General features: G+C 45.4%; 49 protein-coding genes and 1 riboswitch (2 of these 50 running past the window's edge). Of the genes, 37 read left to right on the top strand and 12 right to left on the bottom strand.

Annotation, left to right across the window (positions count from 1 at the left end; translation table 11 throughout):
• The 5 genes from MKX34_RS28430 to MKX34_RS28410 form a co-directional block, all read left to right on the top strand.
• Positions 1–896, top strand: partial view of a hypothetical protein gene (locus MKX34_RS28430; RefSeq protein WP_076296865.1) — the 3' portion only. Its footprint begins 175 nt before the window's first position; 896 of the gene's 1,071 nt are visible here — the last part of the coding sequence; its start codon lies off the left edge, out of view; its stop codon occupies positions 894–896.
• Between the two features lie 1,277 nt (positions 897–2,173).
• Complete coding sequence (aroB, locus tag MKX34_RS28425) at positions 2,174–3,313, top strand: 3-dehydroquinate synthase (protein WP_076296864.1); 1,140 nt, start codon at positions 2,174–2,176, stop codon at positions 3,311–3,313.
• A gap of 324 nt (positions 3,314–3,637) precedes the next feature.
• On the top strand, positions 3,638–5,602 hold the full coding sequence (locus MKX34_RS28420) for a heavy metal translocating P-type ATPase (RefSeq protein WP_076296863.1): 1,965 nt from the start codon (positions 3,638–3,640) through the stop codon (positions 5,600–5,602).
• A gap of 183 nt (positions 5,603–5,785) precedes the next feature.
• Entirely contained in the window at positions 5,786–6,727 is a 942-nt protein-coding gene (gene trxB / locus MKX34_RS28415) for a thioredoxin-disulfide reductase (protein WP_036680254.1), read from the top strand.
• 68 nt (positions 6,728–6,795) lie between these two features.
• Positions 6,796–7,032: a glutaredoxin family protein gene (locus MKX34_RS28410; protein WP_036680252.1), complete on the top strand. Its 237-nt coding sequence runs from the start codon at positions 6,796–6,798 to the stop codon at positions 7,030–7,032.
• Between the two features lie 135 nt (positions 7,033–7,167).
• On the opposite strand, the gene MKX34_RS28405 is transcribed toward MKX34_RS28410, so the two are convergent.
• Both MKX34_RS28405 and MKX34_RS28400 read right to left on the bottom strand, forming a co-directional pair.
• A complete protein-coding gene (locus MKX34_RS28405) occupies positions 7,168–7,368 on the bottom strand; it encodes a hypothetical protein (RefSeq protein WP_036680251.1) in 201 nt (66 codons plus the stop codon).
• Positions 7,369–7,561: 193 nt separating this feature from the next.
• Complete coding sequence (locus MKX34_RS28400) at positions 7,562–8,722, bottom strand: ROK family transcriptional regulator (protein ID WP_076296862.1); 1,161 nt, start codon at positions 8,720–8,722, stop codon at positions 7,562–7,564.
• A gap of 268 nt (positions 8,723–8,990) precedes the next feature.
• Between MKX34_RS28400 and xylA the strand changes: the two genes are divergently transcribed.
• From xylA to MKX34_RS28380, 4 genes are all read left to right on the top strand, one after another.
• Positions 8,991–10,307, top strand: coding sequence for a xylose isomerase (xylA, locus tag MKX34_RS28395; protein WP_036680248.1), 1,317 nt, complete (start codon positions 8,991–8,993; stop codon positions 10,305–10,307).
• Positions 10,308–10,557: 250 nt separating this feature from the next.
• On the top strand, positions 10,558–12,054 hold the full coding sequence (xylB, locus tag MKX34_RS28390) for a xylulokinase (RefSeq protein ID WP_038573349.1): 1,497 nt from the start codon (positions 10,558–10,560) through the stop codon (positions 12,052–12,054).
• A gap of 207 nt (positions 12,055–12,261) precedes the next feature.
• On the top strand, positions 12,262–14,049 hold the full coding sequence (locus MKX34_RS28385; RefSeq protein ID WP_036680245.1) for a sensor histidine kinase: 1,788 nt from the start codon (positions 12,262–12,264) through the stop codon (positions 14,047–14,049).
• On the top strand, positions 14,046–15,596 hold the full coding sequence (locus tag MKX34_RS28380) for a response regulator transcription factor (protein WP_076296861.1): 1,551 nt from the start codon (positions 14,046–14,048) through the stop codon (positions 15,594–15,596). The genes MKX34_RS28385 and MKX34_RS28380 overlap by 4 nt, the downstream gene beginning before the upstream one ends.
• Positions 15,597–15,675: 79 nt before the next feature.
• On the opposite strand, the gene MKX34_RS28375 is transcribed toward MKX34_RS28380, so the two are convergent.
• Positions 15,676–15,966 carry a hypothetical protein gene (locus MKX34_RS28375; protein WP_143763739.1) on the bottom strand — a complete coding sequence of 97 codons (291 nt, stop codon included), beginning with the start codon at positions 15,964–15,966 and terminating at the stop codon, positions 15,676–15,678.
• Positions 15,967–16,037: 71 nt separating this feature from the next.
• On the opposite strand from MKX34_RS28375, the gene MKX34_RS28370 reads away from it, so the two are divergent.
• From MKX34_RS28370 to MKX34_RS28340, 7 genes are all read left to right on the top strand, one after another.
• Positions 16,038–16,355: a transposase gene (locus MKX34_RS28370; RefSeq protein WP_036683594.1), complete on the top strand. Its 318-nt coding sequence runs from the start codon at positions 16,038–16,040 to the stop codon at positions 16,353–16,355.
• The gene (locus tag MKX34_RS28365; protein ID WP_339205485.1) at positions 16,304–17,230 is read left to right on the top strand and encodes an IS3 family transposase; all 927 of its coding nucleotides are present in this window, start codon (positions 16,304–16,306) and stop codon (positions 17,228–17,230) included. The genes MKX34_RS28370 and MKX34_RS28365 overlap by 52 nt, the downstream gene beginning before the upstream one ends.
• An 880-nt stretch (positions 17,231–18,110) precedes the next feature.
• The gene (locus tag MKX34_RS28360) at positions 18,111–19,091 is read left to right on the top strand and encodes an ABC transporter permease subunit (RefSeq protein WP_036680239.1); all 981 of its coding nucleotides are present in this window, start codon (positions 18,111–18,113) and stop codon (positions 19,089–19,091) included.
• Between the two features lie 65 nt (positions 19,092–19,156).
• Positions 19,157–20,062: a carbohydrate ABC transporter permease gene (locus MKX34_RS28355; protein ID WP_036680237.1), complete on the top strand. Its 906-nt coding sequence runs from the start codon at positions 19,157–19,159 to the stop codon at positions 20,060–20,062.
• 142 nt (positions 20,063–20,204) lie between these two features.
• Positions 20,205–21,962 (top strand): ABC transporter substrate-binding protein, encoded by a 1,758-nt coding sequence (locus tag MKX34_RS28350; RefSeq protein WP_080742630.1) that lies wholly within the window; start codon positions 20,205–20,207, stop codon positions 21,960–21,962.
• A 115-nt stretch (positions 21,963–22,077) separates the two neighbouring features.
• A complete protein-coding gene (locus MKX34_RS28345; RefSeq protein WP_076297132.1) occupies positions 22,078–24,450 on the top strand; it encodes a glycoside hydrolase family 95 protein in 2,373 nt (790 codons plus the stop codon).
• A gap of 139 nt (positions 24,451–24,589) precedes the next feature.
• On the top strand, positions 24,590–25,729 hold the full coding sequence (locus tag MKX34_RS28340; RefSeq protein ID WP_036680235.1) for a transglutaminase domain-containing protein: 1,140 nt from the start codon (positions 24,590–24,592) through the stop codon (positions 25,727–25,729).
• A 109-nt stretch (positions 25,730–25,838) separates the two neighbouring features.
• Here the strand turns inward: MKX34_RS28340 and MKX34_RS28335 are convergent, their stop codons facing one another.
• Together MKX34_RS28335 and MKX34_RS28330 are read right to left on the bottom strand one after the other, a co-directional pair.
• The gene (locus tag MKX34_RS28335; RefSeq protein WP_076273156.1) at positions 25,839–27,320 is read right to left on the bottom strand and encodes an amino acid permease; all 1,482 of its coding nucleotides are present in this window, start codon (positions 27,318–27,320) and stop codon (positions 25,839–25,841) included.
• A 199-nt stretch (positions 27,321–27,519) separates the two neighbouring features.
• A riboswitch (Lysine riboswitch) is annotated at positions 27,520–27,724 on the bottom strand.
• A gap of 101 nt (positions 27,725–27,825) precedes the next feature.
• The gene (locus MKX34_RS28330) at positions 27,826–28,962 is read right to left on the bottom strand and encodes a virulence factor (protein WP_036680234.1); all 1,137 of its coding nucleotides are present in this window, start codon (positions 28,960–28,962) and stop codon (positions 27,826–27,828) included.
• Positions 28,963–29,185: 223 nt separating this feature from the next.
• Here MKX34_RS28330 and MKX34_RS28325 point away from each other — a divergent pair, with 223 nt between their 5' ends.
• Positions 29,186–30,151, top strand: a complete 966-nt coding sequence (locus MKX34_RS28325) for an MBL fold metallo-hydrolase (protein ID WP_076104191.1) — start codon at positions 29,186–29,188, stop codon at positions 30,149–30,151.
• A gap of 155 nt (positions 30,152–30,306) precedes the next feature.
• A complete protein-coding gene (locus tag MKX34_RS28320) occupies positions 30,307–31,932 on the top strand; it encodes an ATP-binding cassette domain-containing protein (RefSeq protein ID WP_038573336.1) in 1,626 nt (541 codons plus the stop codon).
• 325 nt (positions 31,933–32,257) lie between these two features.
• Here MKX34_RS28320 and MKX34_RS28315 read toward each other — a convergent pair whose 3' ends face one another.
• Positions 32,258–32,443, bottom strand: a complete 186-nt coding sequence (locus tag MKX34_RS28315; RefSeq protein WP_036680230.1) for a hypothetical protein — start codon at positions 32,441–32,443, stop codon at positions 32,258–32,260.
• Positions 32,444–32,576: 133 nt separating this feature from the next.
• On the opposite strand from MKX34_RS28315, the gene MKX34_RS28310 reads away from it, so the two are divergent.
• Together MKX34_RS28310 and MKX34_RS28305 are read left to right on the top strand one after the other, a co-directional pair.
• Positions 32,577–33,446 (top strand): cation diffusion facilitator family transporter, encoded by an 870-nt coding sequence (locus tag MKX34_RS28310; protein WP_076297131.1) that lies wholly within the window; start codon positions 32,577–32,579, stop codon positions 33,444–33,446.
• A 203-nt stretch (positions 33,447–33,649) separates the two neighbouring features.
• A complete protein-coding gene (locus tag MKX34_RS28305; protein WP_036680227.1) occupies positions 33,650–34,729 on the top strand; it encodes an SH3 domain-containing C40 family peptidase in 1,080 nt (359 codons plus the stop codon).
• 221 nt (positions 34,730–34,950) lie between these two features.
• Here MKX34_RS28305 and MKX34_RS28300 read toward each other — a convergent pair whose 3' ends face one another.
• Positions 34,951–35,328 carry a hypothetical protein gene (locus MKX34_RS28300; protein ID WP_036680226.1) on the bottom strand — a complete coding sequence of 126 codons (378 nt, stop codon included), beginning with the start codon at positions 35,326–35,328 and terminating at the stop codon, positions 34,951–34,953.
• A gap of 223 nt (positions 35,329–35,551) precedes the next feature.
• Positions 35,552–35,719, bottom strand: a complete 168-nt coding sequence (locus MKX34_RS28295) for a DUF1328 domain-containing protein (RefSeq protein ID WP_036680225.1) — start codon at positions 35,717–35,719, stop codon at positions 35,552–35,554.
• Between the two features lie 189 nt (positions 35,720–35,908).
• Between MKX34_RS28295 and MKX34_RS28290 the strand changes: the two genes are divergently transcribed.
• From MKX34_RS28290 to MKX34_RS28250, 9 genes are all read left to right on the top strand, one after another.
• The gene (locus MKX34_RS28290; RefSeq protein ID WP_036680224.1) at positions 35,909–36,415 is read left to right on the top strand and encodes a DUF948 domain-containing protein; all 507 of its coding nucleotides are present in this window, start codon (positions 35,909–35,911) and stop codon (positions 36,413–36,415) included.
• A gap of 59 nt (positions 36,416–36,474) precedes the next feature.
• Positions 36,475–36,999 (top strand): hypothetical protein, encoded by a 525-nt coding sequence (locus MKX34_RS28285; RefSeq protein ID WP_051491114.1) that lies wholly within the window; start codon positions 36,475–36,477, stop codon positions 36,997–36,999.
• Positions 37,000–37,236: 237 nt separating this feature from the next.
• Positions 37,237–38,403, top strand: coding sequence for a fused response regulator/phosphatase (locus tag MKX34_RS28280; protein ID WP_038573328.1), 1,167 nt, complete (start codon positions 37,237–37,239; stop codon positions 38,401–38,403).
• A 2-nt stretch (positions 38,404–38,405) separates the two neighbouring features.
• Complete coding sequence (locus MKX34_RS28275) at positions 38,406–42,074, top strand: response regulator (protein ID WP_036680346.1); 3,669 nt, start codon at positions 38,406–38,408, stop codon at positions 42,072–42,074.
• Between the two features lie 79 nt (positions 42,075–42,153).
• Positions 42,154–43,020, top strand: a complete 867-nt coding sequence (locus MKX34_RS28270; RefSeq protein WP_051491113.1) for a protein-glutamate O-methyltransferase CheR — start codon at positions 42,154–42,156, stop codon at positions 43,018–43,020.
• Positions 43,021–43,041: 21 nt separating this feature from the next.
• Positions 43,042–44,712 carry a response regulator gene (locus tag MKX34_RS28265; protein ID WP_036680222.1) on the top strand — a complete coding sequence of 557 codons (1,671 nt, stop codon included), beginning with the start codon at positions 43,042–43,044 and terminating at the stop codon, positions 44,710–44,712.
• 96 nt (positions 44,713–44,808) lie between these two features.
• Positions 44,809–45,147, top strand: a complete 339-nt coding sequence (locus tag MKX34_RS28260) for an STAS domain-containing protein (RefSeq protein ID WP_036680220.1) — start codon at positions 44,809–44,811, stop codon at positions 45,145–45,147.
• Positions 45,148–45,165: 18 nt separating this feature from the next.
• Complete coding sequence (gene rsbW, locus MKX34_RS28255) at positions 45,166–45,621, top strand: anti-sigma B factor RsbW (protein WP_036680217.1); 456 nt, start codon at positions 45,166–45,168, stop codon at positions 45,619–45,621.
• Positions 45,618–46,388: a sigma-70 family RNA polymerase sigma factor gene (locus MKX34_RS28250; protein ID WP_036680216.1), complete on the top strand. Its 771-nt coding sequence runs from the start codon at positions 45,618–45,620 to the stop codon at positions 46,386–46,388. Before rsbW ends, MKX34_RS28250 begins: the two co-directional genes overlap by 4 nt.
• Before the next feature lie 185 nt (positions 46,389–46,573).
• Here MKX34_RS28250 and MKX34_RS28245 read toward each other — a convergent pair whose 3' ends face one another.
• The 3 genes from MKX34_RS28245 to MKX34_RS28235 form a co-directional block, all read right to left on the bottom strand.
• On the bottom strand, positions 46,574–46,906 hold the full coding sequence (locus tag MKX34_RS28245) for a DUF5665 domain-containing protein (protein WP_036680215.1): 333 nt from the start codon (positions 46,904–46,906) through the stop codon (positions 46,574–46,576).
• A gap of 148 nt (positions 46,907–47,054) precedes the next feature.
• On the bottom strand, positions 47,055–47,552 hold the full coding sequence (locus MKX34_RS28240) for a YtxH domain-containing protein (protein ID WP_038573324.1): 498 nt from the start codon (positions 47,550–47,552) through the stop codon (positions 47,055–47,057).
• A 253-nt stretch (positions 47,553–47,805) separates the two neighbouring features.
• Positions 47,806–49,572 carry a glycoside hydrolase family 13 protein gene (locus tag MKX34_RS28235; protein ID WP_305953667.1) on the bottom strand — a complete coding sequence of 589 codons (1,767 nt, stop codon included), beginning with the start codon at positions 49,570–49,572 and terminating at the stop codon, positions 47,806–47,808.
• A 447-nt stretch (positions 49,573–50,019) separates the two neighbouring features.
• On the opposite strand from MKX34_RS28235, the gene MKX34_RS28230 reads away from it, so the two are divergent.
• The 4 genes from MKX34_RS28230 to MKX34_RS28215 all read left to right on the top strand — a co-directional run bounded on the left by MKX34_RS28230 (position 50,020) and on the right by MKX34_RS28215 (position 54,838).
• A complete protein-coding gene (locus MKX34_RS28230) occupies positions 50,020–51,366 on the top strand; it encodes a maltose ABC transporter substrate-binding protein (RefSeq protein ID WP_076179349.1) in 1,347 nt (448 codons plus the stop codon).
• 18 nt (positions 51,367–51,384) lie between these two features.
• Entirely contained in the window at positions 51,385–52,692 is a 1,308-nt protein-coding gene (locus tag MKX34_RS28225) for a sugar ABC transporter permease (protein ID WP_076297130.1), read from the top strand.
• Entirely contained in the window at positions 52,689–53,525 is an 837-nt protein-coding gene (locus tag MKX34_RS28220) for a sugar ABC transporter permease (RefSeq protein ID WP_036680210.1), read from the top strand. Before MKX34_RS28225 ends, MKX34_RS28220 begins: the two co-directional genes overlap by 4 nt.
• Before the next feature lie 308 nt (positions 53,526–53,833).
• A complete protein-coding gene (locus MKX34_RS28215) occupies positions 53,834–54,838 on the top strand; it encodes an asparaginase (protein WP_076297129.1) in 1,005 nt (334 codons plus the stop codon).
• Between the two features lie 130 nt (positions 54,839–54,968).
• On the opposite strand, the gene MKX34_RS28210 is transcribed toward MKX34_RS28215, so the two are convergent.
• Positions 54,969–55,193 (bottom strand): DUF1128 domain-containing protein, encoded by a 225-nt coding sequence (locus MKX34_RS28210; RefSeq protein WP_036680203.1) that lies wholly within the window; start codon positions 55,191–55,193, stop codon positions 54,969–54,971.
• Positions 55,194–55,337: 144 nt separating this feature from the next.
• Here MKX34_RS28210 and yyaC point away from each other — a divergent pair, with 144 nt between their 5' ends.
• The 4 genes from yyaC to MKX34_RS28190 form a co-directional block, all read left to right on the top strand.
• The gene (gene yyaC / locus MKX34_RS28205) at positions 55,338–55,862 is read left to right on the top strand and encodes a spore protease YyaC (protein WP_254924643.1); all 525 of its coding nucleotides are present in this window, start codon (positions 55,338–55,340) and stop codon (positions 55,860–55,862) included.
• A 108-nt stretch (positions 55,863–55,970) separates the two neighbouring features.
• Positions 55,971–56,777 carry an alpha/beta hydrolase gene (locus tag MKX34_RS28200; protein ID WP_036680199.1) on the top strand — a complete coding sequence of 269 codons (807 nt, stop codon included), beginning with the start codon at positions 55,971–55,973 and terminating at the stop codon, positions 56,775–56,777.
• Positions 56,778–56,971: 194 nt separating this feature from the next.
• Positions 56,972–57,643: a DUF6483 family protein gene (locus MKX34_RS28195; RefSeq protein WP_036680197.1), complete on the top strand. Its 672-nt coding sequence runs from the start codon at positions 56,972–56,974 to the stop codon at positions 57,641–57,643.
• On the top strand, positions 57,643–57,671 hold the start of the coding sequence (locus tag MKX34_RS28190; protein ID WP_249267772.1) for a PhzF family phenazine biosynthesis protein. Its footprint extends 790 nt past the window's final position; only the first 29 of its 819 coding nucleotides appear in the window; the start codon lies at positions 57,643–57,645; its stop codon lies beyond the right edge, outside the window. The genes MKX34_RS28195 and MKX34_RS28190 overlap by 1 nt, the downstream gene beginning before the upstream one ends.

Genomic DNA, 57,671 nt, shown 5'->3' with positions numbered 1-57,671 from the left:
TGAAGCGGTCTTATTTTAAGCGGCCGGGGGAACCATCGACATTCCTAGTGCTGCGTGAAGGAAGAGAAGAACGTCTTGCTGGACGGGAAGGAACAAGGACTGTTCAAGCGGGCCCGTGTTTGATACGGAGTGAGGAATGGCTGCTGGAACCAGAGCTGTTCTGTCTTTATGAGAATTGGTTATCTAGCGAGGATGAACTGCAAACAGCGCGTATTCTGCAGCGAATCTCTTATCGTCTGCGCGCAGCTGTTGCTGAGCTGCTTGAATCGCCGGATGGCGAATGGGCAGCGGTCACCCTGCTGCATCCAGAGTCACTTGCGGTGGCGCAGCCCGCCAAGCTTGCCGCGCTTCAGGACGCTCAGCTCGAAGCGCTGTTCGCTGCGGTGGCGGAGAGCCAGCGGCAAGGCGGCGATTGCCGCCTTGACCTGCTGGTCGCCTACACCGCAAGTGCAGCCGAATTCGCCGCAAAGCGCGAATTCATCGAAGACGTGGCCGATCAGACACTCGGCCACGCTTATGCGGCGGCATGCCGCATCGGGGCGCTGATCGCGCCCGATGTGGAGCCTGCCGCCGCTGCGGAAATCGCGCGTATCGCCGATTTCCTAGTGCTGGACGGCGCGGCGGGCGAACACGCGCCGGAAGAGACCGCCGCGGAGGACTTCGCCCTGGCGGCGGGGAAGATCTTTGCCGCCGTGACGAGCGTGAAGCCGGCGGCGGTGGTGCTCGCCGCGGGGACACCGGCAGCGTCGGCTTTGGCCGATCTGTATCAGATCGGGCTCAGCGGGATCTTTTGCAGCGCCGGTCAGCGGACCGAAGCGCTGCTGAGAGCGGCCTGCCTGATCTGGATCGCCAGGCAGCGAGAAACGCTGGATACTGCCGCCGGTGGAAGGCAGTAAGCTTTTTCTGATGAACGATACGGTGCAGTTCATATAAGAATCGTAAAAAGACTTCAGAGCAGCGATTATCCGGTTATCGGGGAATCGTTGCTCTGTTTTTTTGGTCGTTAGCTGCCTGCTTCAACAGCGTATATATAACCCATTACTCAATCACTATACTCAACCTCCATGCTCAATACTGTACTCAACCTACGTATTTAAACTAATCTGTATTCATGCTTTGTATTTAAACGCCGTGCTCCTACCTGTGCTCAACCTCAGCGCTTAAACTAATCTTCACTCATGCTTGCATTTAAACGCCGTACTCATACCATGTGCCCAAACACTGCACTCAACTCCGCACTTAAACTAATCGTGCACCACTGCACTTAAACTAATCAGTACTCAAACTAGGCACTAACCTCCGCACTCCTCAACCCCCGATGCTTAAGGACCAAGATGACGCTATTTGCCTGATTTTAGCTTTTTTAGCATGGTTTCGGACACGAGAGACGCTATTCGTTAGGAAGAGGTACATATTTGGTGCTTTTCAGGTCAATAGCTGCAATGAGGTCCGTTAGATTACCAAATGTGTTTAAAACCAGCGATTAGGGTCAGCTGAGTCCGATAGTAGCTACATACGCGAGCAACTTGCATCATACGTTCATCAATCTTATCGTACTCATACTTTACGCTCAACCTCCACACTCAACCTCCTGTAACTCCTATCCTGTACCCAACCTCCGTACTCCCACCCTGTGCCCAACCACCGTACTTAAACTAATCTTCACTCATGCTTTGCATTTAAACTCCGCCTCAACCTCCTGAACTCCCACCCTGTGCCCAACCACCGTACTAATACCCTGCGCTCAACCTCCGCACTTAAACTAATCAGCACTCAAACTAGGCACTAACCTCCGCCCCCCTCAACCCCCGATGCTTAAGGACCCAGATGACGCTATTTGCCTGATTTCAGCTTTTTAAGCATGGTTTCGGACACCGGAGACGCTATTCGTTAGGAAGAGGTACATATTTGGTGCTTTTCAAGTCAATAGCTGCAATGGGGTCCGTTAGAATACCAAATGTGTTTAAAACCAGCGATTAGGGTCAGCTGAGTCCTATATAGCTACTCAAACTAACTGCACGCAAACTCTGTACTATCACCAGTAGCTGCAGCGCAACATTAGTTTTGGAACATTCACATTTGTTTCCAGCATCTTCTTACATTTTACATAAACAGGATATTGACAGTGGAGGCTCGAATTTTATTAGCATCTTACTGAATAGGAGTGCTGTAGATGTCCACGAATTTTAGAGTTGGCTTGCAAAAGGTCGTAGATCATTCTTACGATATTGAGATTGGGGAAGGTCTTTTTGGCGCTCTGATTGAGGATTTAAAACGTGGAATTGTCGAGAATGTAAGCAAATTCGCGATTATTACAGATTCCAAAGTCGAAGTCCTGTATGGACAAGCCTTGCTGGAACTGCTGCTTCAGAATGATTTTCAAGCGGAGCTTTTTTCTTTCCCTGCTGGAGAGAAGTCCAAAACCCGAGAAACGAAGGCAGAGCTGGAGGATCGGCTATTAAGCCGTTCTTATGGACGAGATTGCTGTATCCTTGCCATTGGAGGCGGGGCGGTAACGGATTTGGCAGGTTTTTTGGCTGGAACATTTGGTCGGGGAGTGCCAAGTTTGAACTATGCAACTACCCTTTTAGCAGCAGCGGATGCTTCTATTGGTGGTAAAACGGGCGTGAATACACCGGTTGCAACCAATCTAATTGGTGTTTTTCATCAGCCTAAAAAGGTCTACATCGACCTAGCCACTTGGAGAACGCTTCCGGTACGTGAGCTTCGCAGTGGTTTGGCTGAAACAATCAAACATGCCTGCATCGCGGATGCTGACTTTTTTGAGTTTCTTGAACAGAATATGGAGCGAGTTGTCTCCTTAGAAGGCGAACTTGTATTAGATCGAGAGGTTTGCGAACGGATTGCTTTTCATAATTGTGAGATCAAGTACAGCGTGGTGGAAAAGGACGAACTGGAGAGCAACCTGCGCCAAATTCTAAATTTGGGGCATACTGCTGGCCGAGCGTTAGAGGCTTTAAGTGGTTATGAATTATTACATGGTGAAGCTATTGCGATTGGACTCGCGGTTCAGGTGCAGCTGGCAGAGCAGTTGGGGTATGTAACGGCTGACGAAACTCAGCGTGTGATTGCTTTGTTGAAGAAGGCGGGACTTCCGACTGAAATACCAGCAACCATTACAAATAGAATGCTGATCGATAAGATGTATACGGATAAAAAGGTTCGCAAAGGGCGTATACGGTTTGTGTTCCAAGCTGGAATTGGAGCGATGAAGTCTTTTGAAGGTGGAGCTTATTCGACGCCAGTCGAAGAGCAAGTCCTATCCGAGCTTTTAAATAAAATACGCAGTTAAGATAGGAAAACGTTATTTTAAATTTATGACGAATAGCCCAGAAGGTAGGGTTTACTTTTTCGTTCAAGGTGGTATTATTAAAATATAAGTTGCGCTAAGGAAATATAGTTGTACTGTTGCAACAATGATTATCATTCTCACTACTCATAGTTATCATTCATGCTGTCCCGGCTAAGCCGGGGCAGCATGTGTCATTTTAGGGGTCTTAAGAATGGCTCTCATTATCATTTAGACAAAACAAAGCGTGTGCTCCCGAAGCAAGTTTTGTTGCGAAGAGAAGTTAATGAAGTAATCCTACACAAAACTTTCAGGATGGTGATTATTATGCAAGCAACATCAAAACATTTACCCCAGCAAACCTCAATCTCCGGCAGCATGAAGAAACCAGGCGCTCCAAAACGCCGGTTCGATGTGAGAGCCATGCTCAGCAACTCCGAGATGCAGGCTGCGCTTGGCAGCGGAGTGCTTATGCTTTTTGCTTGGGCTATGGGTAGCTGGTCAGAAGTTTTCTCTATAGTACTTTATGTTATTTCGTATACCATTGGTGGCTGGAACAAAGCCAAAGAAGGCGTTGAGACGCTCGTCAAAGAACGTGATCTCGATGTGAACCTGCTGATGATTGCGGCTGCACTAGGCGCAGCTACCATTGGGTACTGGAATGAAGGTGCTATGCTCATCTTTATTTTTGCGCTTAGTGGAGCTTTAGAGAGCTATACGATGGAACGGAGTAAGAAGGATATTTCCTCACTTATGGCCTTGAAACCTGCCACAGCCATGCGGATTGAAAAAGGAAGCATGAACGAGGTAGCTATTGATCAGTTAGTAATTGGAGATCTGTTGCTTGTACGTCCAGGGGATCTTATTCCTGCAGACGGCAAGGTGTACAGAGGAGAATCGGCAGTAGATCAGGCTTCCATTACAGGAGAGTCAGAGCCTGTTGAAAAATGTGCCGGCAGTGAAGTATTCGCAGGTACGGTCAATGGAGAAGGTCCACTTTATATTGAAGTAACGAAATCAGCAGAGAACACACTTTTTTCAAAGATCATTAAGATGGTAGAAGAAGCAGAGACGGATGTTCCAAACTCACAGCGATTCATTAAAAGACTGGAAGCCATCTATGCACGGGTAGTCGTTGCCTCGACTGTGGCTCTTATTTTCCTTCCACCCTTTTTGCTGGACTGGAGCTGGAGCGCAACCTTTTATAAAGCGATGGTTTTTCTTGTAGTAGCCTCGCCTTGTGCGTTGGTCTCATCGATTATGCCTGCGATGCTGTCGGCCATTTCCAAAAGTGCGCGAAAAGGGATTTTATTTAAAGGTGGGGTCCACCTCGAAAATATGGCCCGGACCTCTGTTGTAGCTTTTGATAAGACAGGGACCCTTACAGAGGGAACTCCGCAGGTGACAGACTTTATTGCAGCTGAAGGCTACAACCGGGAAGAATTACTGGCGATTAGCGCATCCATTGAGCATATGTCCCGCCATCCATTGGCGGAAGCCATTGTGCGTAAAGCTGAGGAAGAATATCTGGAGCTGCGGGGTGTGCAGGAAAGTAAAACCATCACTGGCTGGGGAATTGAAGGTCAAGTTGACGGGCATCTCTGGAAAATTGGAAAGTCCAATTTACTGGATGAGCTGACTTCGTCTGCGATAAGTTCTGAGCTTGCATTCTGGAGAACTAAACGGCAGCAGTTGGCGGAAGAGGGGAAGACTGTCTCCATTATTTTGGACGGTGAGCATATTGCAGGTATGATTGCATTGCAGGATACAGTTCGCCCACAAGCAGAAGCCGCAGTGCGGAAGCTGCAGGAGCTGGGGATTAAAGTGGCTATGCTTACGGGTGACCGGGAAGCTACAGCAAAAGTTATTGCGGCTTCAACCGGAGTAGATTTAGTATTTGCCGACCTTTTACCAGAGGATAAAGTAAAGCATATTAAGGCGCTTCGTGAAAAGCACGGTAATGTTGTGATGGTGGGTGACGGTGTGAATGATGCGCCTGCTCTGGCTACAGCGACTGTTGGCATGGGTATGGGCATGAAAGGCAGTGGTGCAGCGCTTGAGATCGCCGATGTAGTGCTTATGAATGATAATATTGAAGAGATCGCCTCGACCATTTCATTGGCACGGCGCTCACAGCGTATTGTGAAGCAAAATATGATTTTTGCTGTAACAGTAATCGCAGTTCTGATGATCAGTAACTTTGTGCAGGGCATCGCCCTTCCTTTTGGCGTGATCGGTCATGAAGGCAGTACGATATTGGTTATTCTTAATGGGCTGCGATTGTTGCGGTAAGTGGTCAGTGATGTTGTAGTACATTATTTATTGTCAAAAATTAAATTGTTCACAAATGATTTTTCCTTGAGGGAGTCTGGCTTATTGACATTTTTGCTTTCAGTTAGCATAATTAAGACTACATTATAATTATTTTAAATAAGAAGCGACGTCACTGCCGTCTAACTCAAGGAGGATATAGATATGTATAAATCAATAATTGTTGGAACCGGACCGGCGGGGTTGACTGCTGCTATCTACTTGGCTCGTGCCAATTTAAACCCACTAGTAATCGAAGGACCCCAACCTGGCGGACAATTGACCACCACTACAGAAGTGGAGAATTTCCCGGGATTTCCTGATGGGATTATGGGTCCAGACTTAATGGATAATATGCGTAAACAAGCTGAACGTTTTGGTGCGGAATTCCGTACGGGTTGGGTGAACAGTGTAGAACTTGGAGAACGTCCTTTTAAGCTTAATGTTGAAGGGTTGGGTGTTCTTACGACGGATACCTTGATCATTTCCACTGGCGCTACGGCAAAATACCTCGGTATCCCAGGCGAACAGGATAATGTGGGACGCGGTGTGAGCACCTGTGCTACCTGTGATGGATTCTTCTTCCGTAATAAAGAGATCGTGGTTGTTGGCGGTGGTGATTCTGCGCTTGAGGAAGCGGGTTTCTTGACTCGTTTTGCCTCCAAAGTAACTTTGGTACACCGTCGTGAAGAACTACGTGCTTCCAAGATCATGCAGGATCGCGTTCGCGATAATGTTAAGGTAGCTTGGAGCCTGAATCGTACTCCTCTGGAAGTAACTTCTGGAGATAAAGGCGTGAGTGGACTAAAAGTGCTGAACAATGAGACAGGACAAGAAGAAATCATTGAAGCAAGCGGAGTGTTTGTGGCGATTGGCCACCATCCTAACACTGCATTCTTGGGTGGACAAATCACAACTAATGCTGAAGGTTATATCATGACTAATCCCGGTACTTCTGAAACTAATATCCCAGGCGTATTCGCTTGTGGTGATGTGCAGGATACCCGTTATAGACAAGCGATTACGGCAGCAGGCAGTGGATGTATGGCAGCTATGGATGCTGAGAAATACATTGAAAGTCTGGAACATAGCGCGGTCATTCTGTAATTTGGTATAGAAAACTCCCAGTGCTACAATAAATAACATAACTGTAATCTTCTATAGGAGGTCTAATGATGGAAAATGTAATTGTATATACTTCAACAAATTGTCCACATTGCCGTCAGGTGAAGAGCTTTTTGAGCGAAAAAGGCGTAGCCTATGAAGAACGTAACATCGAGCAGAATGATGATTACGCACAGCAGGTTTGGGATATGGGAATGAGAGCTGTTCCTGTAACTGTAATTGGTGAGTACAAAATCGTGGGGATGAACAAAACTCAGTTCGACAAAGCATTGGCGACTGTTAATTAAATAAGATTTCTGCGAAGAAATTGCAAAAGGTCGCTTCCATTTTGGAGGTGACCTTTTTGTGGTCTAGGTATACAAAAATAGCCTGACGCTTATATGCGCAGGCTATTTTTTATGATGTAAATCGCAAAGTTCAATTTAAGCTTGAGTGAAAGAGGTAATGATCTGAAATAGGACGTATACAGCAACACCGCTGCCGATCAGAATGAATCCTGATTTCTTTTTGGCTTGAAAAAAACGGAGCACACCGAGACTGATCAAAGGGGCAATAATGAGCAGAAAAAGCAACACAGTGATGAACATCTGTGCCGAGATATCAGACGTATCAACATAGGTCATGGACTCGCTCTCCATTTCAAAAAAGGGGTTGTAGTGATAAATGTCACACTAACTTATCCTTTATTATATAGGATTTAAGTTGCTTTTACTGCACTTTTGATCCACCTAAATGCGTCAATTTTACGTCAATTCTATCCGCTTATGAATTTCACTCGTGAAACTGTCCCGCAAAATCGTTGTCCATTAGACTACATTAAACGGTGACCCGAATATCGCCTAGAAAATGCATAACCGCAGAGAACCCCGCGCCTATCATCGTGCCCCGGCTGCCCAGCTTGGAGAAGGTAATCTCGAGCTGCTGCTTATGATAAGGAAGCGTACGCTCCGCGACAACCCCGCGAAGAGGCTCCCCTAACCAGGCTTCTGCTTCGGATAAAGCTCCACCGATGACAATCAGCTCTGGATTAAAGCTATTGATTAGATTCGTTACTCCGATGCCGAGATATTCACCCATAGATGAGAAGTGGCGCAAGGCGTCTTCTTGTCCAGCGGCTGCATAACGGACCAGTTCTTGTGTAGTATGAGCAGGGAGGGAGAACTCGGAATGGTCATAGGTTTTCTCCGAGGCATATAGCTCCCAACAGCCACGACTCCCACAACTGCACGGCTTGCCTTTTGCTTCAATCGTCATATGTCCGGTCTCGCCGGCATATCCTCGTGCACCTTTGTACAGCTCGCCGCCAATAATAATACCGGATCCGATCCCTGAACCCGCACTGATGTAGAGCAGATGTCTAACATCTTTTGCCGCCCCAAAGTTCAGTTCACCTTGTGCACCTGCGTTAGCTTCGTTATCAATAGTGACTGGAACCGCGAATTCCCCCTCCAAAATACCCCGCAGGTCGACCATTTCCCAGCCAAGGTTGGGAGCAAAAAGAACAACCCCGTTCTCATCCACCATCCCGGGGACACCTACTCCGATGCCGACGATACCGTATGGGGATTCAGGTGCTTTATCAATCAAGTCTGAAATTGTTTTTTTCATCCGTTCCAATACATAAGGCAGAGCATGATTGTCCAGGGAGAAATCGCTTTCGAAAAGAATGCCACCACTTAAATCACATAAGACGGCTGTCAGTTGCTTCACCCGTAGCTCTATACCGATTACACTGCCGGCCATGCTGTTAAAATGCAGCATTAGCGGCTTACGGCCGCCACTGGATTGACCTGGTCCAACTTCAGTCACTAATTCTTGAGCGCATAGCTCAGCCACCAGATTGGATACGGTGGCCTTATTTAGTCCGGTCATCTCTGAAACCTTAGCGCGCGAGAGCGGAGAGTTCCTTCGAATAGTATGTAGTACGATCGATTTATTGATTTTTTTGACCAGCGCCTGATCTCCGGTAACCTTCACGAAACACACATCCTTTTTAGCATAGTTCCCTTTTGTTGTATGCCACTTAGTCTAGAGTGATGTGCTGGAAATTGCAATACATCGGCAGAAAAGAGGAAATCTATGTTTGTTGGATTTTTTGAATATTAAACGGATAGGCAAGGGAGACTTAAAGAGGCGGAAATTTTATAAAAAAACTTTGTTTAACCAATATACAAAGTCAAAAAGATGTGTTAAGATGATGCTGTAAACGCTTGCTAGCGTAGCACAATATGAGGAGGATTACACAATGGCTTATTTTGAGACAGTGAACAAAATCTCTTACGAGGGAAGCCGTTCCACCAACCCTTATGCATTTAAATTCTACAATCCTAAAGAAGTCGTAGCCGGCAAAACTATGGAGGAACATCTGAAATTTGCAATGGCTTATTGGCATACATTAACTGCTGGCGGTTCTGATCCGTTTGGCGCTGAAACTGCAATTCGCAGCTGGGACAAATTGAGTGGTCTTGATAAAGCTAAAGCTCGCGCTGAAGCAGCATTCGAATTTATGGACAAGATGGATCTGCCTTACTTCTGCTTCCATGATGTAGATATCGCACCAGAAGGCGCATCTTTGCGTGAGTTCTACAGCAACATCGACACTATCGTTGATATCCTTGAACAAGGCATGAAGACTTCCGGCAAGAAATTGCTGTGGAATACAGCTAATATGTTCACTAACCCACGTTATATGCACGGTGCAGGTTCTACACCTAACGCTGATGTTTTCGCACATGCAGCAGCACAAGTGAAGAAAGGTCTGGAAGTTGGTAAACGTCTGGGCGCAAGCAACTATGTATTCTGGGGCGGCCGTGAAGGTTACGAAGAATTGCTGAATACAGATATGGGTCTTGAACAAGATAACATTGCACGTCTGTTCAGCATGGCTGTAGATTACGCTAAGGAAATTGGTTTTGATGGTCAATTCCTGATCGAACCTAAACCAAAAGAGCCTACTAAACATCAATATGATTTCGATGCAGCAACAACAATTTCGTTCTTGCAAAAATACAAGCTCGACAAGCACTTCAAGCTGAACCTTGAAGCTAACCACGCTACGCTTGCAGGTCATACTTTTGAACATGAACTTCGTGTAGCTCGTATTAATGGCATGCTTGGATCACTTGACGCTAACCAAGGGGATACACTGCTTGGTTGGGATACTGATGAATTCCCAGTTAACATCTACGATGCAACACTTACTCTTTATGAAGTATTGAAGAATGACGGTCTTGGCAAAGGCGGAATTAACTTCGATGCTAAAGTACGTCGTCCTTCCTTCGAGCCAGAAGATCTGTTCTTGGCACACATTGCTGGTATGGATACTTACGCAAAAGGCTTAAAAGTTGCTGCTAAATTGATCGAAGATCGCGTATTCGAAGACTTCGTTGACAAACGCTACAGCAGCTTCACTGAAGGCGTTGGTGCAGACATCGTTTCAGGTAAAGCAACATTGGCTTCTTTGGCTGAATATGCTTTGAACAATGAGAACCCACGTCCTAACCAATCCGGACGTCAAGAATACCTGAGAGCTACCCTTAACCAATACATCTTGGCTGAGTAGTTTTTACAGGGAGCTTGAAGCTTAAGCTTTGAGTCTAGTTTGAACAAATGCAACGGGGGTTGCTGAAGAGAGCATTCTTCGGCAGCCCCCTTTTTGTAGCCAAAACTAAGCGGATGCTTACGAAGTAAGTTTTATTCGAAGTAACTCAACGTAGTAAACGCTCATAAAACTAAGCAGATGCTTACGAAGCGAGTTTTATTGCGAAGAGAATCAAGAAGCTAAGCTCCATAAAACTTTTAGGAGGTCAAAAATGAAATACGTTATAGGTGTTGATTTGGGGACTAGTGCAGTGAAGACTGTTCTAGTGGACCCGCAGGGGAAGGTGGCTTTTGAGCATTCCGAGTCCTACCCGCTAAGCAGACCCCAACCGAACTGGAGTGAGCAAAATCCTGAGGATTGGGTAAAAGGTACGCTGGTCAGCCTGCGCCGTCTGATTGAAGTATCAGGCATAGACCCGTCACAAGTAGACGGTCTAAGTTTCTCCGGACAAATGCACGGATTGGTACTGGTAGATAAAGAAGGGCAAGTGCTGCGTCCAGCTATTCTTTGGAATGATACCCGTACTACTGCACAATGCCGTAAGATTGAGAAGACGCTTGGAGCGAAGTTGATCGATATCGCTAGAAACAAAGCATTGGAAGGTTTTACACTGCCTAAGATTCTGTGGGTTCAAGAGAATGAACCAGAAGTATTATCACAGGCGCATCAGTTCCTGCTGCCAAAAGACTATGTACGCTATCGGTTGACGGGTGATTATGCAATGGATTACTCCGATGCTGCCGGAACGTTGCTATTGGATGTAGGCTCTAAAGAATGGAGCGCAGAAATCGCAGAGGCTTTTGAACTTCCACTTTCTCTTTGTCCTAGATTGGTAGAATCCTTTGAACAGACTGGAACCTTATTGCCGGACATTGCTGAAGCATCAGGTCTTTTATCTTCAACGAAGGTATTTGCTGGTGGTGCGGATAATGCTTGTGGCGCGCTCGGAGCGGGTGTATTGGGAGAAGGCCGGACCATGTGCAGTATTGGTACATCTGGTGTAGTTCTTTCTTATGAGAGCAATAAAGATTTGAATCTCGAAGGCAAAGTCCATTTCTTTAACCATGGTGAAAAAGATGCCTACTATATTATGGGGGTTACACTAGCTGCTGGTCATAGCCTTACGTGGTTTAAAGAAACCTTTGCGGCGGACAAAAGCTTTGATGAGCTGTTAAGCGGAGTTTCCTCTATTCCAGCTGGCAGCGGCGGCCTGTTATTCACTCCTTATATTGTAGGAGAACGTACACCACATCCAGATGCAAATATTCGCGGAAGCTTTATTGGTATGGATTCAGGGCATACGTTGACGCATTTTACACGAGCAGTATTAGAAGGCATTACCTTCTCACTGCGTGAATCAATTGAGATTGTACGTGAGTCAGGCAAAGAGATTACAGAGATCATTGCAATTGGTGGTGGAGCTAAAAATGAGGCTTGGCTGCAAATGCAGGCTGATATTTTCAATGCATCTATCGTGAAGCTAGAAAGTGAGCAGGGTCCGGCAATGGGAGCAGCTATGCTGGCGGCTTATGGAAGCGGATGGTTCACATCCCTTGCGGAATGTGCAGAAGCGTTTATCCGTCCTGCTGATGTTTATAAACCAGATCCGAAACAAACGGCAATCTATGATGGTTTATTCAACCTCTATCAGGAAGTTTACGGCCAGACCCGCGAATTGAATAACAAGCTGGCTGCATATCGCCAATAAAGCGCCATTTATCTATCTGTCTGATATAAAAAAGGTCTTTCGCATCTGGCGGAAGGCCTTTTTAAAGACCATCTTCTTTATAGAGGTGATGAACGGCAATATTCAAAAATGTTGCCGTTTTCATTTTTCTTCTGTAAAGTATGGAATATCTCCAAGGTAGTGGCAGCCTGTAAATGAGATAGCGAAGGTTTCGGGGGGCGAAAGGCCATGTTTCAATGGTTTGTTAAGTTGCTGAATGACATCAAAATCCGCAATAAGCTGCTGCTTGCTTTTTTACTGACTACACTTTTGCCGGTATTACTGGTAGGTGGTTATCTTACGATTGAGATGAGGACCATGGCGTTTGAGAATGCACTGGAGCAAGCTTCAATTAACGTAGATCGGGTAAAAAAAAGAACAGAAGAAGTCATCGGTGTATCGCAAGATATAGCGTATCGATTGTCCAATGATGCCCGGCTGAAAAAACTCGCCATACGCCAGTATGTAAGCACTTATGATGTGGTTGAGGCTTATCGGGATTACACTGATATGCGTGAATACCTAAGATTATATAAAGACATATCCAACATACGTTTATACACTGATAATGCTACGCTGCTTAACAACTGGGAGCTGATTAATCCTTCGTCTGCCATTAAGGAGAGCCAGTGGTATCAGAGAGCACAGCGGTACGATAGCCTCGTCGGTTGGGAATATATAGAGGATGAGCGTGATCAGCGGAATTATTTAAGCCTTGTCCGCAAAATCGAGCTGGAGGGCTCCAGTAAAATTGGCGTGCTCGTTATTAATGTAAACAGTCACCAGCTAACTTCAATTCTGAGCCAGGAATCATTTGATACCATGATCGTGGATGATCAGGATAACATCATTGCTGCGAACCGGAGCGATCGAACAGGAAAGAAACTGGCAGATGTTTCTTTTGATACAAAGCTTTTGGGGCAAGGAAGCGGGAGCTATGAGGCAGAAGTAGATGGTGAAGCCTCCAAAATAGTGATAGAAGAACTTAAACCACAAGCCAGCCGTAACGCCCTGCGAATTATTTCTGTTTTTTCTATTGATAGTATAGTCAAAGAACCTAATCGGGTGATTAAGCTTTCGATTACCGTGATTGCCGTAAGCGTTTTATTGGCCTTTTTAATCATATATAGTTTCTCTTCGTTATTTTCACGTCGATTATTGCAGTTAAGCAGACATATTAACCGCGTTAGTACGGGTGATTTTGACACTTCATTAAAAATTGATGGTAAAGATGAAATTGCTCTGTTAGCTCGTCAATTCAATTCTATGGTGCGGAGTATTAACGATTTGATGTACGAGGTACAGGAATCTAATGACCAGAACAGTCTGCTGGAACAGAAACAGAATGATATCCGTTTTAAAATGCTGGCAAGCCAGATCAATCCTCATTTCTTGTTCAATGCGCTGGAATCTATTCGTATGGAGGCCCATATGAAAGGGCAAGTGGAGATTGCACGGGTAGTGCGTCTTCTTGGCAAAATGATGCGCAGTAATCTGGAGGTAGGCCGAAGTAAAATTTTGCTTAGCCAGGAGCTTGAAGTGGTTCGTTGTTATTTGGATATTCAGCAATTCCGTTATGAGGATCGTTTGAAATATCAATTTATTGTAGACCCTGCCGTCGAATCACTCTACATCCCGCCGCTGATTGTGCAGCCGCTTGTGGAAAATGCGGTGATTCATGGGCTGGACAACACGATGGATGGAGCAATGGTTACGGTGAATATCAAGCGTGAGCAGAATCATGCGGTCTTTACCATTACCGATAATGGAGCCGGGATCACTCCGGACAAGCTGGAGCAGATCCGTTATACCCTTGAGGTTCGTGATGAGCAGGAAGAGGCACGGATCGGGCTGCGCAATGTACACGACCGTTTGAAGTTATCCTACGGTGTTGAATATGGACTGAATATCGAAAGCCGGATGAATGAAGGAACATCTATTACGTTTCGTATTCCAATGGAGGACATAAATCTATGATCAAAGTATTGATTGTTGATGATGAGCCAAAGCTGCGGGAAGGCCTTCGGGCTCTAATCCCTTGGGAAGAGCTAGGGTATACGGTGGTGGCTACGGCCGCCAACGGCTTGCAAGCTCAGGAGAAATATCATATTTTTTATCCGGAACTGATTGTGGTGGATATCCGCATGCCTGGTATGGACGGGCTGGAGTTAATCGGTGAGCTGCGCGAAGAAGGCTCGACCAGCCATGTGCTAATTTTAAGTGGTCATGCGGACTTTGAGTATGCCAAACGAGCCATTTCTTACCGCATTGACGGCTATTTACTGAAGCCGGTGGATGAGGAAGAGCTAATCAACTATTTGGAGGAACTCAGAGTCACGATCGCTCAGGAAGATCGCTTTAGCCGCTGGAATGAAGAGGAGCCTGCCCGTAATCGCGAAAGCCTGCTGCGTGCATTGCTGCAGCCTTCAACTGCGGAGGAGGGGGAGAATGATCCTGCTAAGCATGCGGCAGCACTGGGTCTTAAACCAGACCGTGTCGAAGTGATCCTACTCGAACTACTCGCGTCTGCGGGCGGCAGTGAGGAAGGAGAGCGGGCCGTTAAGGCCGCGGTAGAACAGTATTTTGGCAGCAGTGAAGAGCGGATGTTTTTCACGATGCCGCCATATATTGGATTCCTGCTGCAAGAGCCGCTACCAGGAGAGCAGGAACAGGAGCGGCTGATGGAAGAGCTTTCTTCCTTAATTTGCCGCGAGGGGTACGACTTCAGTGCAGCAACTGGAGGCCCAGTAGCTGGACCAGAAGAGGCGGCACAGTCTTTTCAAGTGGCGCGTGAACTGCTGCGCCGGGCATTCTTTTACCGCAAAGGGATTCTGATCAGCGCCGATCTCTCCGGTATGTTGTTTCCTGGAGTGACGGAGGCTTACGCCGAAGAAGGGCAGGATGCGGAGAGCCGCCTAATGCTGGCTGTTGAAACCGGAAGCCGCGCTGCCATTGAACCGCTAGTGGATACGATCTGTGCGGAGCTACTGGCTGCGGGCAGTGAGGAGCAGCAGATCAAAGATACATTTGTGCGGATTCTCAGCACGGTGTTGGCCCGTCTCGAACCGGTCTATCCAGAGATTCGCAGCAATGCCGCTAAGCATTCCCCGCCGATCGGTGAGCTCTACCATAGTCACTATCTGGTAGACCTGCAAGAGCAGGCCGTCAATTTCATGGCGGAGATCGCCGATCAAATGTCCAGTGGCAGCAAAGGGAATGAGATCAAAAAAATTACGGAGCTAATCAACCGCCGTTACAATGAGAATCTTAAGCTTGAGACCTTATCCGAGTTATTTAATTACAACAGCGCATATCTAGGTAAAATGTTCAAGAACACTACCGGTGAATACTTCAATACGTATGTTGACAAAGTGCGGATTGAGAAGGCGAAGCAATTCCTAGCACAAGGCATGAAAGTATATGAGGTGGCCGAGAAAGTAGGGTACATGAACCCCGATTACTTCAACGCCAAGTTCCGTAAATATGTAGGGCTCTCCCCGAGTTCTTTTCGCAAAAACATCTAAAATAGAAGCCCAAAAAGCCACAGTTGCAGTTCAGGTATAACCTGAGCTTTAGCTGTGGCTTTTTTTTCTTAAATTAAAGCTACTTCACTAATAATAAATCTAATCGTTGCTGCAATTCTTGATTTGCAGGGTCTTTTAGAAGGGCTAGAAGTAACTCTTGAATTTGATCCATCTTTTTAAAAGGTTCATTTTGCACATATTTGTCATGTATTCTGGTTTCCAAGGTATATCCATAATCGAACCCTAATGTTGAATACGTCGAAAGGGCAGCAATTTTACTCGCTTGCTCTACAGCAAGAATGCTTGGTGTTGAGGATCGTTCTAATTCCAGTCTTAGACCGTCGAGTTCTGATGTCAGATTAAGGTCCAACCTGAAGCTAGAATAAAAAGTGGACAGTAGTTAACAGACTGGCGATAATGAGTCCACGGAGGTGTGTTCACATGGGAGAACATCGACAACGGTATAACGAAGAATTTAAAAAACAGACAGTGCAGTTCATCCAAGAGCAAACAAAGACAGTGGGCGACTTGGCGGAAGAGCTCAACATCCCAAAAAGTACCCTGCATCAATGGATGAGCCAGTATCGAGAACTAAAGAATGAACCGGCAGCTAGCGTGGATCGAGTACGGGAACTCGAGGCACAGTTGAAAGAAATGAGCCGTCAACTTCAAGAAAAAGATAACAAGATTGCTGATGTGGAAGAGGAATTAGCGATCGTAAAAAAAGCAGTGCACATCTTCAGCAAACCAAGGAACTGAGATTCCAGTTTATTGAAAAACATCGCTCCGAGTTTCTCTTGGAGAAGATGTGCATGACCCTACATGTGTCACGGAGCGGGTACTACAAGTGGCGGACAGAAAAAAACAGTACGCATATGCTTCGTAAGGCTGCGATAATGAAGCGAATTCAGTATCATTTTGCAGACCATCAAAAGCGGTATGGGAGTCCGAAGATCACTCGCCTGTTGCATCAAGAAGGTTATACCGTTACCGAACGCACGGTGAGTGTGTACATGCGACATATGAAGCTTCGCTCCATTGTCTCCAAAACGTATCGCGTACAGACCACCGACTCCAATCATGACCATCCGATTGCCCCGAATACGCTGAACCAGCAATTTAAAATACTCAAACCCAATTCAGTATGGGTTACCGACATTACGTACATTCCTTGCCGGGGAGGGCGCTTGTACCTGGCTAGTGTAATGGACCTTTGCACGCGCGAAATCGTGGGGTGGCGCTTGGAGAACCATATGGAAACTAGCTTAATTTCGGGCGCCTTACAAGATGCTTACGAAGCTAAACAACCGGAAAAGGGTCTATTACATCACTCCGATAGAGGTTCTCAATATACATCTCATGAATACACGCAGCAGTTGAAAGCGTATGGCATGGAGCCCAGCATGAGCCGCAGAGGTAACTGTTATGATAACGCCTGTATCGAGTCGTGGCACAGCATTTTGAAAAAGGAGCTCATTTATTGTAATCCACGATTCAAAACTAAGGAGCAAGCCTACCAGACACTTTTTCAATATATTGAGTTTTACTATAACCGCAAGCGAATGCATGGCGCGCTGGGGTATCTTTCTCCAGTTCGTTTTGCTGAGCAATTGACTAGAATGTCTGTTGCGTGACTGTCCACTTTCTTGACAGAGGTCCAACCTATCCATTAATCTGTTATGACTTACGTTGTTATTGAATTGAAATAAATTTAGTGTCAATAATACTGCGGCGATAATCAATAATAATACCTTGATGTTTTTGTTTTTCATTGCTCTCCTATTACCCTCCTTCAGGATAAGAAATTGCAGGTACAACAGATAATGTCGACTCGGTATGTGCATATAAGGAATATGTATCTGAAATAGTTAAAGTACTGACGGATCAGGTAATATTTTCTAGCTAAGATGATATTAAAGTAATTAATTTTAATTGAACCATACGGAGGTTTTCGTTGAGGAGCAGGGCAGGGGTTACGGGTATACTTGTTACGCCTCATCTGAGAGCACATTACAGTCTTCATTCGCGGGTATGACGGACTCCAGAGTCGTTATTTGGGCTATTTCGAGTCCAATTTCGATTTATCGGACTCCATGTACGTTATTAGCTGCAAATGTTCTCCAAAAGGTGGTTTTTTAAGTGAATAAGGTCTTTATAGTCCGCCTAACCCAATAAGAAGTGCAATTTGCTTAAATAGGGTCATTTCAGTCCGCGCCTTCGCTTCCGGCCACGTTCACTTATAGAACGTTGGCTCGGGGCGTTTTTTAATTATGGGGTGAAGTATTAATTGTGTGAAATAGACAGGGGATTAAGTATCGTATTGATTTATGAAATTAAATAATTTCACTTGATTTTATTTTCAGTAAATTCATGATTATTTTCAGTGTTTTCAACGATGTATCCGCTTTATTTTGGCTCTAAATCTCTAATTTTCACCTGATTTTAGGTCGAATTTATAGGGTACTGCAATCGCTTACAGAGATTTAGAATATAGACATAGAGAGGAGGGGCTTTATGAAAGCGGACACAGTAACTTCTCAAATCCCGCCGGATACCCGAACACGCAACAAAAAGCCTGCTTCAGGAGGACGGTTTTGGAGAAGCTTTAAGAATCAAAAGTACTTATGGATGATGTCGATACCTTTTGTGATCTGGGCATTCGTCTTCAGTTATCTCCCGTTATGGGGTTGGACGATGGCTTTTCAAAAGTACAAGCCCGCACGTGGCTTTTTTGAACAAGAATGGGTAGGTTTTGAACACTTTAAGACACTGTTCAGTGACTCGCAATTCCTTCTGGCGCTGCGTAATACGCTAGCGATGAGTGGAATGGGTTTGGTCGCAGGCCTTATCTTTCCGATAACGTTTGCAATATTGCTTAATGAAGTGCGTCTCGGCTTCTTTAAACGATTTGCTCAAACAGTCTCGTATTTGCCTCACTTTGTATCATGGGTGGTTGCAGCAGGGATTGTAACTAAAATGTTATCTGGTGAAAATGGTATTGTAAACGATATCTTGTTAGGAATAGGATTCATAGACGCACCTATCCAGTTTATGGCCCAGGGCCATCTCTTCTGGGGAATCGTTACCTTATCGGATATTTGGAAAGAGACCGGATGGAATGCCATCATCTACCTTGCAGCTATCGCAGGTATTGGGCCTGAATTGTACGAAGCAGCCCGGGTAGACGGTGCCAGCAGACTTCGTCAGGTATGGCATATTACACTTCCGGGTATTCGCCCAACAATTACTGTACTACTCATTATGTCGATTGGTAATTTGCTCAATATCGGCTTTGAGAAGCAATTCCTGCTTGGAAACAACCTCGTTACCGACTATTCTCAGGTGCTAGACCTGTATTCACTGAAATACGGACTGGGCATGGCGAGATATTCCTACGGTACAGCGATCAATATATTCAACTCAGTGATCAGTGTAATTCTACTGTTTACGATTAATGGAATCTTCAAACGCACAACAAAAGAGAGCCTTCTGTAATACAGAGGGCCCTTCAACCCAATCGTGGCAGCAAATTGCCCTTTTCATGAAAGGAGAGCGTTACCGTGGGAGAATCAGCTATCACCAGAAAGTCATGGTCAGACCGGATCTTTGATTTCTTTGTATATTTTGTAATCCTGTTCGTGGTTGTAATCACGATTTATCCGTTTTTGAACGTGCTTGCAATCTCACTAAATGATTCAGTGGATAGTGTGCGCGGTGGAGTGACCATCTATCCCCGCCAGTTTACTTGGGACAATTACTTGAAAATCTTCACCTTCTCGGGATTAATCACCGGGTTTAAAATATCCGCTTTGCGGACAGTTGTCGGTACTCTATTCGGACTGATCAGTGCCTCGATGCTGGCGTTTACGATCAGCCGCCCTGACTTTGCAGGCCGTAAATTCGTTTCCACATTCTTGGCAATGACCATGTATATCTCTGGAGGAATGATTCCTATATACATGCTGATCAAGGATCTGCATATGATGAACAGCTTTGCAGTTTATGTCTTACCTGGATTGGTCAGTGCTTTTAACGTTTTCGTCATCCGCTCCTTTATCGACGGCCTGCCATATGCATTGCAGGAATCGGCGAAGCTGGATGGAGCCAATGACTTTACCATCTACTTCCGGGTCATTTTGCCACTGATGAAACCAGCGTTAGCAACAATTGCGCTGTTCCTAGCAGTAGGTCAATGGAATGCTTGGTTGGATACTTATCTGTACAATGGTTCGAGCCCTAACTTGACCACATTACAATTCGAACTGATGAAGGTTCTGCAGACCACAACCAGTGGTAACGGAGGCGACTACCGCTCCAACATTGCTTCGCTGGCTTCCAATCAGGTCTCACCGGAGTCGCTCAAAATGGCGATTACGATTGTCGTAACCGTACCGATCCTGTTGGTTTATCCGTTCATTCAGAAGTATTTTGTTAAAGGTATGACACTTGGTGCTGTGAAGAGCTAATCACAGTTCAACGGGGGGAGCTTAGTCTCCCCTATGCTTAAAACCTATTGTGTATCCGTTTTCTTTTGGCAAGCTGGGTAAAGTATTAACAGGTCTTCACCTGTGATACGATAGATAAACAATTTTAAGGAGGGTTTATTTAATGGGAAGTAATAGAAAGATAAAAGCCAAAGCTACGGCATTAACGCTCACTTCTATTATGCTGCTCGGTGTGCTTGCAGGCTGCGGCGGTAACAATGGCAACAACGGTAATGCTGCAGCTGGAAATACAGGCGGCAACGCAACTAATGCTGGAAATGCGACCAATGCGGCTGAGGATATTTCCCCGCTCACGATGACCTTCTTCAGTGCAGACCCTAACCCGAACTGGACAGGTATGCAAGATGAAGTTGGTAAAGTGATTACGGAAAAAACGGGAGTAACCCTAAATGCTGAATATGCAGTTGGTGATCCTCAACAAAAAGTAGCCTTGATCGCAGCGAGCGGTGAATATCCGGATTTGATCAGTGCTAAGACTGATGTCAGCAAGCTGGTGGATGCAGGCGCAATGCTTGATCTAACAGACCTGATTGAAAAATATGCTCCGAATATCAAAAAAGTATTGGGCGAAGAAGGCATGAAACGTTCACGTTACAGTGACGATGATCATGCGATTTATGCCATCCCTACCTATGCAGGTGTGGACAACAAATATTTTGATGCTGGTGGCGGATTTGAACTACAGCACCGTGCTGTTAAAGAAGCTGGATATCCTGCAATCAAAACTGTTCAAGATTATGAGAACGTAATCAAGGCTTACTTGGAAAAACATCCTACCGATGAAAATGGTAACAAAAACATCGGCCTGACTCTGAATGCAGACGATTGGTACATGTACATTACAGTAACTAACCCAGCATTTATTACTACTGGTTCTCCTGACGATGGTGAATATGCGATTGATATCGACACCCAAGAAGTAACTTATCACTTCCGTCGTCCGGCTGAAAAAGAATATTTCCGCTGGCTCAACCACATGAACGATATCGGATTGCTTGATCCAGAAAGTTTCGTTCAAAAGTATGATCAGTACAAAGCTAAAATCGCTACCGGCCGCGTTATTGGTTTGATTGACCAAGACTGGGGTTATGGCGATGGAGAAAGAGCATTGAAAGCTGAAGGCAAGCTGGATCAAGGCTATGGACACTATCCTGTAACCTTGTCTGAGGAGTACAAAGAAACCTCCTTCTGGCCTACAGGCTTCATGGGTGGTAACGGAATTGGGATCAGCGTAGATGCTAAAGATCCAGTTCGTGCAATTAAATTCCTGGACTACCTAGCTTCCGACGAAGGTCAAGTACTGGTCAACTGGGGTATTGAAGGCAAACACTACAATGTTGTTGATGGCAAACGTGTCATTCCTGAAGATGTGAACGACCGTAAATATAATGACACTACCAACTTCCAAAAAGAAACTGGCTTGGGTAATGTCGGATCAAACTATGCATTGCTGAGCGCTCACTATGGCGACGGTGTATTGGATCCATCTGGTAACTACTACACAACTCGTTTCCCTGAGCAAGTAACCGTAGGTTACAATGCGGTTGAAAAAGAAACACTTGCTGCTTACAAAGCAACCACTTGGAAAGACCTCTTCCCTAGTGAAGATGAGTTCAAAGTTAAACCTTGGGGCGCGGCATGGAACATCACGATTCCTGGGGATAGCGAAATCGTCGTTCTTGACAACAAGCTGAAGGATATCAGTTGGAAACGGATCCCTGAAGCAATCTTGTCTAAACCAGCTGATTTCGATAAAGTTTGGGATGCTTACATGGCTGAGCTAGATAAAGCTGGTGTAACGAAAGCTGAAGATTTGCGTGAAGAGCTGGTTAAACAACGCGTGAAACTTTGGAATGATTAATTATTAAATTTCGTCTAATACAATAAAAGCATGAAGATGGCGGGAAGTCCGAACGAAAGTCCGGGCCTCCCGCTGATTGCTTTTCACCGGTCATAACAGGACAGGAGGAATATACATGGGAGAGAGCAAGAACTCCGGACAGCATGAGTTATGGTACAAGCAGCCGGCGGCTGTATGGGAAGAGGCGCTGCCCGTAGGTAACGGCAGGCTGGGCGGCATGGTCTTTGGTGGAATCGAAGAAGAACGGATTCAATTAAATGAAGACACCTTATGGTCGGGTTTGCCGCGGGATAAAGCCAATTATGAGGCACTGCGGTATTTAGCCCCAGCCAAACAGCTAGTAGCAGAGGGAAAATACAAGGAAGCAGAAGCACTGGTGGACGCCAAAATGTTAGGCAGCCGGACGGAATCCTATCAACCACTTGGAGATTTGCGATTGAAGTTTAATTTTGCAGGTGCTGTAGAGGATTACCGGAGGGAGCTTGATCTGGATCGGGCGTTGGCTACGGTATCCTATACTGCCGGTGGTGTAAGGATCGTACGTGAAGTATTGGCCAGCAGACCGGATGAGCTTATAGCTCTTCATATCCGTGCGGAGGGGGGAGAGGGCCAAGCTACTCTGCCAGATTTCTGGGCGGATCTGGCATCACCGCATCCTTCCCACTCGGAGATTACTCCGGATGGCATGCTGATTATGACTGGCCGTGCCCCGTCGCATGTGGCTGATAACTACGTAGGGGATCACCCGCGTGCCGTATTATATGAAGAGGGGCTTGGCATAAGTTTTGCTGCGGTTATGGAGATCCAGACGGAAGGTGGGGCTTGTGAAGCGGAGAACGGCTCGCTGTTGATTTCTGGCGCGCACTCTATTACCCTTCGTCTGGCTGCGGCAACCGATTATGCCGGGTATGACCGGATGCCGGGAAGCGGTGGCAAGCTGCCAGCGGAGTTGTGCCTAGTGCAGTTAGCTTCAGCCTCTAAAGGATACACAGAGCTTAAGCAGCGCCACTTAGAGGATCATCAATCCCTGTTCCGCCGTGTGCAGCTGACGCTTGCATCTGCTGCCTCCCGGGGAGAGCTTCCGACTGATGAGCGACTGGCACAATACCGCGAAGGACAGACGGATCCTGAACTGGAAGCGCTACTGTTCCAGTATGGCCGCTATCTTATGATTGCTGGCTCACGGCCGGGGACACAAGCTCTGAATCTGCAGGGCATTTGGAATCCTTATATTCAGCCACCATGGAACAGCAATTATACGACAAATATAAACACCGAAATGAATTATTGGCCGGCCGAGTTATGCGGATTGGGCGAATGCCATGAACCTTTAATAGATTTTATTACGGAGCTTAGCGTGGCTGGCAGCCGTACAGCGAATATTCATTATGCCGCACGCGGCTGGACAGTACACCATAATACCGATTTGTGGCGGATGACTTCTCCATCAGACGGTAAGGCGATGTGGGCTTTTTGGCCGATGGGCGGGGTATGGCTCTCTCGCCATCTATGGGAGCGTTACGCTTTCCGTCCAGATGAGGACTATTTGCGCACAGCTTATCCCTTATTAAAGGGAGCCGCATTGTTTTGTCTGGATTGGCTAGTGGAGCTGCCTGATGGAAGATGGACGACAGGTCTGTCTACCTCGCCAGAGAATGTATTTCTGACTGCTGAAGGCATACCATGCAGTGTCTCGGCTGGCTCAGCCATGGATTTATCGCTCATCGCTGAGTTGTTCAAGCACTGCATTCAGGCTGCTGACATTTTAAATACCGATGTAGAGCTGCGTCAGGAGCTTATGCAGAAACAGAAGCAGCTTGCCCACCAGGGGATCGCACCGGACGGAACTGTCCGCGAATGGAATGAGGATTTCGCTGAACAAGAGCCTGGGCATCGTCATGTTTCTCATTTGTATGACCTGTACCCTGGGAACGTAATTAGCCCTTCCTCCACACCAGAGCTAGCGGAGGCGGCAACATTCACACTGAAGAAACGCATAGAACACGGAGGTGGCCATACAGGCTGGAGCGCAGCTTGGTTGCTTAATCTTTATGCGCGTCTGAAGGATGGCGAGAGTGCGGTTAGCTGTCTACGTCGCATTTTGCAAGATTCCAGTTTGCCGAACCTGTTCGGTAATCACCCTCCGTTTCAGATTGATGGAAACTTCGGAACTACAGCCGGGATAGCAGAAATGCTCTTGCAGAGTCATCAGGAGGGTCTGGAACTATTACCTGCTCTTCCAAAGGAATGGTCTGAAGGCAGCGTGAAAGGTTTGGTGGCACGTGGTGGCTTTGTCACGACTATAGAATGGAGCGAGGGCTGTTTAACAAGGGCAGAGGTTACCTCGACTCATGGCCGATCCTGCAGAATTGTTCAACACCAGCCTTTGCTCATTCAAAAACCGGATGGTACACAGATTGAAGGAGCGGGGCTGGAATTTGAAACAGCAATCGGAGAGACCTATATCATTACACCCCTAAAGAAATAATTCATATCGGTCTGGCTTAGTGGCTGTTCTCAGAGTAGAATTATTCTACAGAGAACAGTCTTTTTTTGCCCAAGTCCTCATTATCTATTAAATGGAGGGTTTTGAATAAGTCTGTAGGAGCCGGAGGATCAGAATAATTATGTGGAAAAAACGCTTCACGTTGGCAAAAGTCATTCTTGGAGGAGTGATTATTTGCGCAGCCATTCCCCCGACATTGTATTGGACCTGGGGGCATGCTTATGCGGCCACGACTTCACCGACCGTTCGTTCTGTAAGTGAAATTGCCCAGAAGCTAACCGGTGCGATGAATAATCGTAGAGAAACTATCACTTTTACTTATGAGGGGAAAACCTCGAATTTAAAAACACAGATACAAACGGGTCTAGATCAAGCGATGAATAGCGATCCCTATTTGTATTACATCATAGACAGCTACGGATACACTTATCGAGGGAGCAAAAGCTCTGTAAAGGTTACGGTAGAAGTGAAATACTTGGAAACGCTGGAGCAGACCGCTTTTGTAAACAAAGAAGTGAAGGCAACGCTCAAGAAGATCATTACACCGGGCATGAATAATCATCAGAAGGTTAAGGCTATCCACGACTGGGTGGTGCTGCGTCTGAAGTATGATACCTCTTATCGTAAATATACGGCTTATGAAGGTCTGAAGAGTGGCAGTGCCGTTTGCCAGGGGTATTCGCTGTTGACCTATAAGCTGCTCAAGGAAGCGGGATTCAGTAATAAAATCGTTGAGGGCACTGCAAAACAGCCGGGAGGACGCAGCCAGTCTCATGCTTGGAATCTAGTGCTGCTCGAAGGAAGATGGTATCATCTCGACACAACTTGGGATGACCCGACACCTGATAAAGCCGGCGTGGTAAGCACCGCGTATTACTTGAAGACTGATGCACAAATGCGTCAGGACCATAGCTGGACGAAGTCTTATCCGGCAGCCTCGGTTGCCTATTATAAGACCTTGTCAGCACTTGCAGAGCGTGGAGGACAGAGCGCCGGGGTGTATAAGCAGCTTCAGAAGGACCTTAATTATGAGCTGTATGCCGAGGAGCGGATTGTACGTTCAGCAGCAGATTTAATTCAGCTGGCGAATAAGGCTGTCGCTTCAGGAGAGGGATCTTTATTATTCCGTTATCACGGTAGTGGAACCCAGCTGAAGAATGATCTACAGGAGTTATATAAACTTGGACTAGAGGATGTGTCTTATTCTAGCACTTCTTTTGATAATACGGGTGATCTAAAAGTGTATGTGACTTGGGAATAGGCAAAGGGCTAAGTAAAATCAGGAGTTGAATATACTAGATTGATTTATATAAAAAGGGATATCCTGCAGCCTTTCAGGCTTCTGGATATCCCTTTTTTGATGAGTCTATTTATTCTGGGTGAGTACTAAGATCGCATTTATCCAAAGGAATAATATTACTCTTGCGGAAGAAGCGATAGCCGGCCCAAATCAAGACGAATAATGGCAGGCTGATATAGGAAACGGCAATACCGTACCAGTCGATGCTTCCACCTGAGAAGGCGCCCATATTCTGGCCAAGGATGGCTACCGCACAAAGTACTAAGGCAAATATAGGTCCAAACGGGAACCATCTAGCCCGGTAAGGCAGCTCATCAAGGGAATGACCTTGGGCTATAAAGGCGCGTCTGAAACGATAATGGCAGACAGCGATGCCGAGCCAGTTAATAAATCCACACATACCGGAAGCATTAAGCAGCCAGTTGTATACGGCACCGTCACCAAAGAATGATGCCAAAAAGGCCAACATACCGACAGCTGTGGTCACGAGCAAAGCTCCAACGGGAACACCGCGGCGATTAAGCTTGCCTAGAGCACGTGGAGCCATTCCATCTTTAGCCATAGCGTACAGGACGCGGGTGGAGGCGTACATTCCCGAGTTCCCGGCTGACAATACGGAGCTGAGAATGACAGCATTCATGACGGATGCGGCAATAGCAAGCCCAGCTTTATTAAATACGATCGTAAATGGACTGACTCCGATATCATCAATACCACCGCGTAGCAGATCTGGATTCGTGTAAGGAATCAGCATTCCAATTACAAGTATAGCGAGGATATAAAAGATTAATATACGCCAGAATACTTGGCGAATAGCAATAGGTACGTTGCGGCGAGGGTTCTCACTCTCACCTGCTGCAACACCGATTAGCTCGGTGCCTTGGAAGGAGAATCCCGCAGCCATAAAGACACCGACGAAAGCGAAGAAGCCACCGTGGAAGGAGCTACCCCCGATCTGGAAATTGCTGAAGCCTACGGCTTTTCCACCCATGATTCCGAAAATCATCAAAACTCCGACAATAAGAAAGGCGATAACAGTAATAATTTTGATAATGGCAAACCAATATTCTGATTCTCCGTATCCACGAGCAGACAGGAAGTTAAGACCGAACATCAACAGCAGGAATACAAGACTCCAGAGAAAGGAGGGACTGTCCGGGAACCAGTATTTAATAATGACGGTGGCGGCAGATAATTCTGCTGCAATCGTAACCGCCCAGTTATACCAGAAGTTCCAGCCGATGGCGAACCCAAAAGCGGGGCTGACGAAACGCGTGCCGTAAGTGCTAAATGAGCCCGAATCCGGTAAATAGGTAGCGAGCTCTCCCAGACTGGTCATGAGGAAATAAACCATAACACCAACAGCCGTATAGGCTAGAAGTGCTCCACCGGGTCCGGCTGAAGCGATAGCGCCACCACTGGCGAGGAAGAGTCCAGTACCAATAGATCCTCCAAGCGCAATCATGGTCAAATGCCTTGCTTTAAATGATTTTTTTAGCTCAGGCGGGTTACTAATGCTGCCTTGTGCTAGATTTTGCTGCTTGCCCTGCATGATTTGACACTCCTTATGATCTAATCTTTCAATTCATGAACGGGGAGTGCTGAGCTGCTTCCTCCCGCAGAGCGAGAGAGTGTATTTGGTGGTCTCCATGAGGTAATGGACAAACACCAAACATACAAATTCTGTAAACGCAAAGAAACCGCAGACTATATCTGCGGTTTCCATCTATACAGCTCCGCATCATACTCCCTGTGAAGATAGCGCAACACATTATGACCTGCTACTATGCAGGTTATACAATGTGACAGTTCCGTGCCTTTCGGCAACGGCCCCAGCCTGCACCGCTGTAAGAGCGACAGTGCAGACTTCGGCAGATATTCCTTTCGACGCGATTCATAGACGGCTCTAACGTCTCCACGCGCGTACTCTTTATATCCGCGACCTCTACCTCATCTTAGTATGACGAGGCTATCTTTACTTCATTCATTTATAAACAACAGGAATTAGTATAAAGCAAGTTCGCAAGTCAAGCAATGACAAAATCCGGTAGGGAACATTAGTTACGACGACGTTCTGACATTTGCTGCCAAACTGTACCCGCCGCTGCTTCACCGGAAGCGATACGTTCCAAAGCCATTTTGGCCTGAAGTCCAACCTCGAATTCCGGATCTTCCGCCGCAACTGACAGCGCTGCTTGGGCATCGGATGTGCCCACCTCATAGAGGAAACGTGCTGCGCGCCAGCGGACAAGCTTGCTCTTATCCGTCAGTGCCGCCGTCATCACAGGCGTGGCGGCAGGATCGCCGATGTCGGACAGCGTATCGCCTGCCGTACGTCTCACGGCTGGCGCGCTGTCTGCCATCGCCTCATAGAGCAGCTCCATCGCTTCGGGCGTGCGAAGGTCGCCTAGATACACGACCGCAAGCCTGCGAATATGCAGCTTGGGATCGTGCAGCGCCGCCTTAAGCTCTGGCAGGAGCTCCGCCGTCGGCGTAAGATCCTCCAGCGCGGCGTAGCGCACGCGCCAATCCTCATGCTTCAGGTCTCGCAGCAGCTCATCCTGACTGCGGGTTCGTCTCTGCTCGACGAACTCGCCTTCGGCTCCGTGCGCAATGGCTTGCTGCACGAGGGAGTCGAGGCGCTCCTGCGGATACGCCGCTTCAACCTCTTGCTCCACCTCGCGTGCAATCTCCGCGGGCTCGCCATAACGCACGCCGTAATCAGTGAGCTTACGCTCTTTAATCATCACGGCGCTAGCCACATCCATAACCGCCTTCGTGAAGCGGTTTGCTAAGGAGATGCGCTCTTCATTCGCGCCGGTCTTAACGCGGATTTGCAGCGGAATTCCGCGGAACATCTGGACGAAGACTTGGGCTTCGCCGAAATGAGCGCCAGCGTTCTCATCGGCAAGATTCCAATCGTCAATTAAGCCTTCGCTGTTGCCGAAGCGGTTCTGGACTTCTCTTAGAATCGCTGCCCAATCCGCATTGCCCTTGCGTTCGAGCGCTGCAAAGTCAGCAGCATGATAGATGCTAATAACGCCCGGTATCGTTAACATTTCGCGTGCCCAGGCAGGTGCGGAACGTTCACTTTCTGGTGTATAGGTTCTGCGGATTCCAGGTTCCAGACTTTCGTCCAAATGAAGCTTCATCGTATTTGGACTTGGAGTCGGTTCAATAAAAGTAATCTTCATACGTAGCTCCCCCTTGAACGGTATATGCACCGCCATACTTTATACACATATTATCTCATTTCTGGCGTGAAACACAAAAGGGTGCTTAGATATTTTGCGGAAAAAGGGCGCACCCTTACCAAGTAACTTGTATATTTTGCAAAATACTCTGCCGTTCAATATAGTTGTATTATATTCGCTAAAGTAAAGCGTGCTCGGCAAACTTCTAAAGATGAGGTGCTCTATGGTTAAATTTCGCTACAATAACCTCGACAATGTGAGTACCGATAAAACACTTAAAGAGTTTCGTAAGTGGCGGGAGGAACGTCGACGGAAGAAAAAAGATTATTCATATGTAGTGCCAAGTACGCCACCGAGGTTAGCTTATCTGGCGGAGAATCGGCTGGAGACTACCATTACGTGGATTGGGCATTCCACGTTTTTCCTTCAATATGAAGGGATGAATATCATTACTGATCCAATCTGGGCGAGAAGACTAGGCTTTGAGAAAAGATTGGGGCAACCCGGGATTCCGCTCAGCGAAGTGCCTCCCATTGACCTGATTCTGATCTCGCACTCTCATTATGACCACTTGCATATGGCTTCTATCCGTAAATTATATAGAGCAGGGACAACCCTTGTTGTTCCTATAGGCTTGAAACGAAAGATGCTCCGCAAAGGATTTCGCAACTGCATAGAAATGGAATGGTGGCAGGAAAATACGCTGGGTAAAATTAAGCTTACCTTCGTGCCGACTCAGCACTGGACGCGGAGAACGCCTTGGGACACGAATACTTCGCATTGGGGAGGATATATTCTGCAGCCGATCGAATCGGATAGCGACAAGCTGCCCCCAAACCTGTATTTCGCAGGAGATAGCGGTTATTTTCCGGGTTTTAAGGAGATTGGGAGCCGCTATAAGCTTCATGTTGCACTCATGCCGATTGGAGCTTATGAACCCGAGTGGTTCATGACCTCGCAGCATGTAACCCCTGAAGAGGCTATACAAGCATTTGTAGATGTTGGAGCGGAGACCATGATTCCGATGCATTACGGCACCTATAGACTTGCTGATGATACGGCCCGGGAAGCGCTGGATCGGATGGAAAGTGCCCGGCTTAAACAAGGTATTTCTGAAGAAAGAATCCGTACGCTCAGTTATGGTGAAACGCTTGTTATACAACCCGAGAATCGCATAACTGGACAATAATTGAAAAAATTCCTCCTTACTGGCGACCTCTGTACAGCAGCTGGAATAACTTTAGTATTGGAGAGAACAGCTGAAAAGGCTATTTTACGGGCTTTTTGCTCTCTATTTATGCTATAATGAGCCGAAACCCTAAGTGAAAAGGATGGTAATGCGTAATGATTAGCACAAGCGGCGTAACACTCCGCTACGGAAAACGCGCTCTCTTTGAAGATGTAAACATAAAATTCACCCCTGGTAACTGCTACGGTTTGATTGGCGCCAATGGTGCCGGTAAATCAACCTTTCTGAAAATTCTGTCTGGTGAGATCGAAGCAAATACCGGTGAGGTACATGTTACACCAGGCGAACGTCTCGCAGTACTCAAACAGAACCATTTTGAGTATGATGAATTCCCAGTACTTGAGACCGTAATTATGGGTCACACACGCCTTTATGAAATTATGAAAGAAAAGGACACGCTTTATGCGAAGTCCGATTTCACAGAAGCGGATGGCCTGCGTGCAGGGGAGCTTGAAGGTGAGTTCGCTGAGCTTAACGGCTGGGATGCTGAGCCAGATGCAGCTGCCATGCTGATTGGTCTCGGAATTATGCGTGAACTGCATGACAAAAAAATGGCCGAACTGAGCGGCAATGAAAAGGTACGGGTACTCTTGGCGCAAGCCTTGTTTGGCCGTCCAAATAACCTGCTGCTAGATGAGCCTACCAACCACTTGGATCTCGAATCTATTGGCTGGTTAGAGAACTTCCTCATGGACTATGAAGGTACTGTTATCGTCGTATCCCATGACCGTCACTTCCTGAATAAAGTATGTACGCATATTGCGGATATTGATTTTGGCAAAATCCAAATGTACGTCGGCAACTACGACTTCTGGTATGAGTCCAGTCAGCTTGCGCAAGCTTTGCAGCGTGATTCGAACAAGAAGAAGGAAGATAAAATCAAGGAATTGCAGGCATTTATCCAGCGTTTCTCGGCCAATGCTTCCAAGTCTAAACAAGCGACATCACGTAAGAAACAACTTGAGAAAATTACACTGGACGATATTCGTCCGTCGAACCGTAAATATCCGTTCCTCAACTTCAAACCTGAACGTGAAGCGGGTAAACAATTGCTGACAGTCAGCGGTTTGTCCAAAGCGGTTGAAGGTGAAAAGCTTCTTGATGAAATCAGCTTTGTAGTAAACAAAGGGGATAAGATTGCTTTTGTGGGCCCTTACTCCCAGCCTAAATCACTGCTGTTTGATGTGATCATGGGTGAGCAAGAAGCGGATGCGGGGGAATATACATGGGGAGTAACTACAACTCAAGCGTATTTCCCGAAAGACAACTCCAGCTATTTCGATGGTGTAGAAATGAATCTTGTTGAATGGCTACGCCAGTATTCTAAAGATCAGGACGAAACTTTCCTGCGTGGATTCTTGGGCCGTATGTTGTTCGCCGGAGAAGAAGCACTGAAGAAAGCAAGCGTGCTGTCCGGGGGCGAGAAGGTTCGCTGTATGCTGGCCAAAATGATGCTCAACGGCGCAAACGTGCTTGTGTTCGATGAACCAACCAACCACTTGGATCTGGAATCCATCACGGCACTGAATAACGGGCTGATCGATTTCGATGGCACGATTCTATTTACTTCCCATGACCATCAGTTCATCCAAACCATTGCTAACCGCATCATCGAGATTACACCTACAGGTGTAATTGACCGCTCCATGAGCTACGATGAATATTTGGAGAATCCAGAAATTAAGGAAATGCGCCAGCGCATGTATCCTGTAGAAGTATAATATTTAATTTCCGCTATGCGGAAGGAACCCATGAAGCAGCTACTCTAATCCTTTTAGGATCAGGGTAGCTGTCTTTATAATTTCGATTTTGAAAAGTTATTAACAAGTAGAATTCTACGGGGAGTATACGCGGGGCTTCTAAGACGGGAGTCTTTAGCCCTTGAGTTTTCCAAAGCGCATGTTTTCAGCTGGCTAATCGTACAATAAAGAGAATCAGTTATGAATTTGAAGAGTTCTAATCCATCCTATGAGGCAGGACGAACGTATAAACGGCTGCGTTTCCCCGAGGGATTCGCAGCCGTTTATGTTTAAATATAAGTAAATACTAAGATCCGCCAGTACGACGGCGTTGGTTGTTAGGCTTTTTGTTATTTTGGCTTTTTAGCGGTTTGGCGGAACCAGCCTGAAATGTGGATCCAGGTTTGGAGGAAGATTGTTGTTTCTTCTGCTCCAGTTTTTTACGGATAGCTTCCGCTAAGTTGATTTTTCCTTTATCGTTGCTTTCGCTCATTATGATAACCTCCTTCGAAGCAAGTCCTTACACTTTATTCTAATTGTTTTTAAATGCTGCCACAAGGGCAAGAATAATTGAAAGAATTCTTTTCCGTATTTTAAATAATCGGGGAAAAAGAGGGGGAGCCAAGATGACTGATATTTACGAAGATATACGTAAAGGGGAACGAGGAGCTTGGGTTAGCATAGCGGCTTACCTCATCCTATCATCATTCAAGCTGGTTTGCGGTTATTTATTTGCATCTAGCGCACTCGTAGCGGACGGGGTCAACAATTTAACAGATATCGTGGCATCCATAGCTGTGCTGGTGGGTTTACGGATTTCGCGGAAGCCACCTGACTCTGACCACGCTTATGGACATTTCCGCGCAGAGACCGTAGCGGCGTTGTTGGCTTCTTTTATCATGGCGGTAGTGGGCATTCAAGTGATTGTGGAAGCGGTGCGGTCCTTTTTCGATTCTACAAAAGAAACGCCACAGCTCTTGTCGGCAGGGGTGGCTATTGTATGTGCTGTGGCTATGATGGGGGTATATATATATAACAAAAGACTGGCCCAACAAATTAACAGTGGGGCACTTATGGCAGCGGCAAAGGATAATTTTTCTGATGCTATGGTCAGTGTTGGAGCCGCAGTTGGGATTGTAGGCGCACAGTTTGGTTTGCCATGGATTGATTCCGCAGCGGCTGTTCTTGTCGGACTCATTATCTCCAAGACTGCTTGGGATATTTTTCGTGATTCGACCTATCGGCTTACCGATGGCTTTGATGAAGATAAATTGATGGATCTACGCAGTACGATTGCTCGAACGCCGGGAGTAGAAGAGATTAAAGATGTGAAGGCACGGGTTCATGGTAATCATGTGCATGTGGATGTTGTAGTGGAGGTGGATGCGAATATTTCTGTGACGGAAGGTCATGAAATAAGTGATTCCATCGAAGAAAGAATGAGCAAAATGCATAATATTATGAATGTGCAGGTGCACGTGGAACCTAAAAAATAAATTAAAAATGCTATATTAAGGGAAAAACACACATATTCAAGGAGAAATCAAGACTTTAGACCTGTATGTTACCATAAAGTGGCATGATTATATGTGAAATTTGGAGCATGTTCCAAATCCCGGGCAAGCCTATAATGAGGGCATAAAGGAATAATGTAGTACAATCCTTTATTGAAATCTCATCATGGAATTTGGGGGAACGTATGATCAAATCACATAAGCAAATTACAGCATCTTTGTTAGTATCTGCTGCAATTGTTGCAGGTTTAGGAGTATCTGCTCCTGGACAAGCAGCGGCAGCCTCAAGTTCATCTAATTCAGTTACAGCAGCTTCAGCCGTTCAAACAGGTGTAATCGAGGCTAGTGTTCGCCTTCGCAGCACCCCTTCTACTGACGGAGAAATAGTGAAGTACTTGCAAAAGGGAGATCAAGTGCAGATCCTTTCGCAGCCGAACAGCTATTGGTATCAAGTAAAAACAGCAGACGGTTCAGTTGGTTATACCAGTGCAGGAGATAAGTATATCAGCGTATCCTCTGCTTCAGTAACGACGCCATCGGCACAAACTGGCACCATTAAGTATGGTGTGAATCTTCGGGTTTCACCTTCAACAAGCGGAAAAGTAATGAAGCTTTTGAATAAGGGAGAAAAAGTAGAAGTTCTGGCACAGCCTAACAGTTACTGGTATCAAGTTAAAGCGGCGGATGGTAGCATCGGATATATAAGTTCAAGTGATCAATATAGTACACTTTCAGGAAACGGTGGGGGATCTGGAACGGTAACGCCTACACCAACGCCTACACCTACACCTACACCCAATCCGCCTATAACAACACCGGGGGCTTCAGCCCAAATCGAACGGGTAATTGCTGCAGGCATGGGATATCTAGGAACGCCTTATGAGTATGGCTCCAGCAGAAATGATACAAGAACCTTTGACTGCTCGGACTTCATCCGGCAAATTTTTATGGATGCTGCGAATCTCAAACTGCCGGCGGATTCCCGTCAACAAGGAGATTGGGTGAAGTCGAATAGTACGATGGTTACGTCTATTTCCAATTTGAAGCGCGGCGACTTAATGTTCTTTATGGATTATAAGGGGAATTCTGCTTCTGCTTATGAGGGAATCGACAAATCTACAGCTAGAATATCGCATGTTGCTATGTATCTAGGAGATGGACAAGTTCTACAAACTTATTCCGTAGCTTCAGGCGGGGTAAGAGTAGATAAACTAAGCGCTTCTTGGATGAATCGTTTTCTCTACGGAGGTTCGGTCATTCGCTAAATATATGAAAAATGCAGGAAGCGACAGCATCGCATGTTTGTGACGGGTGAACGATGGCGGGCGTACGCGCAAGAGAGCTATCCTTTTAGTAGAATTCTCTACTGAGGGGGTAGCTCTTCCTGTTTTATCTGTTCAGAATATGCACTCTCCACATAAAAAAAGGGCAGTACCATCGGCCATTTTTCTGGCTCTTGGGACACCCTTTTTTCGCATATTGATAATTAAGGTAAGATCACATTGGCTGTTACAGGAACCTTAACCCATGCTTTTCCTAGCCAAGTGTAGATTTCTCTCCATTCATTACCCCAAGTGTCCGAAATAACTTCACCTGTTGTATCAAGAGTCTGAACGCCAAGCCAGCCTGCTGGAATTATACCTCCGACGGAAAAGTAGAAAGGTGTTTTCTCGGTCAGCACTATTTGTGGTGTTGCTGGAATCATATCCGCTGGAGTGATAATTGTTTCAAAAGAATTGCTGTAAGTGCTTCCAGTTACGGTTGCAGGATCCGTAGTAGTGTTAGTTACTTCAGCTGCTGAAGCTGTAGCAGCAATGGAAGCCATAAGACCTAAGGCTACTGTAAGGCTGGCGATTTTTTTCATGTTTGGTTCCTCCTAGTGGGGGTTGGATGTATTTTTTTCCAAAAGCGCTGTTTGCTAATATGCTAGTAAACGTAAATGATGCGTGATGAACCACCCATCCAACATTTCTTATTTTCTCAAGTGACATCCGTGCAGGAATGACCTATACTTTCTGCATGATGAATAAGATATATGGATAGATATGGGAGGGATACGACAGTCACACCATTAAAATGAGGGGCTACTACATAGATCTACCTCTGCGTCCCGTGAAGAGAGAAATTACAAACAGAACCAGGAAGACGAAGAACAGGATCTTAGCAAGACCAGCGGCGGCGGCTACAAGGTTGAAGAAACCAAAGATTCCGGCGATTACTGCGACTACAAGTAGTATTGCGGACCATTTTAACATTACATATCACCTATCCTTTTTTGATTAATGTAGTCATTGTATAAACGGGGACTTTGATTTTGAAACAAAAGGGAAGAGGGACTCTTGACAAGACTCGACAAGATGTTTCGGCTTATGGGACCAGGGGTAACTATGCAGTATACAAGGCTGATTAGCCGATATTTATGAGATATGGAAGGGGTTATGAATATGATCATTGAACTTAGTGTAGCTCTCGTCGCAATTGCATTCGCAGTACTTGTTTTCTTTTTAATTAAAACCTTAAAGTCGGCAAAGGATTCACTCGACAAAGTCAGCCAAACCTTGGTGGAAGTACAGAAGACGATGGATGAGCTTACTTATGAAGTGAAAACGACGGTCAGACACGCAAATGAAATCACTGCCGATGTACAGCATAAGATTCAAAAGATTGACCCAGTCATCGATTCTGTCAAGAATCTGGGTGATGTCATGAATGAGCTGACCTTAACGGTCAAACAAGTGTCAGTCACAGTGATTGAGAAATATCGTAAATCGCGTGAGCTGAAGGAGAAGAGTAAGGAAGTCTCTATAAAAGAAGCTCCGTTAACTCCTGCTGAAGAACGTACTGTTAACTCCTATGATGCCATTTATGCTGAGAAGTCACCGGGAAAAATAGCTACAGTGCTAAAAGGTGTAGACGTAGCTGCAACTCTTTGGAAGAAATTTCGTCATTAAGCATAAGATAGTAAAGCTTCTGTAATCGGTGGCTGCAGATAAGAAAGGTGGGACACAACATGAACATGATGATCCTTTTATTTGGTCTTCTTTTCCCATACTTTGATGCGTCTCCACAGTTGGCGCCTATCGCTACTTTTATTGAACAACCTAAGTCGGTTCTCGCATTTGAACATGCTTCAGAATCCAGCCCATATATCAATGACTTTGATTCTCTGCAAGGTGTTGCTTTATATGCCACAAAGGAAGAAATGTTTCTGGCCAAAGGCAATCCGCTTGCGGTGACAAATGATCCATTACAAGAGACGGTGGAGTACCACTACGCAGATGTGACAGTGGGTGTGGGCGAGGGGATGGTACTTTATGTACATGTTTCACCTCCGCAAGCACGGCAGTTTGGTTTACATGTAGATGGTGTAGAAATCGATCCTGTAAGAGATAATTTGCAAGATACTTTGGGCAAACCGTATTTTATAGCTGAAGATGGGGATGTATATATGAGAGGGAATAATGCACTCAAAATATATCGAAATTTGGCGGGTGAATTTGAAGGAATTGATTTATTTGATAGTATTTCTTCCTAATGTGTTTCATATTTGAGCAAATTGGTTAATAAACATAGGCTGTCTTTAGAATAGAGTAACCTCCAGAACCACTAGGTATAGTGGGGCTGGAGGTTACTTTGCTGAATACGTAAATTGATCCTATGACTATATTTACATATTATGAAAATAGAAATAACACTGTAAAATAGCGTATGATATAGTTAGTAGGTTTGCAGAATTTTACGGTCGTAATACTATTCGTGTGAGGTGAAGATGATGAGAATCTTAATCGTGGATGACAATCCGACTAATGTTATCATTATCCGTGAAATCCTGAAAAAAGAAGATTACCGAAATTTCGTAACCGCATCTTCTGCTAAAGAGATGTTGGAAAGGCTTGGAATCGGTTCTGGGAGTGAAGATGGACGTCCCCGGATGTCAGATATTGATCTGATTTTACTGGATATGATGATGCCAGAAATGGATGGGATCGAAGCATGTCGTGTTGTGCAGCAATACGAACATCTTAAGGATATTCCAATAATAATGGTTACAGCTGTAGGCGATTCTAAGAAATTGGCCGAAGCGCTGGATGCAGGTGCAGTAGATTATGTTACGAAACCTATTAATAAAGTGGAGCTAATGGCCCGGATTCGGCTTGCTCTGCGGTTGAAACGTGAGAAAGATTGGCATAAAGAACGGGATCAGCGAATCCAGGAGGAGTTGAGACTGGCTGCGCTTGTGCAGAATGCTGTACTCAGCCTGCCGCTGCAGGAAGAGAATTTCGAGGTGCATGCTATCTATCAGCCTTCCTCTGAATTGGCAGGTGATTTATATGCGTGGTATCCCCTTGGGGATGGCCGATATGGCGTAATCCTCCTGGACATTATGGGACACGGTATATCATCATCTCTTTTTTGCATGTTCCTTGCGTCAGTATTAAAGGATACGGTAACTACCTATGTAGAGCCGGAAAAGGTAATTCAGGAACTCAATCGAAGGTTTAACCAACTTTATATTGAGAAAAAGCTGATTCAATACTATTTTACGACGATTTATCTTGTGATTGACACTCGTATAAAGCGTATTGACTATGTTAACGCTGGGCATCCACCTGCGCTGTTTTTTGAGGGCACAGCTAAGACTCCGGTCTTGCTGGAAAGTAATTGTCACCCTGTAGGCCTGTTTGAACGGATTGATATTCAGCCTCAGAGCTTGACCTACGAAGATGAAGGGCATTTGGTTCTCTATACAGATGGTCTGCTGGAGCTGGTTGAGGGTGAACAGGAAGAGCAGCTGAAGTTCATGATTAAGCATTTAAATGTTGAGCATGAATGGAAGGAAGAAACTATACGGGCTGCTTTTTTCAATGCTGATGTTCCTAAAGAGCGTGACGATGACAAATGTATAGTGTGGATCTCACTGAAGAAGGGAACAGAATGAGGATGAAAATAAAGGCTAAACTCTTAATTGGTTTTAGTGCGATGCTGGCGATTATGCTGGCACTTACTATGATTGGATACGATCGTTTGGATTATATGAATGGTCAGCTTGAGGGTTACCAGGATAGATATATGAAGGGGCGTTCTTCTTCAGGTATGCGTGGAGAAGTGAATGATATGGCGCGAATATTAACGACGACCATGTTAAGCGCTGATACATCAACGGTAGAATCACAAAAAAAAGAGATTGATAAAAAAATAGCTAAGGCGAATGAGCACTACGACAAAATAAAAGAATCAATGACTAGCGCTGAAGAGATGCAGATCGTTACTCAAATTGATGATTCTTATACGATCTATCTAAATTATCAGGAAAAAATATTGAAGCTGCTATCAGCTGGTTATTTCCAGAATGCCAGCACGTATTCTAACACAGAGGGACAAGCGATTCAGAATGCGGTATTAAACGCTCTGAACAGTCTCTCTGATTATAATGCCTTTATTATGAATGAAGAGAGCGCAAAAGCTAAAGATGCCTATCAAAGCTCTACTCAGATGGTCATCTTGATGATGATTGTGGGTCTACTACTTGGACTTGGAGTTGTTCTATGGATCATTCCAAGCATTACGCGGGGGCTTAACGTCGTTTCGATGATGATTACCAGCTTCGGCAACGGCAGAATTCGGGCTATAAGGCGCATCAAGGTTACTTCTAAAGATGAGATTGGTGAGGTTGCCCTTGTCTTTAAGAAAATGGCTTTAGATCTTGAAGAGAAACAGCAAATGGAACAGGCCTATGCACAGGCGCAGAATGATCAATCCTGGCTGAATGCAAATGTTGCTCAGGTGACAGAACTTCTCCGGGGAGTTAGCTCATTGGATCAGGTCTCACAGACCTTTATCAACGAGTTCACCCCTGTGCTGGGAGCCCAGTTTGGGGCAGTATATTTAAAGGATGCTAACCGTCCCGATTTTCTGCGAAGCAGTGGTTATTATGCAGTAGATAGCGATAAGAAACCAAAGGAAGGTTTTGTGATTGGAGAAGGACTCGTAGGACAAAGTGCGCTTGATATGCACCCAATCAGATTGGAGCGGGCTCCTGAAGATTATATCTCCGTGAAATCCGGCTTTGTGGATTCACAGCCAGGATATATTTCCATTCATCCGCTTATTTTTGAAGACGAGCTGCTCGGTGTAGTAGAATTCGCTTCATTCCAGCCATTTAGCAGTCTGAAAAATGATTTGCTGCAACAACTTGCGAATAATTTAAGCATTATTTTCAATAATATTAGTCGTCGTCTGATTGTAGAGAAATTACTGCGTGAGTCACAGGCACTTACGGAAGAACTGCAATGTCAGTCAGAAGAGCTGCAGACTCAGCAAGAAGAACTGCGTCGTTCCAATGAGAACTTGGAAGAGCAGACGGACGCACTTAAGCGTTCAGAAGAACTGCTGCAACGTCAGCAGGAGGAACTGGAACATTACAATACGGAACTCGTCGCCAAGACTCGTGCACTAGAGGAGCAAGTGCAGGAGGTTGAGGAGAAAAAAGATGAAATTGAGCATGCTAAGGTTCAGCTAGAGAAACAGGCTATGCAATTATCCGTGACTAGTAAGTATAAATCAGAATTTATGGCGAACATGTCCCATGAATTGCGGACGCCGCTCAACAGTCTGCTGATCTTGTCCCAGCTGCTTACCGAGAACAAGGATGGTAATTTAACGGAGAAGCAGGTTGAATTTGCCCATACGATTTATATGTCAGGTGCTGACCTGCTTAAGATGATTGATGAAATTTTAGACCTGTCCAAGGTTGATGCAGGAAAAATGGAACTGAATCATGAAGAAATTAAACTGACTGAGCTGAAAAGCTTTGTGAAGCAGAATTTTGCTCCACAGGCGCTCAAAAAAGGACTCTCCTTACGGATAGCCTTTAACGAGCCGCTGCCAGATAGCGTAATTGCCGATAGTCATCGGTTGAAGCAGGTCTTAAGAAATCTGCTTTCCAATGCCTTTAAATTTACAACCGAAGGTTTTATCGAGTTTTCAGTTAGCCCGGCAGATACAAATCTCTTGCCACTAAATCTGCCGAGTGATAATGAATATATTGCTATTGCTGTGAAGGACAGTGGCATTGGTATTCCGGCTGACAAAACAGATATTGTATTCGAAGCCTTCCAGCAAGTAGACGGAACAACCAGCCGTAAATATGGAGGCACGGGCCTGGGATTGTCGATCAGCCGTGAATTGGTTCGTATAATGGGTGGAGCTATTGTGCTCGAATCCCGTGAGGGGCAAGGCAGTACCTTCACTTTGTATTTGCCGGTGAAGGCAAATTACAGTAAACAACCTGCAGAAATAGAAGCTGCTGTGTCCAAAGAGGATTCAACATATGATGAATATATTGGAGACATGCTTCCAACCTTAGTGCCAGCAGCCGTTAACGTACCCCTTCCACAACTGACAATTGAGGATGACCGTGACAATTTGACGGCGAATGACAAAGTCCTGCTTATTATTGAAGATGATGAAAGCTTTGCGAAAATCTTGCTAGACATGGCTCGTGGTCGCAGATTTAAAGGCTTAGTAGCGCTTCAAGGCGATATTGGACTGCAGATGGCAAAAACTTATTTGCCAGATGCGATTATTCTCGATATACAGCTGCCTGTAATGGACGGCTGGACCATTCTTAGAGAGCTGAAAAGTGCATCTCAGACCCGTCACATTCCTGTTCATGTTATTTCAGTGAACGATGAAGTGAAGCAAGGATTGATGATGGGAGCTATGGCATATCTAAGAAAACCATCTTCAAGAGAAGCATTGGAGCGGGCTTTCTCACAAATTGAGAACTATACGTCCAGCACTGTGAAGTACCTTCTGATTGTAGAAGATGATGAGATTCAACGTCGTTCCATTATGGAATTGATTGGTCATGATGATGTAGCTATTACCGCGGTATCAACCGGCAATGAGGCACTGATGGAGCTGCGCAAGCAGAGATATGATTGTATGGTTCTGGATCTTATGCTTGGGGATATGAACGGCTTTGAACTGCTGGATCAGATTCGTGATGATGAGGAATTAAACGATCTTCCTATTATTATTTATACAGGTAAGGATTTAGATAGCAAAGAAGAGACACAGCTCCGCAAGTATGCTGAATCCATAATTATCAAGGATGTTCGTTCTCCGGAACGACTACTGGATGAGACAACGTTGTTCTTGCACCGGGTAGAAGCCAATCTTCCGGAAGATAAACGTAAAATTTTGCAGAAGCTGCATAACAAGGAAGAGTTATTCGAAGGGAAGAAAATACTGCTCGTCGATGATGATATTCGTAATGTTTTTGCACTCTCTAGTGTACTGGAAGAATACCACATGGAAGTGAAGTTTGCGGAGAACGGACGTGAAGCGCTGGAAATGCTGGTAGAGCAAGAAGATTTTGATCTCGTGCTTATGGATATGATGATGCCGGAAATGGACGGATATGAAGCTATGCGCCGAATCCGTGAAATGCCGCAATATCAGAAACTGCCTATTATTGCGCTTACCGCCAAAGCAATGAAAGAGGATCGCGCCAAATGTATTGAAGCGGGAGCTTCTGATTATATGAAGAAACCGATCGCAACAGGTCAACTTCTTTCGTTAATGCGTGTCTGGTTGTATTCGTAAACTCAAATTTGGGGTAATACCTTTTTAAGAACTAACATGACTAGAATTACGGTGTGTTAATAAGGGAGTCGGGATAACAATGAAAGCGATAGAACACGGATATGAGGAGCAGCCCGTTATGGTAGGAAGTGACGAGTTGGAGCAAATTGAGATCGAGCTGCTCCTTGATGGAGTACACCGTTTATATGGATATGATTTCCGGAATTATGCGTTGCCTTCTTTGAAGCGGCGTATCTGGCATCATGTGCATGCGGAGAATGTACACAGCATATCCGCGCTGCAAGAAAAGGTGCTGCATGATCGTGCCTGTTTTGAACGATTTGTCTATAGTCTCTCCATTCCGGTCACCGAAATGTTTAGGGACCCGGGGTTATTTTTAACGTTTCGCCAGAAGGTAGTTCCGTTGTTGAGGACTTATCCCTATATTCGTATCTGGCATGCTGGATGCTCCACTGGTGAAGAAGTATACTCTATGGCCATCCTGCTTCATGAAGAAGGGCTTTACGATAAGGCTCGGATTTATGCCACAGATATGAATGAGCGTTCTTTACAGCAGGCTAAAGAAGGCGTCTATGATATTAGCAGAATGAAGCAATACACTAAGAATTATTTGGAGGCGGGAGGTACCCGGGCATTCTCTGAATACTATACAGCGAAGTATAACTCGGTTATTTTACAGCCATATTTACGCAAAAACATTATATTCGCTGAGCATAACTTAGCTACAGATACTTCTTTTAATGAGTTTAATGTTATTTTCTGCCGCAATGTGATGATCTATTTCAATGATGAGCTGCGTGATCATGTTCACGGCTTGTTTCATGAAAGTTTAAGTCGTTTTGGAATACTTGTTCTAGGCTCTAAAGAATCCATTCACTTTACGAAGTACAGCGATTGTTATGAGTCTTTGGACAGAGTAGAAAAAATATACCGTAACATAAAATAACGCATGAAGGAGGGTGGTCCTATGGGGTTTCAAGAACCAATTCATATACTACTAGTAGATGACCGTCCTGAAAATCTGCTGGCGCTGGAGGCGGTACTTGAAAGCCAGCATTATGAGCTAGTCAAAGCCACCTCCGGCGAAGAAGCGCTGCGGTGTTTGTTAAGGTATGATTTTGCTGTCATCGTACTGGACGTGCAGATGCCAGGTATGGATGGGATCGAGACCGCAAAGTTGATTAAAGCCAGAGAAAAAACAAAGGAAATTCCGATTATCTTTATCTCTGCGAATAGTAAGGAAGCGGAGCATTTATTCGCGGGCTATTCTGCAGGGGCTATTGATTATATGGTTAAACCCTTCATTCCACAAATTCTGAAGTCTAAGATACAAGGTTTTGTCGAGATGTATATTACGAGCAAAAAACATCAGACTCAGACCATGCTGCTGCAGCAAAAGACGAAAGAGCTGGAAATCATAAATAGTGAGCTCGTAAAGGCTAAGGAAGAGGCGGAGATCGCCTCCAAAGCGAAGTCGGAATTTCTGGCTATGATGAGTCATGAGATTCGTACACCAATGAATGGCGTAGTGGGTATGATTGATTTATTAATGGAGACTGACCTTGCTCCTGAGCAGAAGGAGTATTCCGAGATCATTCGGAAAAGTGCAGACACGTTGATTACGGTTATAAACGATATTCTTGATTTCACCAAAATGGAATCCGGTAAAATGGAAATCGAAGAGCAGCTGTTCGAACTTCGCACATGTATTCAAGAGGTGTTCAGCCTCTTTTCGGTGGAAGCGGGAAAAAAGAACCTGGAGCTCGCTTATTTTATCGATCAGAAGTTGCCTAGACTTTTATATGGAGATATGGCTCGTCTACGCCAAGTATTAATTAATCTGATTGCTAACGCAGTTAAATTTACAAATCAGGGCGGTGTCTATTTAGTCGCTTCCATCAAAGAAACATCTGGGCACAAGGTAGAAGTCGAGTTTACGGTCATGGATACAGGGATTGGTATTTCTCCAGAGAAATGCGACCGATTATTCCAACCGTTCTCACAGCTGGATTCTTCAATGACACGGAAATACGGGGGGACAGGGCTTGGTTTAGCCATATGTAAATCCCTTGTAGGCATGATGGGCGGAGAAATACGGGTAGAATCCATGGAGCAAAAAGGAGCTACCTTTATTTTTACGATTCAAGCATCCGTACCTGGAGAAGATTTGACAGGAGGTTATCAAGAAGAGGAATCGCCTCATCTTCTTCTTAATCAGGAGAGCAGAAGCCGAATTCTTGTTGTAGATGACCATCCTATCAATCAGCGTCTGATGGTTAGCATGCTAGATAAGCTCGGCTATGAAGCTGATATGGCTGAGGACGGGAAACAGGCTGTGCAAATGGCGCTTAAGCAGCCCTATGATTTTATCTTTATGGATCTCCAAATGCCAGTAATGGATGGCCTGGAGGCAACCGCCCAAATCCGTCGAGAAGGCGGTCCGGCGGCTGAGAAGACTATTATTATTGCAATGACTGCGAATGTCATGGATGGCATTCAGAATCGCTGTAAAGCCTCAGGAATGGATGACTATATCAGCAAGCCACTTAAGATGAGCAGTATTAAGCAGATTATCTCTCGGTATTCTAGCAGCGATAATCGGATGGTTGAACCAGATACATCTATTTTTCAGGCGTAACCCAAGATTTACTAGTTTATATTTTAATGTTATTTGTTTCAAAGGTAGGACTATGAGGTTATTAATATAGAAAATATTTATCAGGAGAGATCGTCTATGAACACGCATAAAAGTAATAAGTTTCACGCTAAGACAGAGACAAAAGAAAATGTATGTACGGTTTTCCTGAATGGTGAACTTGATCTATCCGTTGCTTCCGATTTCCGTTTGGTAATGGAGCCGCTTGTAGGGGATACGAAGCATGATTTAGTAATAAATCTTAAAGAATTAAAATACATCGATAGCACGGGTATTGGTATTCTACTTTCGATCCTGAAATCAAGACAAGGTATGGACGTTAAGTTTATGGTTGAGGATGTTCCTCCCCAAATTCAGAAGCTGTTTGACATGACTGGTATTACCAAGTTTTTTGCCTCCCAAGAGAATTCCCACTAGGAAAGGATAGAACAAAGAATGAGTGATGATGTGCAAAAAGTAATTCTTCAGCTGCCGGCTAGCGCAGAGTATGTGGATATTGTTAGGTTAAATTTATATGGTATTGCTTCAAAAATGGGCTTCACCTACGAAGATATTGAAGATATGAAGGTAGCTGTATCAGAGGCGTGTAACAATTCAGTATTGTACGCCTATGGACAACAAGACGGAATGGTTGATGTAATCTTTGAGGTGGGTGAAAGTGCCTTATCCATTACAGTCAAAGACGAGGGGGAGAGCTTTGACGGTTTGGAAGACTCGTCCAGTGAGCGTATGACACTGCATGATAAAGAGTTGAGTGACGTTCAGGTCGGCGGTTTAGGGTTCTACTTAATGCAAGCGTTGATGGATGACGTGAGCGTCGTAAGTGAGGCCGGAAGAGGGACGGTAGTAACTTTGAAGAAGCACCTTAACTTTAGCGAGGAAAAGGTATGAGTGATAAGGTGACTCCCCCCGAGTCCATGAATGAAGCAGTCACCCAAATTTGGGAATATCAGCAGACTAAGGATAATGAACGCGCAACAGTGCTGATACAGAAATATGAGCCTATGGTAAAAATGGCTGCTGGAAAAATTTCTCGCAACCGCCCCGACTTGTATGAGGATTTATATCAGGTCGGGCAAATGGCGCTCATCCGGTTATTACAGCAATATGATATTAGCCTTGGAATCCCTTTTGAGCCCTATGCGATGAAAAGCATGATTGGACATATGAAGAATTTCCTACGTGATAAATCTTGGTACATACAGGTACCTAGACGGATTAAAGAAAAGGGAGCACTTGTTCAACATGCGATTGACGAACTAACAGTGAAGCTGGAACGTTCGCCTGCGGTGGATGAGATTGCTCATTATCTTGATTTGTCTGTTGAAGAAACTGTAGAAGTACTGGCGGGCAGAGAATGTTATCATTACGTCTCCCTAGACTCGCCCCTTTCTCAAGAGGAGACAGGAGCTACACTAGGCGAGCTGATCAGCTCTGACGCAAATGATTACGAGACCGTAGAGAAACGTATGGATTTACAACAAGCACTAGGTCAATTGAAGGAACAGGAGCAGCAGGTGCTGCTGTTAGCGTTTCAAGATGGACAATCCCAGCGGGCGATCGCCCAGAAGCTGGGGGTATCACAGATGAGCGTTTCACGCATACAGAAGCGGGCCACTGAGAAGTTAAAGCAGATTATGGCCAACTCTTCCTATTGAGTTCCTGTATGGGTAGTATACATTTTCGACGATAAGGACATGCCTCTCTCCGCTGACTGGAGACCCGCATGTCCTTTATTTGTATACTGTTGTAGACTTATTCCCCCGCTTGTCCGTCCAACCTAGAGGATTAGACGGACAAGCGGGGGAAGCGGTCGTTGGGGAATAGATCGATAGTCTTGCGGTTAGCTATTAGCATCAATGTATTTTTTAATTTCGCCAAGATACTCTCCGATTACTGGAACATTAAGAAAAAGACTAAGAATGTAGCCTAATAAACCAAGGACTACAAATGTTCCGAGAGATAGTCCAAGTCCCCGAGATATACCGGCCATCAGGTTTGTGATGATTCTTTTTTTCGGATCTGAATAGTTGTCGAGAATGTCCTTGAATTCTGATTTTTCCAGTGAGTGAGCGATCTTATCAAGACGACTGTTTAAGCGTTTCACTTCATGTCGCAACTCGAAAGGATGTTCATCAATTTCATAAGGTTTTGTTTGGTTATTTGAATCTGCCATGCGCCATCCCTGCTTTCTATAGCCCGAACGGGCATTAATTAAATGTCTAGTTGTATCTGCTGATGTGAATAAAGGTATAACTAAACAACAGCCAGCTGCGGTCAGCTGGCTGTTGTTTGTTAAAGTGATAGCTGTATGATGCCGCAGATTAGTAATTGGATTTATAGGAGGATTTTACATCCTCTTTCGCATCCTTAGCCTGATTGGCAACCTCTTTAGAGGATGCTTTGGCTTCATCAGCTACGTCTTTAGAGGCGTCTTTAACATCCGAGCTTACATTGCTTGAGGCTTCACTTACAGTGTCACCAATTTTACTTCCAGCCTCTTGAAGAGTGGCGGCAATCTGTTGTTTGCTGTCACTGACAGTGGTATAGATATCAGAGGCTTTATCTGATACCGTACTAGCCAAATCGGTTGCTTTTTCGCCAACTGTTGTCGCAATAGCTTTGGTTTTGTCAGTTACGGCACCAGCAACTTCTTTGGTCTTGTCTGTAGCTAGAGAAAGTTTATCTGACAGATCACTGCGCATTTCACGGCCAGGCTTTGGTGCAAATAGCAGGGCTGCTGCGGCACCAATTAAGCTACCAATAAAGATACCTTTTAATAAGCTGCTTCCGTTCTCTACTTCATGTTCTACGTTACTCATCACCAATCACTCCTTATAATTTATCTTACTTCGTATATAAACTTTGGCGTATGGGCTGAAACAGTTGAAGAGCAAGGGGGAGATTACGGGAGGTTAAGGGAGGATACGGTAACCTAGATGGCTTTAGGTCATATAAACCGCGTTTTTGAGGCTTTATCAACATTTGTTTATGCGCAAAAAGAAGGGCGAAGACAGGCTGTGATATGCAGCATATGTCTCCATCCTTCTACGATTGAATTTAGAATGTTACGGATTAATCATTAACGGCTTGGAGTACCGCATAGCCGAATTCAGGCAGATTCAGATACAGCTGGGATGTGGAGGATTCAGTCCGCTTCTGCGTCTTTAGGTTTACCCATATCATGTCTGCCCCGGTTACAGGAATGATGACATCGGCCATAACATCTTCATTATTCAATACGATTATGAATCGGCTTTGTTTGTCCCACCGCTCATATACAAGCAGCTTTGGATAACCCGGAATCTCCAGCGCTTTAAATCCACTGCTCCGGAATGCGGGATGAGATTTACGAAGGCTGATCGTCCAGCGATAGTATTCGAGCAATTCTTGATTCTGTTTCTGGGAGTCCCACTCCATGCATTTTCGGTTGTCCGGGTCGTATCCGCCATCCATGCCGATTTCATCGCCATAATAAATACAGGGTGCTCCCTGAAAGGTCATCTGGAACAAAACGGCCAGCTTTAACTTCCTGATGTCACCGCCACAAAGTGTCAGGAAACGAACTGTATCATGGCTGTCTAGCAGATTAAAGGCGGCTTCCGTAATTTGTTGCGGATAATTCGCTAGCATAGTAGCAATCGACTGAGAGAATTGTGCAGCATTGATCTGTCCGTGGGCGAAAAAATTAATTTGAATATTCGTTAGCGGGTAATTCATAACGGCGTCAAACTGATCGCCAAGCAGCCACGGCAAGGAATCATGCATGATTTCTCCTACGAGATAGGCCTCTGGATTAACGCTTTTGATCGTACTGCGGAATTGCCGCCAGAACGAATGGGAGACTTCATTTGCGACATCAAGCCGCCAGCCGTCTATACCGATTTCCTCGATCCAATAGCGGCCTGCATTCAGTAGATATTCTATGACTTCAGGATTCTCAGTGTTGAATTTAGGCATGATAGGCTCGAATGCAAATGTGTCATAGGTGGGAATTCCGTCGATGACCTGTGGCGGCCACTCGCGTACATGGAACCAATCGGCATAACGCGAAGATTGCCCGTTCGCGAGCAGATCAACAAACGGCGGGAAGGTATGGCCGCAATGATTAAAGACACCGTCCAGGATGACACGGATGCCTTTGGAATGACAGGAGTCCACAAGCTCTTTCAGCAATGTGTTGGTGCCAAAATGAGGATCGACCAAGTAATAATCTTCTGTATCGTATTTATGATTGGTGGTTGCCGCAAATAGAGGATTAAAATATATAGCATTGATGCCCAATTCACAGAGATAATCCAAATGATCTAGTACACCCTGCAAGTCTCCTCCGAAGAAATTCCGAGGACTCGGTGTGCCGCCCCATTCGAGTACATCTGTCGGATCGTTGGTGGGATCACCATTCGCGAAACGCTCCGGGAATATTTGATAAAATACTGCATCTTTCACCCAAGATGGAGGGGAGTGCACATCTTCACGATTCAAAAATGGAAAGTCGAACAGACCCTCATATACAACAGCAGGTGGCTCTGGATAAAATCCTTTTTCCAAAAAATAAAGAACTTCGTCTTTGTTATAAAGCGCAAAGTAATACGCGAGTCTGCGGTAAACAGGACGGACGGAGGCTTGCCAGTAATCGAACAAGCCGTCAGAAGCGAGGCGCTGCATTGGAATGACCTCATGCGTTTTGTCCCAGCCAAATTTATCTCCACAGAAAAGGTCGATCTGTGATACGTTGTCCCGCTTAGTTCTTAGGCGAATATGAAGTGTAGACTCATCGTAGGCATATGACCAATTTTGTCCCATACGGTGATAAACGGCTTCCGGTTGAATCATACTCATTTTCCATCCCTTCGGGCATGTAAACGCAAAAAAGGGCCAACCTCATGATTTTCAGAGGTTGAACCCTTGGCGGTTTCATTGCCTTTAAATTTGTCTACATCTTACCATAACCCTCAAGAGCAAAGCAAGAGGTTATTTCACAATAATTTACAATATGGAATATTTAGTATGTGGTAGGAATAAAGAGAAAATAAGAGAAAAGATAAGATAAACTTTGTTAAACCGTCTTGTTTGGACTTATACCCTGATTGCAATCAAAATTATGGATATTATAGAATGAGGGCGAACGAACTTGATTTTTCATAACACGCATTCAAATTAAAGGCACTGTTACCTGCAAAGGTACAACCTCGGCACTTTGTGCAAATGAGGTTGTACCTTTTTTTATATGCTTTTTTTCAATGCGGGTTAGGTTTAATCACTCATGATCGAAGGGGAGATGAGCAAATGAAGAAGAGTAAACGTTCCAAAATGCAAGCGGTAACATTTAGTTTAGTCCTATGCCTGCTGTTAACTTTGACGGTCACCGCATGCGGTTCTGGCAATGGGAACTCCGCATCAAAGCCGAATTCGAGTCCGAATTCCGCAGTGAACGAGCCGGGGGGAACCACAAATGAGACAAATACCGAAGAGAAAACCACTGATGAGGAAATGAAGCCAGAAGCAGGGGCCAAACTTATGGTCTGGGAAGCCAAGGAGCAGCTTGAATACATGAAGCAGGTAGCTGCTGATTTCGAAAAAGAATATGGTGTTCCCGTCACGGTTGAGGAAATGGCGGGTGGCGATCAAGGCGCAAGACTGGCGACGGATGGTCCGTCTAAACTTGCTGCAGATGTGTTGACTCTGCCCCATGACCAGATCGGGCAAGCCGTAAAAGCAGGGCTGCTTTTGCCAAACGATGTTTTTGAGGAAGAAACCAAATCAACGATGGTGGCAACAGCCGTTCAGGCATCGTCTTATGATGGCATTCTTTACGGTTATCCTAAATCGGTGGAAACCTATGCGCTGTTCTACAACAAGGACCTGATTCCTGACGCTCCTAAAACGTGGGATGATGTGATTGCTTTTGCAGATACGTACAACAATCCGAAGGAAAACAAATTCGCAATCATGTGGGAATTCGTCGGATATTACAGCTATCCGTTTATTGGCAGCTTCGGCGGATATATTTACGGAGACAACAATACGAATTTCAAGGATATTGGATTGAACAATGAGGGCACTATCAAAGGATTTACGTTTCTGCAGAGCCTCAAAAAAATTCTGCCTTTGAATGCAGGAGATATCACTTATGACGTGAAAACCCAATTATTCCAAGAAGGTAAGCTGGCGATGAATATCGATGGGCCATGGTCCATAGCGGCGTTTAAGGAAAATGTTAACCTGGGTGTGGCTCCTCTTCCAAAGGGACCTGACGGTCAAGACAGTCTTTCTTTCTCCGGTGTCAAATCGTATTATGTTAACTCATATACGGAATATCCGGTCGCAGGCCGTTTGTTCGCACATTTTGCAAGCAACAAGGAGAACCAGCTTAAGAACTTTGAGATGACGGGAGCGATTCCTGCGAGTATAGAGGCTGGAGAAGCGCCGGAAATCAAAGATGACCCTATTATTGGCGGATTCTTCGAGCAATTCCAAAATTCCGTTCCAATGCCTTCCGTTTCAGAAATCAAATCCGTCTGGGAACCCCTAAAAGCAGCGTTTGTGTCCCTGTGGAACGACTCGAATCTTGATGTTAAACAGACGCTGGATAAGACTGTAACCACGATTCAGGCCGATCTGGAGTCGAAGTAAAGGGCAGGTGATTTAACCATGAGGAAAAAAACAGGCGCAGCGTTACTCTCGGCTATTATTCCGGGACTGGGCCAGTTCTACAACCGGCAGTGGCTGAAAGGATTGGTATTCCTGCTGGTGGGGTCTGCTGGAATCTTCTATATTGCTCATGATCTGATGGGACATTTGCATGGCTTAATTACGCTTGGGGAATTTCCAAGCCGTATGGTCAAGGTAGGCAAATTAACCCGGATGGTGGAAGGCGACCACTCCATTTTTATGATGATCAATGGGCTAATGGCATTGCTGGCGCTGCTCTTTTATACAGCTTTTCATTTACTGAACATCAGAGATGCATTCCTAGTTGGAGCTGCACGGGACCGGAAAGAGCCCATTCATTCATTCGCTGAATCGCTCAGAGCTATGGGGCGGAGGAATTTTGCCTATCTTGTCCTCGCGATTCCCTTTGTGGCCGTGGTTTTTCTGACGATATTACCACTTGTTTTTTCGGTGCTACTGGCGTTTACGAACTATGCCGACCCGATTTTACCGCCAGCACATCTGGTAGACTGGGTGGGTTTCGGTAATTTTAATAAAATGCTTAGTCTGGATGTCTGGAGTTCCACCTTCGGTGGAGTGCTGACTTGGACCTTGATCTGGGCGGTTATTGCTACTGCGACGACTTACATTGGAGGTGTGCTCATTGCAGTACTTATTCACCAGCCCCGTGTCCGCTGCAAAAAGCTTTGGCGCACACTTCTGATCGTTCCGTTCGCTATTCCCAATATGATTTCTCTGCTCGTCATGCGCAATATGTTCAATAATCAATTTGGACCGATCAATAGTTATTTAAGAGCCTTGGGATTGGAGGGGGTGGCCTGGCTAACCAATCCTTTCTGGGCTAAGGTCACTGTAATTCTGGCTAATATGTGGATCGGTATTCCGGTGACCATGATTCTGGCCTTCGGGGTGCTGACAACAATTCCGAGGGATATGTATGAAGCGGCAGAAGTAGACGGTGCTGGGTCATTTTATAAATTCCGCATGATTACGCTGCCCATGGTATTGTTCGCAACCGCACCTATCCTGATTATGCAGTTTGCCGGCAATATTAACAGCTTTAATGTCATTTATCTAATGACTAACGGAGAACCGGTTAATCCCAACTACCAGTACGCGGGCCACACTGACTTGCTGGTGACTTGGCTTTATAAACTGGCGCTGAACCAGTCGCAGTATAGCTTTGCTTCTGTCATCGGGATTGTCATCTTCCTGATGGTCGCGACATTCTCCATCTGGAGCTACCGGCGGACGCGGTCCTTTAAAGAGGAGGATATGATTGCATGAAGCTAAGACTGACGGAAGCGTTAAAAACGTTTGGAAGCCATTTATTGCTGATTGTGCTCAGTTTTATTAGTCTTTTCCCAGCCTTCTGGATTATTATGTCTTCGTTCAAAACAGGAAACAGTTTGTTCAGTGACTCATTGATTCCTAAGAATTTTACCTTTGTTCATTACAAGGAACTGTTTGAGCAAACTAAATATTTGTTATGGTTCATGAATACGCTAAAGATTGCGGCGTTGTCTACGCTGCTCGGCACCTTTTTGCTGCTGCTGACTTCGTACGCCATTTCTCGTTATCGATTTACGGGCAGAAAAACTACACTAACCGCGCTCCTGGTTCTGCAGATGTTTCCGGGATTTATGGCTATGATTGCAGTTTACGTGCTGCTGAACACACTTGGGCTACTGAATTCTCATTGGGCACTTGTGCTCGTATACAGCAGCGGCGCTATTATCACGAATGTTTTTGTGGCTAAAGGTTTTTTTGATACGATTCCTAAAAGCTTGGAAGATGCTGCGCGAATGGATGGGGCGAGCCATATGAAAGTATTCCTTTCTATCATGATCCCGTTATCTAAGCCGATGCTCACCTATGCCAGCCTTATGATTTTCAACGGCTGCTTTGTGGATTTTATATTCGCCGACCTTGTATTGCGCACGGAGGATACAAGAACGCTCGCCGTTGGGCTTTACCGTATGGTGAACCAGAGCAACTCAACCGAGTTTACGTTGTTCGCTGCCGGAGCGGTATTGGTCGCTCTCCCAGTCACGCTGCTGTTCATTTTCCTACAGCGTTTCTTGGTGGATGGCCTCACCGCAGGTGCAAGCAAAGGATAAGGCGAACTGCGCTACCCTTGTGAAGCTACGCTGAATTCGATAAAAACCGCTTTCTACTCAGAGATTAAGCTTCTGAGAAGGAAGCGGTTTTTTATATTTTATCCGGTTTCTATAATCTTCTTGGTGTGGACAGGATTGAAGAATAATGAAAATAGGAGTAGAATTCCTCATGGAACCAACACTTAAGGGAGTTTGTGGAGTACTCAAAAATCCCCGGAGCACGGGGTTATTTTCTAGCATTTATTAAATGAGAATACTAATAAGTCCTTGTGAGTTATAGAGCATCTAGAGAAAAGAGGAGAGATATCATGGAAACCGTATTAGTACGAGAGTATCGGGCGGATTTGCTGGAATGTGTCCATAGTGGGCATATTGCCATCGTAGGAGAGAACGGAAATTTAAAGGGGTATGCAGGTGATCCGGAATTTGTATCGTTCACCCGTTCAGCTGCTAAACCCCTTCAGGCTATTCCAGGCGTACGTGGGGGGATCGTGGAGCATTACGGCTTTACTCCCGCAGAGGTTGCCCTGATGACCGCCTCTCATCGGGGAGAGAGCTACCATGTTGCTGCGCTAGAGAGCATATCCTCCAAGATTGGCATCGATGAGCAACAAATGATCTGTGCAACGAGTTACCCGCTGGATTATTCCAGCAGGGAGAACGCCATTCGTGGTGCGGGCAAAAGAAAGTTCTATCATAACTGTGCGGGCAAGCACATGGGCATCTTAGCTTACAGTAAGCTCAAAGGTTTGCCGCTTGAAGAATACTCACAGCCGGAGCAAACGGTGCAGCGTGAGATTATCGACACCATTGCTTATATGGCTGGTGTGGCCCCAGACAGCATCGGTTTAGGTACGGACGGATGTGGACTTCCGGTATTTGCTCTGCCTCTGACCGCCTTGGCGACAGCCTATTTGAAATTAGCCAATCCGGATTTGATTGCAGATGAAGCTACTCGCAAAGCGGTTACTACTATTACAACGGCAATGAATGCTTATCCGGAGATGGTTTCTGGATCTGGTCGCCTTGATTCTATTCTTTTGGAAGATGATAATATTATTGCTAAAGGTGGATTTAAGGGTGTGTATTGCTTCGGTTTACGCCGTGAGCGACTGGGGATTGCCTTCAAGATTCTGGATGGGTCGGAAGAAGAGTGGGGACTTATTGTACAGGGAATTTTAAACCAAATTGGTTATAGTCAGAAAAATACCTTGGAAAAGCTGCGCAATGCATTTTCAGGCGTGATTTACAATGACGGGGGTACACGAGTAGGCCATGCGGATACCGAGTTCAAGCTTAATTTCATAAAGTAGGATCATATAAAAAGAGCCCTTCGACTACGAATCCATCTTCTGGATACGCAGCGAAGGGCTTTTTTCTACGAGAAGCGGTGGTCATCTTTAAAGGACGGCAACATCGTTTCTTCTTGTATAGGGAGAACTATTATTTATGACGTAGACGGCCGAGTTCGGAGACGAGTGCTTCCACCTGAGAAATACTCAGTCTGTCGCTGCCCATGGCTACCTCATATACATCATAGATATCTTCATAATGATCTACTGAAAAAGCGGAGGCTTGCATCGCCGCAGCACTGGCCATTTTTAATTTGTTTTTGATAGCCTCGATCATATACTCAACATTTTCCTGACTAGGCTTTGTTAAATCCATTAGGTTAAAACATCCTCTCTGTATACTGATTCATGTATTTTACCATGTTTGGCAGCTTGACCACCATTTTTTTGTCGGGTTCACTGAAATCATGTTAAATTAAAGGCATGAGATCAAAAAATATCATCGAAGGGAGCAAATGTATTGGCAATCAGAGAACAGGGAAGCGGAAAACGCATTAAAATGGACGATGCTGGACTGGTGTCCTTTTTCATGGAAATAGCTGCTCTGCATTCCGCCGAGGAAGTCACGTTTCTTTGTATCGGAACAGATCGATCTACAGGAGATGCACTCGGTCCGTTGACGGGCAGCAAACTTGTGGAACATGGCTTCCGACATGTAATCGGTACGTTGCCGTCTCCTTGCGATGCAGATAATTTGGTGGCCAGAGTGGCTGAGATTCCCTCCGGGCATATTGTAGTTGCGGTAGATGCATGTCTGGGCCCTCCGATCGCGCTTGGATATTACTTCGTTTCGAGTGAGCCACTGCTGCCTGCACAATCGGTGGGGGCAAATCTTCCAGCCGTAGGTCACTATAGTTTGGCGGCCGTTGTGGATATGAATGGCCCGAAACCTTATCGGACGCTACAGACTACTCCACTGCATAGAGTGATGGTTATGGCAGAACATATCGCTATAGCGGCAGTAAAAGGATTCGGACTCCAGTAGTACCCATTGGGCACTTAAAAATAAGCTGTCCGTTTCAAGGTGAGCTGTTTTGCTTAATAATAGATATTAGACACATTATCTTAGTATTCTAGAAAGAGGGAAGCAGCCATGGAAAGAGTTCGTTGTGACGGAAGCAATATATGCTACAGTGATCAGGGGAAAGGCGAAGTTATTGTATTGCTGCATGGCTTTTGTGGAAGCGCTGAATATTGGGAACAAGTCATTCCTGTCTTAAGCAGCGGCTACCGAGTGATTGCTCCCGATTTACGTGGTCACGGAGCTTCGGAAGCTCCACTAGGACCTTATAGTATTGAACAAATGGCAGATGATGTTCTGGGTCTGTTAGATTCGCTGGAGATTGCTGAATGCATCATGCTTGGTCATTCGCTTGGCGGATATATTACGCTATCGTTTGCTCAGCGTTATGCTTCTCGATTGAAAGGCTTTGGATTAATTCATTCTACTGCTTATCCAGATAGTGAAGAAGCTAAGGAAAAACGACTGAAGAGTGTCAGCGCGATTCAAAATGAAGGGATTACTCCTTTCGTAGACAGCTTCGTACCAGGCTTGTTTGCTGAAGCAACCGCTTCTGCATCCCCACAGCTGCTGGAGCGCGCTAAAGAAATCGGCTACAAAACGCCTCCACAAGGAGCAGCAGGAGCTGCACTGGCGATGCGTGAGCGTCCAGATCGACGGGATGTAATTACGGCCACTACGTTGCCGGTATTGCTTGTTGCTGGCGAGCAGGATGGATTGATTCCTGCTGAACGAACCTTTACTGCGGATAAGCCAAATGTAACGCAAGCAACGATATCGGGTGCAGGCCACATGAGTCTTTTTGAAGCTCCTGAACGGTTAGCCGAGATCATTAAGGATTTTGTCCAGGCTTCCGTTTTAGATAATAGCCGCGTATAAAAAATCTTCTACAAAGAGGCAGCACGGCGCCATTCTGGCGTGTGCTGCCTCTTTCTTTTAGGGCTATCTAATTATCTGGTATTCTCCTTAACTGGCATAGAATTCGGCAATGGTTTAAGATAAATCAATAGAATAATTTAAGTGGTATGAGTCCTGTAGTTTTTGCTACCACAGTACGGAAAAGGAGGATGTGCATGTTTCGAAGAGACTATATTGTCCGGATGATCGAAGATATGACGGCGATGGTTGCCAAGGTACTTACTCTAAAGCAGGAACGGAAGACGACAGAAGCTTTATGGGAAATCGATGAGCTGTTGAACCGGCATTTTCCGCTGAATTCACGTCTTTTAAATTCACTATCTGTAGAAGATATCATAGATATGTTTCGTTTTGGCGGTGTGGTTGAGTCCGATAAGCTTCAAGGTCTGGCCAAACTGCTGAAGGAAGAAGGCAGTATTTATGCCGCAAATGGCGATAAGGATGCAGCATTATTTAGAAGTATGAGAGCCTTACATTTATATTTGTACGCGGATCTTCACGGTGCAGACCGGGAGCTGCTGCATATGACTCAGGAAATGGATGAACTCTTGCAGGATGTGCAGGCCTATCGGCTCCCGGCTAAAACGGAGCGGCTACTGATGGAGTATATGGAGTCGGTAGGGCGATATAGTAAAGCGGAGGACAGCCTCTACCGGCTGTGGGAGCAGGGAGAAAATGTTGTAATAGAAGGGGATAAGCTATACAATCGACTGCTGCTCAAGTCATCTGCAGAATTGGAACAAGGTACTCTTCCTCTGGAGGAAGTAGAGCAGGGGTTAAAAGAGTGGGGCAGGATAACAGCGATACGAAAGGAATCAGGAACCTGATGAATACGATGAATATCCCTTTATATAT

The organism is Paenibacillus sp. FSL R5-0636 (assembly GCF_037974255.1).
In the GTDB taxonomy this organism is placed as follows: Bacteria; Bacillota; Bacilli; order Paenibacillales; family Paenibacillaceae; genus Paenibacillus_AQ; species Paenibacillus_AQ odorifer.
This window is presented reverse-complemented; position numbering and strand designations above follow the sequence as displayed.

Bases quoted from the DNA above. Each gene is read 5' to 3' on its own strand.
- MKX34_RS28200 (WP_036680199.1), top strand. From the start codon at position 55,971: ATGGAAAGAGTTCGTTGTGACGGAAGCAATATATGCTACAGTGATCAG.
- MKX34_RS28335 (WP_076273156.1), bottom strand. From the start codon at position 27,320: ATGCAGGGCAAGCAGCAAAATCTAGCACAAGGCAGCATTAGTAACCCG.
- MKX34_RS28340 (WP_036680235.1), top strand. From the start codon at position 24,590: ATGTGGAAAAAACGCTTCACGTTGGCAAAAGTCATTCTTGGAGGAGTG.
- MKX34_RS28260 (WP_036680220.1), top strand. From the start codon at position 44,809: ATGAACACGCATAAAAGTAATAAGTTTCACGCTAAGACAGAGACAAAA.
- MKX34_RS28235 (WP_305953667.1), bottom strand. From the start codon at position 49,572: ATGAGTATGATTCAACCGGAAGCCGTTTATCACCGTATGGGACAAAAT.
- MKX34_RS28270 (WP_051491113.1), top strand. From the start codon at position 42,154: ATGAAAGCGATAGAACACGGATATGAGGAGCAGCCCGTTATGGTAGGA.
- MKX34_RS28315 (WP_036680230.1), bottom strand. From the start codon at position 32,443: ATGAGCGAAAGCAACGATAAAGGAAAAATCAACTTAGCGGAAGCTATC.
- MKX34_RS28310 (WP_076297131.1), top strand. From the start codon at position 32,577: ATGACTGATATTTACGAAGATATACGTAAAGGGGAACGAGGAGCTTGG.
- MKX34_RS28220 (WP_036680210.1), top strand. From the start codon at position 52,689: ATGAAGCTAAGACTGACGGAAGCGTTAAAAACGTTTGGAAGCCATTTA.
- MKX34_RS28345 (WP_076297132.1), top strand. From the start codon at position 22,078: ATGGGAGAGAGCAAGAACTCCGGACAGCATGAGTTATGGTACAAGCAG.
- MKX34_RS28385 (WP_036680245.1), top strand. From the start codon at position 12,262: ATGTTTCAATGGTTTGTTAAGTTGCTGAATGACATCAAAATCCGCAAT.
- rsbW (WP_036680217.1), top strand. From the start codon at position 45,166: ATGAGTGATGATGTGCAAAAAGTAATTCTTCAGCTGCCGGCTAGCGCA.
- trxB (WP_036680254.1), top strand. From the start codon at position 5,786: ATGTATAAATCAATAATTGTTGGAACCGGACCGGCGGGGTTGACTGCT.
- aroB (WP_076296864.1), top strand. From the start codon at position 2,174: ATGTCCACGAATTTTAGAGTTGGCTTGCAAAAGGTCGTAGATCATTCT.
- MKX34_RS28230 (WP_076179349.1), top strand. From the start codon at position 50,020: ATGAAGAAGAGTAAACGTTCCAAAATGCAAGCGGTAACATTTAGTTTA.
- MKX34_RS28405 (WP_036680251.1), bottom strand. From the start codon at position 7,368: ATGACCTATGTTGATACGTCTGATATCTCGGCACAGATGTTCATCACT.
- MKX34_RS28245 (WP_036680215.1), bottom strand. From the start codon at position 46,906: ATGGCAGATTCAAATAACCAAACAAAACCTTATGAAATTGATGAACAT.
- MKX34_RS28325 (WP_076104191.1), top strand. From the start codon at position 29,186: ATGGTTAAATTTCGCTACAATAACCTCGACAATGTGAGTACCGATAAA.
- MKX34_RS28285 (WP_051491114.1), top strand. From the start codon at position 36,475: ATGAACATGATGATCCTTTTATTTGGTCTTCTTTTCCCATACTTTGAT.
- MKX34_RS28210 (WP_036680203.1), bottom strand. From the start codon at position 55,193: ATGGATTTAACAAAGCCTAGTCAGGAAAATGTTGAGTATATGATCGAG.
- MKX34_RS28410 (WP_036680252.1), top strand. From the start codon at position 6,796: ATGGAAAATGTAATTGTATATACTTCAACAAATTGTCCACATTGCCGT.
- MKX34_RS28305 (WP_036680227.1), top strand. From the start codon at position 33,650: ATGATCAAATCACATAAGCAAATTACAGCATCTTTGTTAGTATCTGCT.
- xylB (WP_038573349.1), top strand. From the start codon at position 10,558: ATGAAATACGTTATAGGTGTTGATTTGGGGACTAGTGCAGTGAAGACT.
- MKX34_RS28300 (WP_036680226.1), bottom strand. From the start codon at position 35,328: ATGAAAAAAATCGCCAGCCTTACAGTAGCCTTAGGTCTTATGGCTTCC.
- MKX34_RS28195 (WP_036680197.1), top strand. From the start codon at position 56,972: ATGTTTCGAAGAGACTATATTGTCCGGATGATCGAAGATATGACGGCG.
- MKX34_RS28420 (WP_076296863.1), top strand. From the start codon at position 3,638: ATGCAAGCAACATCAAAACATTTACCCCAGCAAACCTCAATCTCCGGC.
- MKX34_RS28215 (WP_076297129.1), top strand. From the start codon at position 53,834: ATGGAAACCGTATTAGTACGAGAGTATCGGGCGGATTTGCTGGAATGT.
- MKX34_RS28250 (WP_036680216.1), top strand. From the start codon at position 45,618: ATGAGTGATAAGGTGACTCCCCCCGAGTCCATGAATGAAGCAGTCACC.
- MKX34_RS28265 (WP_036680222.1), top strand. From the start codon at position 43,042: ATGGGGTTTCAAGAACCAATTCATATACTACTAGTAGATGACCGTCCT.
- xylA (WP_036680248.1), top strand. From the start codon at position 8,991: ATGGCTTATTTTGAGACAGTGAACAAAATCTCTTACGAGGGAAGCCGT.
- MKX34_RS28275 (WP_036680346.1), top strand. From the start codon at position 38,406: ATGAAAATAAAGGCTAAACTCTTAATTGGTTTTAGTGCGATGCTGGCG.
- MKX34_RS28290 (WP_036680224.1), top strand. From the start codon at position 35,909: ATGATCATTGAACTTAGTGTAGCTCTCGTCGCAATTGCATTCGCAGTA.
- MKX34_RS28295 (WP_036680225.1), bottom strand. From the start codon at position 35,719: ATGTTAAAATGGTCCGCAATACTACTTGTAGTCGCAGTAATCGCCGGA.
- MKX34_RS28320 (WP_038573336.1), top strand. From the start codon at position 30,307: ATGATTAGCACAAGCGGCGTAACACTCCGCTACGGAAAACGCGCTCTC.
- MKX34_RS28225 (WP_076297130.1), top strand. From the start codon at position 51,385: ATGAGGAAAAAAACAGGCGCAGCGTTACTCTCGGCTATTATTCCGGGA.
- MKX34_RS28240 (WP_038573324.1), bottom strand. From the start codon at position 47,552: ATGAGTAACGTAGAACATGAAGTAGAGAACGGAAGCAGCTTATTAAAA.
- MKX34_RS28360 (WP_036680239.1), top strand. From the start codon at position 18,111: ATGAAAGCGGACACAGTAACTTCTCAAATCCCGCCGGATACCCGAACA.
- MKX34_RS28330 (WP_036680234.1), bottom strand. From the start codon at position 28,962: ATGAAGATTACTTTTATTGAACCGACTCCAAGTCCAAATACGATGAAG.
- MKX34_RS28280 (WP_038573328.1), top strand. From the start codon at position 37,237: ATGAGAATCTTAATCGTGGATGACAATCCGACTAATGTTATCATTATC.
- MKX34_RS28350 (WP_080742630.1), top strand. From the start codon at position 20,205: ATGGGAAGTAATAGAAAGATAAAAGCCAAAGCTACGGCATTAACGCTC.
- MKX34_RS28370 (WP_036683594.1), top strand. From the start codon at position 16,038: ATGGGAGAACATCGACAACGGTATAACGAAGAATTTAAAAAACAGACA.
- MKX34_RS28380 (WP_076296861.1), top strand. From the start codon at position 14,046: ATGATCAAAGTATTGATTGTTGATGATGAGCCAAAGCTGCGGGAAGGC.